At 63.2% G+C, this 57,671-nt stretch carries 46 protein-coding genes, 1 tRNA gene and 2 riboswitches (1 of these 49 running past the window's edge); of the genes, 31 read left to right on the top strand and 16 right to left on the bottom strand.

Going from position 1 to position 57,671, the window contains the following annotated elements; translation table 11 throughout:
• Positions 1-77 precede the first annotated feature (77 nt).
• From QMK50_RS25205 to QMK50_RS25165, 9 genes are all read left to right on the top strand, one after another.
• Entirely contained in the window at positions 78-1,259 is a 1,182-nt protein-coding gene (locus tag QMK50_RS25205; protein ID WP_320334293.1) for a fumarylacetoacetate hydrolase family protein, read from the top strand.
• Positions 1,260-1,308: 49 nt separating this feature from the next.
• Positions 1,309-3,093, top strand: coding sequence for an IlvD/Edd family dehydratase (locus QMK50_RS25200; protein ID WP_095170402.1), 1,785 nt, complete (start codon positions 1,309-1,311; stop codon positions 3,091-3,093).
• Positions 3,094-3,327: 234 nt separating this feature from the next.
• Positions 3,328-4,203, top strand: a complete 876-nt coding sequence (locus tag QMK50_RS25195; RefSeq protein ID WP_320334292.1) for an aromatic ring-hydroxylating dioxygenase subunit alpha — start codon at positions 3,328-3,330, stop codon at positions 4,201-4,203.
• Positions 4,200-5,912 (top strand): Rieske 2Fe-2S domain-containing protein, encoded by a 1,713-nt coding sequence (locus tag QMK50_RS25190; RefSeq protein WP_320334291.1) that lies wholly within the window; start codon positions 4,200-4,202, stop codon positions 5,910-5,912. Before QMK50_RS25195 ends, QMK50_RS25190 begins: the two co-directional genes overlap by 4 nt.
• Positions 5,913-5,924: 12 nt before the next feature.
• Complete coding sequence (locus QMK50_RS25185) at positions 5,925-6,563, top strand: glutathione S-transferase (RefSeq protein ID WP_320334290.1); 639 nt, start codon at positions 5,925-5,927, stop codon at positions 6,561-6,563.
• Between the two features lie 78 nt (positions 6,564-6,641).
• Positions 6,642-8,042, top strand: a complete 1,401-nt coding sequence (locus QMK50_RS25180) for an NCS2 family permease (RefSeq protein ID WP_095170398.1) — start codon at positions 6,642-6,644, stop codon at positions 8,040-8,042.
• 162 nt (positions 8,043-8,204) lie between these two features.
• Positions 8,205-9,554 (top strand): amidohydrolase family protein, encoded by a 1,350-nt coding sequence (locus QMK50_RS25175; protein WP_159995240.1) that lies wholly within the window; start codon positions 8,205-8,207, stop codon positions 9,552-9,554.
• Positions 9,555-9,603: 49 nt separating this feature from the next.
• Positions 9,604-10,590, top strand: coding sequence for a LysR family transcriptional regulator (locus tag QMK50_RS25170; protein WP_320334289.1), 987 nt, complete (start codon positions 9,604-9,606; stop codon positions 10,588-10,590).
• Positions 10,591-10,716: 126 nt separating this feature from the next.
• A complete protein-coding gene (locus QMK50_RS25165) occupies positions 10,717-10,944 on the top strand; it encodes a hypothetical protein (protein WP_095170395.1) in 228 nt (75 codons plus the stop codon).
• Positions 10,945-11,061: 117 nt separating this feature from the next.
• Here the strand turns inward: QMK50_RS25165 and QMK50_RS25160 are convergent, their stop codons facing one another.
• Positions 11,062-11,532 (bottom strand): anti-virulence regulator CigR family protein, encoded by a 471-nt coding sequence (locus tag QMK50_RS25160; RefSeq protein WP_095170393.1) that lies wholly within the window; start codon positions 11,530-11,532, stop codon positions 11,062-11,064.
• Between the two features lie 213 nt (positions 11,533-11,745).
• On the opposite strand from QMK50_RS25160, the gene QMK50_RS25155 reads away from it, so the two are divergent.
• The 3 genes from QMK50_RS25155 to QMK50_RS25145 all read left to right on the top strand — a co-directional run bounded on the left by QMK50_RS25155 (position 11,746) and on the right by QMK50_RS25145 (position 16,582).
• Positions 11,746-14,064, top strand: coding sequence for a glycoside hydrolase (locus tag QMK50_RS25155; protein WP_320334288.1), 2,319 nt, complete (start codon positions 11,746-11,748; stop codon positions 14,062-14,064).
• Between the two features lie 172 nt (positions 14,065-14,236).
• On the top strand, positions 14,237-15,976 hold the full coding sequence (locus tag QMK50_RS25150) for a dipeptidase (protein WP_320334287.1): 1,740 nt from the start codon (positions 14,237-14,239) through the stop codon (positions 15,974-15,976).
• A 147-nt stretch (positions 15,977-16,123) separates the two neighbouring features.
• On the top strand, positions 16,124-16,582 hold the full coding sequence (locus QMK50_RS25145) for a GNAT family N-acetyltransferase (RefSeq protein ID WP_320334286.1): 459 nt from the start codon (positions 16,124-16,126) through the stop codon (positions 16,580-16,582).
• Positions 16,583-16,675: 93 nt separating this feature from the next.
• Here the strand turns inward: QMK50_RS25145 and QMK50_RS25140 are convergent.
• The 6 genes from QMK50_RS25140 to QMK50_RS25115 all read right to left on the bottom strand — a co-directional run bounded on the left by QMK50_RS25140 (position 16,676) and on the right by QMK50_RS25115 (position 21,205).
• Positions 16,676-16,751: transfer RNA gene (locus QMK50_RS25140), tRNA-Gly, on the bottom strand.
• Between the two features lie 63 nt (positions 16,752-16,814).
• On the bottom strand, positions 16,815-17,375 hold the full coding sequence (pgsA, locus tag QMK50_RS25135; protein ID WP_095170389.1) for a CDP-diacylglycerol--glycerol-3-phosphate 3-phosphatidyltransferase: 561 nt from the start codon (positions 17,373-17,375) through the stop codon (positions 16,815-16,817).
• Between the two features lie 32 nt (positions 17,376-17,407).
• Complete coding sequence (uvrC, locus tag QMK50_RS25130) at positions 17,408-19,231, bottom strand: excinuclease ABC subunit UvrC (protein WP_095170423.1); 1,824 nt, start codon at positions 19,229-19,231, stop codon at positions 17,408-17,410.
• 1 nt (position 19,232) lies between these two features.
• A complete protein-coding gene (gene uvrY / locus QMK50_RS25125; protein ID WP_071555134.1) occupies positions 19,233-19,874 on the bottom strand; it encodes a UvrY/SirA/GacA family response regulator transcription factor in 642 nt (213 codons plus the stop codon).
• Between the two features lie 136 nt (positions 19,875-20,010).
• Complete coding sequence (locus tag QMK50_RS25120; protein ID WP_320334285.1) at positions 20,011-20,454, bottom strand: GNAT family N-acetyltransferase; 444 nt, start codon at positions 20,452-20,454, stop codon at positions 20,011-20,013.
• Positions 20,447-21,205, bottom strand: a complete 759-nt coding sequence (locus tag QMK50_RS25115; protein WP_320334284.1) for a carbon-nitrogen hydrolase family protein — start codon at positions 21,203-21,205, stop codon at positions 20,447-20,449. The genes QMK50_RS25120 and QMK50_RS25115 overlap by 8 nt, the downstream gene beginning before the upstream one ends.
• A gap of 629 nt (positions 21,206-21,834) precedes the next feature.
• On the opposite strand from QMK50_RS25115, the gene QMK50_RS25110 reads away from it, so the two are divergent.
• The 13 genes from QMK50_RS25110 (at position 21,835) to QMK50_RS25050 (ending at position 39,074) form a co-directional block, all read left to right on the top strand.
• Complete coding sequence (locus QMK50_RS25110) at positions 21,835-22,902, top strand: 3-deoxy-7-phosphoheptulonate synthase (protein WP_095170386.1); 1,068 nt, start codon at positions 21,835-21,837, stop codon at positions 22,900-22,902.
• A gap of 203 nt (positions 22,903-23,105) precedes the next feature.
• Positions 23,106-23,987 carry a triacylglycerol lipase gene (locus QMK50_RS25105; RefSeq protein ID WP_320334283.1) on the top strand — a complete coding sequence of 294 codons (882 nt, stop codon included), beginning with the start codon at positions 23,106-23,108 and terminating at the stop codon, positions 23,985-23,987.
• Positions 23,988-24,116: 129 nt separating this feature from the next.
• On the top strand, positions 24,117-24,398 hold the full coding sequence (locus QMK50_RS25100; protein WP_320334282.1) for a peptidylprolyl isomerase: 282 nt from the start codon (positions 24,117-24,119) through the stop codon (positions 24,396-24,398).
• A 135-nt stretch (positions 24,399-24,533) separates the two neighbouring features.
• Positions 24,534-26,402, top strand: coding sequence for an extracellular solute-binding protein (locus QMK50_RS25095; protein ID WP_320334281.1), 1,869 nt, complete (start codon positions 24,534-24,536; stop codon positions 26,400-26,402).
• Positions 26,402-27,463 (top strand): microcin C ABC transporter permease YejB, encoded by a 1,062-nt coding sequence (locus QMK50_RS25090; RefSeq protein WP_320334280.1) that lies wholly within the window; start codon positions 26,402-26,404, stop codon positions 27,461-27,463. Before QMK50_RS25095 ends, QMK50_RS25090 begins: the two co-directional genes overlap by 1 nt.
• Complete coding sequence (locus QMK50_RS25085; protein ID WP_095170382.1) at positions 27,463-28,485, top strand: ABC transporter permease; 1,023 nt, start codon at positions 27,463-27,465, stop codon at positions 28,483-28,485. The genes QMK50_RS25090 and QMK50_RS25085 overlap by 1 nt, the downstream gene beginning before the upstream one ends.
• A gap of 40 nt (positions 28,486-28,525) precedes the next feature.
• Complete coding sequence (locus QMK50_RS25080) at positions 28,526-30,106, top strand: ABC transporter ATP-binding protein (protein WP_320334279.1); 1,581 nt, start codon at positions 28,526-28,528, stop codon at positions 30,104-30,106.
• Between the two features lie 139 nt (positions 30,107-30,245).
• Positions 30,246-31,664: a sigma-54 interaction domain-containing protein gene (locus QMK50_RS25075; RefSeq protein ID WP_095170381.1), complete on the top strand. Its 1,419-nt coding sequence runs from the start codon at positions 30,246-30,248 to the stop codon at positions 31,662-31,664.
• Positions 31,665-31,940: 276 nt separating this feature from the next.
• Entirely contained in the window at positions 31,941-33,332 is a 1,392-nt protein-coding gene (locus QMK50_RS25070; protein ID WP_095170380.1) for a GntP family permease, read from the top strand.
• A 7-nt stretch (positions 33,333-33,339) separates the two neighbouring features.
• Positions 33,340-34,113, top strand: a complete 774-nt coding sequence (locus QMK50_RS25065; RefSeq protein WP_095170379.1) for a 3-hydroxybutyrate dehydrogenase — start codon at positions 33,340-33,342, stop codon at positions 34,111-34,113.
• A 45-nt stretch (positions 34,114-34,158) separates the two neighbouring features.
• A complete protein-coding gene (locus tag QMK50_RS25060) occupies positions 34,159-36,114 on the top strand; it encodes an acetoacetate--CoA ligase (protein WP_095170378.1) in 1,956 nt (651 codons plus the stop codon).
• 96 nt (positions 36,115-36,210) lie between these two features.
• Positions 36,211-38,757, top strand: a complete 2,547-nt coding sequence (locus QMK50_RS25055) for a PAS domain-containing sensor histidine kinase (protein WP_159995214.1) — start codon at positions 36,211-36,213, stop codon at positions 38,755-38,757.
• A 41-nt stretch (positions 38,758-38,798) separates the two neighbouring features.
• Entirely contained in the window at positions 38,799-39,074 is a 276-nt protein-coding gene (locus QMK50_RS25050; RefSeq protein WP_095170376.1) for a peptidylprolyl isomerase, read from the top strand.
• 179 nt (positions 39,075-39,253) lie between these two features.
• Here the strand turns inward: QMK50_RS25050 and QMK50_RS25045 are convergent, their stop codons facing one another.
• Genes QMK50_RS25045 through QMK50_RS25035 form a run of 3 tightly spaced genes read right to left on the bottom strand, consistent with a single transcriptional unit; the run spans position 39,254 to position 41,681 of the window.
• Positions 39,254-40,471, bottom strand: a complete 1,218-nt coding sequence (locus tag QMK50_RS25045; RefSeq protein WP_320334278.1) for an amino acid deaminase — start codon at positions 40,469-40,471, stop codon at positions 39,254-39,256.
• A 35-nt stretch (positions 40,472-40,506) separates the two neighbouring features.
• Entirely contained in the window at positions 40,507-41,271 is a 765-nt protein-coding gene (locus QMK50_RS25040; protein WP_095170373.1) for an IclR family transcriptional regulator, read from the bottom strand.
• Between the two features lie 20 nt (positions 41,272-41,291).
• A complete protein-coding gene (locus QMK50_RS25035; RefSeq protein WP_320334277.1) occupies positions 41,292-41,681 on the bottom strand; it encodes a RidA family protein in 390 nt (129 codons plus the stop codon).
• 234 nt (positions 41,682-41,915) lie between these two features.
• Between QMK50_RS25035 and QMK50_RS25030 the strand changes: the two genes are divergently transcribed.
• Positions 41,916-42,992 carry a GGDEF domain-containing protein gene (locus QMK50_RS25030; RefSeq protein ID WP_320334276.1) on the top strand — a complete coding sequence of 359 codons (1,077 nt, stop codon included), beginning with the start codon at positions 41,916-41,918 and terminating at the stop codon, positions 42,990-42,992.
• Positions 42,993-43,063: 71 nt separating this feature from the next.
• On the opposite strand, the gene QMK50_RS25025 is transcribed toward QMK50_RS25030, so the two are convergent.
• The 4 genes from QMK50_RS25025 to cobW form a co-directional block, all read right to left on the bottom strand.
• Entirely contained in the window at positions 43,064-43,804 is a 741-nt protein-coding gene (locus QMK50_RS25025; protein WP_320334275.1) for a vWA domain-containing protein, read from the bottom strand.
• Positions 43,729-44,736 (bottom strand): ATP-binding protein, encoded by a 1,008-nt coding sequence (locus QMK50_RS25020; RefSeq protein WP_320334274.1) that lies wholly within the window; start codon positions 44,734-44,736, stop codon positions 43,729-43,731. The genes QMK50_RS25025 and QMK50_RS25020 overlap by 76 nt, the downstream gene beginning before the upstream one ends.
• A 117-nt stretch (positions 44,737-44,853) precedes the next feature.
• Positions 44,854-48,684, bottom strand: a complete 3,831-nt coding sequence (gene cobN, locus QMK50_RS25015; RefSeq protein ID WP_320334273.1) for a cobaltochelatase subunit CobN — start codon at positions 48,682-48,684, stop codon at positions 44,854-44,856.
• Positions 48,685-48,687: 3 nt separating this feature from the next.
• Positions 48,688-49,755: a cobalamin biosynthesis protein CobW gene (gene cobW, locus QMK50_RS25010; RefSeq protein ID WP_320334272.1), complete on the bottom strand. Its 1,068-nt coding sequence runs from the start codon at positions 49,753-49,755 to the stop codon at positions 48,688-48,690.
• Positions 49,756-49,853: 98 nt separating this feature from the next.
• A riboswitch (cobalamin riboswitch) is annotated at positions 49,854-50,065 on the bottom strand.
• A gap of 1,107 nt (positions 50,066-51,172) precedes the next feature.
• A riboswitch (cobalamin riboswitch) is annotated at positions 51,173-51,399 on the top strand.
• 98 nt (positions 51,400-51,497) lie between these two features.
• On the opposite strand from cobW, the gene QMK50_RS25005 reads away from it, so the two are divergent.
• From QMK50_RS25005 to cobM, 4 genes are all read left to right on the top strand, one after another.
• Positions 51,498-51,683: a CbtB domain-containing protein gene (locus tag QMK50_RS25005; protein WP_159995202.1), complete on the top strand. Its 186-nt coding sequence runs from the start codon at positions 51,498-51,500 to the stop codon at positions 51,681-51,683.
• A gap of 11 nt (positions 51,684-51,694) precedes the next feature.
• Positions 51,695-52,399, top strand: a complete 705-nt coding sequence (locus QMK50_RS25000; protein ID WP_320334271.1) for a CbtA family protein — start codon at positions 51,695-51,697, stop codon at positions 52,397-52,399.
• Positions 52,396-52,809: a cobalamin biosynthesis protein gene (locus QMK50_RS24995; protein WP_095170168.1), complete on the top strand. Its 414-nt coding sequence runs from the start codon at positions 52,396-52,398 to the stop codon at positions 52,807-52,809. Before QMK50_RS25000 ends, QMK50_RS24995 begins: the two co-directional genes overlap by 4 nt.
• An 81-nt stretch (positions 52,810-52,890) precedes the next feature.
• Positions 52,891-53,637: a precorrin-4 C(11)-methyltransferase gene (gene cobM, locus QMK50_RS24990; RefSeq protein WP_320334270.1), complete on the top strand. Its 747-nt coding sequence runs from the start codon at positions 52,891-52,893 to the stop codon at positions 53,635-53,637.
• A gap of 372 nt (positions 53,638-54,009) precedes the next feature.
• Here cobM and nfuA read toward each other — a convergent pair whose 3' ends face one another.
• Together nfuA and QMK50_RS24980 are read right to left on the bottom strand one after the other, a co-directional pair.
• Complete coding sequence (gene nfuA, locus QMK50_RS24985; RefSeq protein ID WP_045057579.1) at positions 54,010-54,594, bottom strand: Fe-S biogenesis protein NfuA; 585 nt, start codon at positions 54,592-54,594, stop codon at positions 54,010-54,012.
• Between the two features lie 138 nt (positions 54,595-54,732).
• Positions 54,733-57,024 (bottom strand): fatty acid cis/trans isomerase, encoded by a 2,292-nt coding sequence (locus QMK50_RS24980; RefSeq protein WP_320334269.1) that lies wholly within the window; start codon positions 57,022-57,024, stop codon positions 54,733-54,735.
• 154 nt (positions 57,025-57,178) lie between these two features.
• Here QMK50_RS24980 and metH point away from each other — a divergent pair, with 154 nt between their 5' ends.
• Positions 57,179-57,671, top strand: partial view of a methionine synthase gene (metH, locus tag QMK50_RS24975; protein ID WP_320334268.1) — the start only. It continues 3,218 nt past the right edge of the window; 493 of the gene's 3,711 nt are visible here — the first part of the coding sequence; it begins with the start codon at positions 57,179-57,181; its stop codon lies off the right edge, out of view.

Here is a 57,671-nt window from a genome sequence, read left to right as displayed (position 1 = left end):
ATTACTGAAAATATCTCATTGGAGTTTATCGAGTGCCAGTCATAGCGTGAAGCCTTTACGGACCAGGAAGATTTGCCATGTCGTTACTGCTTACTCCCGAGAACACCCTGCCGGTCGATGGCGTGGCCGGTACCTTGATTGGTCGCGCCTGGGTTCCAGGGCCGATTGCCGGCCCTTCGCTGATTGTCCTGCGGGCCGATGGCGTGTTCGATCTGTCGCAGCGCTTCGCGACCCTGAGTGACTTGCTGGAGTCGGACGCGCCCCTGGCCGAAGTACGCCAAACCCCTGGCACTTTCCTGACCAGCGTCGAAAACCTGTTGGCCAATACCGGCCCTGATGCCGACCCGAGCCAACCCTACCTGCTGCCACCGCTGGACCTGCAAGTGATCAAGGCCGCTGGCGTGACCTTCGCCGCGAGCATGATCGAGCGCGTCATCGAAGAGCAGGCCGGTGGCGATGCTGGCAAGGCCGAGCAGGTGCGGGCTATCGTCCATGGGGTGATTGGCGACAACCTGCGCTCGATCGTGCCCGGCTCCGCACAAGCGGCGCAGTTGAAAGCACTGTTGATCGAACAAGGCATGTGGTCGCAGTACCTGGAAGTGGGCATCGGCCCGGACGCGGAAATCTTCACCAAGGCGCCGGTGCTCGCCGCCGTCGGCAGCGGCAGCCAGATCGGCATTCATCCCGGCTCGATCTGGAACAACCCGGAGCCGGAAGTGGTGCTGGCGGTCAACAGCCGCGGGCAGATCCACGGCGCGACCCTGGGCAACGACGTCAACCTGCGGGATTTCGAGGGTCGCAGCGCGCTGTTGCTGAGCAAGGCCAAGGACAACAACGCGTCCTGCGCCATCGGCCCGTTCATTCGCCTGTTCGACGAGCAGTTCAGCCTGGACGATGTGCGCGCCTGCGTGGTGGACCTGCAGGTCGAGGGCACGGACGGCTACCGGATGCACGGTTCCAGCTCCATGAGCCAGATCAGCCGTGATCCCGAGGACCTGGCCGGGCAGACCCTCAACGCCAATCACCAATATCCCGACGGTTTCCTGCTGTTTCTCGGTACCCTGTTCGCCCCGACCGAGGACCGTGATCACGTCGGCAGCGGCTTTACCCACAAACTGGGCGACCAGGTACGCATCAGCAGCCCGTTGCTCGGCAGCCTGCACAACCGCGTGACCCACAGTTCTGCCGCCACGCCCTGGACCTTTGGCGTCGGCGCCTTGTTGCGCAACCTGGCGTCCCGAGGCCTGCTCGCCCGCTGAAGCCCGACGCCGGTTGTCGATTCATCCAATTATAAGAGAGCTATGAATCATGAGTGACACCCCGAAACGCCCGCTGCGTAGCGAGCAATGGTTCAACGACCCGGCCCACGCCGACATGACGGCGCTGTATGTCGAGCGCTACATGAACTACGGCATGACCCGTGAAGAGCTGCAATCGGGTCGCCCGATCATCGGCATCGCCCAGACCGGCAGCGACCTGACGCCCTGCAACCGGCACCACCTGGAGCTGGCGCAACGGGTCAAGGCCGGGATCCGTGATGCCGGCGGCATTCCCATGGAATTCCCGGTGCACCCGATTGCCGAGCAGACTCGCCGTCCCACCGCCGCGCTGGACCGCAACCTGGCCTACCTGGGGCTGGTGGAAATCCTCCACGGCTATCCACTCGATGGCGTAGTACTGACCACCGGGTGCGACAAGACCACGCCGGCCTGCCTGATGGCGGCCGCGACCACCGACCTGCCGGCGATTGTGCTGTCGGGCGGGCCGATGCTCGACGGTCACCACAAGGGTGAACTGATTGGCTCCGGCACCGTGCTCTGGCATGCGCGCAACCTGCTCGCCGCCGGCGATATCGACTACGAAGGCTTCATGGAAATGACCACCGCGGCGTCGCCTTCGGTGGGTCACTGCAACACCATGGGCACGGCCTTGTCGATGAACGCCCTGGCCGAGGCACTGGGTATGTCCCTGCCCGGCTGCGCGAGCATTCCGGCGCCCTATCGCGAGCGCGGCCAGATGGCCTATGCCACCGGCAAGCGCATCTGCGAGCTGGTGCGCCAGGATGTGCGACCGTCGCAGATCATGACCCGCGAAGCCTTCGAGAACGCCATTGCCGTGGCCTCGGCCCTGGGCGCCTCGAGCAATTGCCCACCGCACCTGATCGCCATCGCCCGGCACATGGGCGTCGAGCTGAGCCTGGATGACTGGCAACGGATTGGCGAAGACGTGCCGCTGCTGGTCAACTGCATGCCGGCCGGCAAGTATCTGGGCGAAGGTTTCCACCGCGCCGGCGGCGTACCGGCGGTGATGCACGAACTGCAAAAGGCCGGTCGCCTGCACGAGGACTGCGCCTCCGTCAGCGGCCAGACCATCGGCGAGATCGTACGCAGCACCCTGACCAGCAACACCGACGTGATCCACCCCTTCGACACTCCGCTCAAGCACCGCGCCGGCTTCATCGTGCTCAGCGGCAACTTCTTCGACAGCGCGATCATGAAGATGTCGGTGGTGGGCGAAGCGTTCCGCAAGACCTACCTGTCGGAACCCGGCGCGGAGAACAGCTTCGAAGCCCGGGCCATCGTGTTCGAGGGGCCGGAGGACTATCATGCGCGGATCAACGACCCGGCGCTGGAAATCGACGAGCGCTGCATCCTGGTGATCCGTGGCGTCGGCACCGTGGGTTACCCCGGCAGTGCCGAGGTGGTGAACATGGCCCCACCCGCGGCGCTGATCAAGCAAGGCATCGACTCCCTGCCGTGCCTGGGCGACGGCCGCCAGAGCGGTACTTCGGCCAGCCCGTCGATCCTCAACATGTCCCCGGAAGCCGCCGTGGGCGGTGGCCTGGCCCTGCTGAAAACCAATGACCGGCTGAGCGTCGACCTCAATGCGCGGACGGTCAACCTGCTGGTCGACGAAGCCGAAATGGCCCGTCGCCGAGCAGCCTGGGAGCCAAACATCCCGGCCTCGCAAACCCCGTGGCAGGAACTCTACCGGCAACTGGTCGGGCAACTGTCCACCGGCGGCTGCCTGGAACCGGCCACCCTGCACCTGCGCATCATCGCCCGCAGCGGCGAGCCACGGCATTCTCACTAAGGGGAAGACTGGACCGGCCCCATCGCTGTAGGAGCGAGCTTGCTCGCGATGGGGCCGGAATTTTCAACATTGATAGTGCCTGACACACCGCCATCGGCGATGTTGGCGGTGCCTACCCGGTCATTTTTCCAGGTAGTATTTTTTTTCATACCAGCCATTAGCATTACTCGTTAGTTTCATGCCGTGGATTTCTCTACTGTCGGGAAAAAACAAAAATCCGCCGGTGAGGAACCTATGAGCATCGAATCGAGCATCTGGAACCAGTGGTATCCACTGGCCGTCGTGGAAGACCTGGTCGATGGCAGGATTTACCGCACACAGCTGTTGGGCCACGAGATCCGTTTTGGTCGCGACGGCGCGGGCCACTTCAGCGCCATCCGTGCCGACGACAGCGGCGCGCCTTGTCGCACCACGACCCTGTATCACACCCATTGGGTCTGCCTGGGTGAACCCGACGCGGAATTTTTCCAGATAGCGGAGTTCGATGAACCAGATCGCCGGGTGCTGGGGGCCGGTTCGATGAAGGTGCATGCCTCAGGCCTGCGCGTGGTGGAAAACTTTCTCGACATGGCGCACTTCCCCTACGTCCATACCGGCTTACTCGGGGCCGAACCCTACACCGATATCAGCACTTATAAGGTAGAGGTCGACCAGGAGCGGGACGAGATCCTGGCCACCGATTGCCGCATATTCCAGCCCATGGCGGCCGCCGGGTCGAAACAAGCGATCGAGGCGCACTATGTGTACCGCGTGACCCGCCCCTTCGTCGCCATTCTGTACAAGACCAGCCCCGAGCAGCCAGAGCGACGCGACGCCATCTGCCTGTTTGTCCAGCCGCTGGATGAAGAGTGGTGCATCGCCCACGTGGTCCTGGCCTATGTCGACGCCACCAGCAGCGACCGCGATCTGCGCCTGTTCCAGCAGACCATTTTCAGCCAGGACCTGATGATCCTTTCCAACCACCTGCCCCGGACCCTGCCCCTGGACCCGAAATTCGAGATCCCGACCCGGGCCGACGCGATGTCCAGTGCCTATCGTCGCTGGTTGCGCGACAAGGGCATTCGCTACGGCACCTACCAGCCAGCGCAGGCCGCGGGAGGCCAGCCATGATGCAGCCCGACACTCGTTGGTACCCGGTGGCGCAGAGCAGCGACCTGACCCTGCGCCATGTGTTTCACGGTCAATTGCTGGGAGTGGAACTGGCGCTCTGGCGCGATGACGAGCAGCGGGTCAACGCCTGGGAAAACCGCTGCCCGCACCGCAGCGTGCGTTTCACCCTGGGCGTCAACCTCGGCTCCCGGCTGCGCTGCCAATACCACGGCTGGCAGTACCAGGGCGGTGATGGCCGCTGCACGCTGATTCCGGCGGCCTCGCAAAGCACCCCGCCGGCCAGCGTGTGCGCGCGGACCTTTGCGGTGAGCGAAGCGCACGGGATGATTTGGGTCAACCTGCAGGCGCAACAGGCTCAAGAACTGCCAGCAGCGGCTTTGCCACCCCTGGCATTGCACCTGCGCAGCCTGCCCTTCCAGGCCGCCCTCGACGACGTGCGCCAGGCCTTGGCCGGTTACGCCCAACTGGATCCGGACTGCCAGCTCGACTCGGTGCAACTGCAACAGACCGACAACTCATTGCAACTGTCCTGGCGCAGCGCCGAGCAGCCCTGCCAGGTGCAATTCTGGCTACAGCCGGCGAGTGCCGAGCGCACCATCGTGCACAGCAGCACCCTCGCCGGGCGCCCCGGCGTCGACCCACTGCGCTGGCATAACCGGATCCTCAACGTGCTGCGCCAGCGCCTGGAAAACCAGGCCGGACTGATCGCGACCAGCCGGCCCCCTGACAGCCTGCGCATCGCGCCCACCCCAGTGGTACGCCGTCCTGCGCAAACCCTGGAAGTCGAAGTGCTGCAGCACTGGACCACCGCCAGCGAGATCGTCGCCCTCAAGCTGGCCCTGCCCGCCGATGGCGGCTTCAGCTTCGAAGCAGGTGCCCACATCGATGTGCATACACCCGGCGGGCTGGTGCGCCAGTACTCGCTGGTCAACGCCCCCGACGAGCGTGAGCACCTGGTGATCGGGGTCAAGCTGGAGGCGCAGTCGCGTGGTGGTTCTCGTTCGATGCACCACGACCTCAAAGCCGGCGAGCGCCTGCGCATCTCGGCGCCGAAGAATAATTTTCGCCTGGTCCCAGGCACCGCCGGGATTCTGATTGCCGGCGGGATCGGCATCACCCCGCTGCTGGCCATGGGCGCGGCCCTGCAGGCCGCCGAACGGCCCTACGAGTTGCATTATTTCGTGCGCAGCGAGTCCCACGTGGCGTTCCCCGAGCGCCTGCATCAGCTGCGGCACAACTGCATCCACACCGGCCTGGACCCGCAGCAGACCCGCGAACGCCTGCGCATCGTGCTGCAACAGGCGAGTGCCGGCACCCACCTGTATGTCTGCGGCCCCAAGGCCCTGATCGACCTGGTCAGCACCCTGGCCAGCGAAGCCGGCTGGAGCGACAGCCAGGTGCACTTCGAACTGTTCGCCAACGAGGTCAGCCACGACCACGACCAACCCTTCCGTGTACGCCTGCAACGCAGCGGCGAGGAATTTACCGTAGCGGCCGGCGTCAGCCTGGCGGACAGCCTCAAGGCCCGCGGGATAACGCTGGACACCTCGTGTGAACAAGGTGTGTGCGGGACCTGCCGCACTGCGGTGGTGGATGGCGAACCGGAGCACCGCGACGTCTACCTGACCCGCGAAGAGCGGCAAGCCAACCGCTGCCTGATGCCTTGTGTATCGCGCAGCAAATCCGAGCTGTTGGTGCTCGATCTTTAAGGGAGCAGGCAGGTGATCACACTCTACAACTACGAGCTGTCCGGAAACTGCTACAAGCTGCGCCTGTTCATGAACCTGCTGGACGTGAGTTTCAGCACGGTGGACCTGGAGTTCTACCCGGGCAAGGAGCACAAGGGCGAGGCCTTCCTGGCCATCAACCCCCTCGGCCAGTTGCCGGTGCTCGACGACGACGGATATGTCCTGCGCGACGCCCAGGCGATCCTCACCTACCTGGCCGCCCGCTACGACGCCAGCGGCGCCTGGTACCCGGTGCAGGACGCGCGCCGCCTGGGCGAGGTCAACATGTGGCTGGCGTTTGCCGACAGCATCACAGCCACTGCCTCGGCCGCGCGCCTGGCGGATGTTTTCAACTATGATCTTGACGCCGAAAAAGCCCGCTGCGGCGCCCACGCCCTGTTCCGCATCCTCGACGAACAACTGTGGTTCAGCGAGCGGCAACACCAGGGATGGGTCTGCAGCGGACCTTTGCCGACCGTGGCCGACATCGCCTGCTTTCCCTATGTGATGTTGTCCGACGAGGCTGGCATCAGCCTGATCGACTACCCCGCGATCCGGCGCTGGACCGACCGGATCAAACGCTTGCCCGGTTTCACTGTGATGTCGGGGATTTTCGCCACTGCAACCGCCTGACCCATGTTCGACTCGAATCAAACCAAAAAAATATAACAACAACAAACAACCGAGCCTTGCCGCTTTGAGGAGATCAACATGAACCAACCGGTCAGTTTGCGCGATGCGCCCATCGGGTTAATCGCAAGACTCAGGTTATGGCTGGAAAACTACTTCGGCATCCATCGCGAAGGTTCGACCCTGCGGCGCGAGATCATCGCCGGGGCCACCACCTTCCTCGCGGCGGCCTACGTGATCGTGGTCAACCCGGACATCAACGCGGCGGCCGGCATCCCCTTCTCCGCCGGGGTCACTGCCACTGTGCTGGTGAGTTTTCTCGGCACCCTGGCGATGGCCCTGTACGCGCGCAACCCAATCCTCATCGCCCCCGGCATGGGGATCAATATCCTGTTCGCCTACACCATGGTGGTCGGGGCCAAGATCCCGCTGCAAATCGCCCTGGGCTGCGTGCTCTGGGCCAGTGTGATCTTCACTGTGCTGGCGTTCTTCAACGTGCGCCAGGCAGTGATCGACGGTATCCCGGCGAGCCTGCGCAATGCTATTTCCTGTGGCATGGGGCTGTTCATCGCACTGATCGGCCTGGTGAACGCCAAGTTCATCAGCGCCGACCCGTTCACCGTGGTGCACGCGGCACCGTTCAATCCGATCATCCTGACCTTCCTCGCAGGCCTGGTGATCACCATTGCCCTGGTGGCGCGCAAGGTGCCGGGGGCGCTGATCCTGGGGATCATCTGCACCACCTTGCTGGCGATCCCGATCGGCCGCCTGTGGGGCGATGCCACAGCCTATTGGCCCGAGGGCGCCAGCACGGTCACGCTGGTCAACTGGAGCGGCCTGTTCGCCGCGCCGGACTTCAGCTTCCTCGGCCAGGTCGACTTGCTGGGCTCGCTGCACATCGAGTACCTGCCGTACATCTTCGTGCTGGTGTTCACCAACTTCTTCGAGTCGCTGTCGACCTTTCTCGGCATCTCCGAAGCGGGCGACCTCAAGGACGCCGACGGCAACCCGCGCAACATCAAGCAGTCAATGCACGTCGACGCCCTCGCGGCCCTGGCCTCCGCGCCCCTGGGCACCAGCCCGGCAACGGCCTACATCGAATCGGCCGCCGGCATTTCCCAGGGCGGTCGCACCGGCATGGTCGCCCTGGTCGCCGCCGTGCTGTTCCTGCCATTCCTGTTCCTCTCCCCCCTGCTGTCCCTGGTCCCGGCAATCGCCACCGCGCCGGTGCTGATCATGATCGGCGTGTTCATGATGGACACCATCAGCAAAATCGACTGGAAGTCCTATGAAGAAGCGATCCCGGCATTCCTGGTGATCCTGCTGATTCCCCTGACCTACTCCATCACCCTGGGCATCGCCCTGGGCTTCATTGTCTTTGTCCTGCTCAAGCTGCTGATCGGCAAGGCACACACGGTCAAGCCCATCATGTGGTGGGTGGCGGCGTTGTCGGTGTTCCTGGTGATGCGGGTGCAGTATTAGGTGGGGGGATTGGGGGCATTGCCGAGATCTATGGTGTGGCGCAAGTCGCCATCGCGAGCAAGCCGCAAGCGGGCGCCGCAAGCACGCTCGCTCCTACAGTAAGAACCCAGCAGGCCGCCTCGTGCGCCCCCCCTCCAACCATAAAAAAACAAGGACCCACCCATGACCTACACCGTGATCCGCAACGCCATCATCTTCACCGTCAACCCCCAGGACCAGGTTCTCGCCAACGGCCACGTGGTCATCCGCGACGGCGTCATCGAAGCCATCGGCCAGGGCGAACACATGCCCCTGCCCGCCGACGCCAAAGTCATCGATTGCCAAGGCCAGATGGCCCTGTTGCCAGGCCTGGTCGATGCCCACTCGCACTCCAGCCTGATGCGCGGCATCACCGAAAACATGCCGCTGATGCAATGGCTGCCCTACTACCAGCTCGAACACCGCGCCATGAACGCCGAGGACGCCTACCACGCCGCGCGCCTGTGCTACCTGGAAGCCCTGAAGAGCGGCACCACCTGCGTCATGGACATGTACCGCTTCATGCACCGCTGCGCCGACGCCGCCGGCGAAATCGGCATTCGAGTACACCTGGCGCCCTATGCCGCCGACCTGCCCGGCAAAGACTTCTTCGAAAGCCCGGAGGCCAACCGCAAGCTGATCGAAACCCATCACATGGCCCACGACGGCCGCGTGCGAGTGTGGATGGGGCTGGAGCACCTGTTCTATTGCTCACCCAAGGCCTACGCCCATGCCCGCGACTGCGCGCGCGACTACGGGATCGGCATCCACACCCACGCCTGCGAACAGAAGGAGGAAGAACAGGCGGTGCTCCAGCACTTCGGCAAACGCTCGATCCCAATGCTGGACCAGATGGGCATCCTCGGCGAAAAGACCCTGATCGCCCACTGCGTCTGGCTCAACGATGAAGAGATCAAGCGCCTGGCCGACACCGGCACCGCGGTCGCCCACTGCCCCAGCAGCAACGCCAAGCTGGCCAGCGGGATCGCCCGGGTTCCGGAAATGCTCGCCGCCGGCATCCGCGTCGGCCTGGGCACCGACGGCAACGTCTGCAACAACAGCCTCGACCTGTTCGAAGAAATGAAATTCGCCTCACTGCTGCAAAAGGCCCACCGCCTGGATGCCGCCGCCCTGCCGGCGAATGTCGCCTTGCGCATGGCAACCATCGAGGGTGCCCGGGTACTGGGCATGGATCGGGAGATCGGCTCGATCGAAGTCGGCAAGCGTGCCGACCTGCTGCTGCTCGACCTGGCTCAGCCGAACATGTGCCCGATCGTCTGGGAAGGGACACAGACCAACGTGCTGTGGAACCTGGTGTACTCGGCCCGTGGCTCGAACGTGAAAACCGTGCTGGTGGACGGCAAGGTGATCCTGGAAAACGGCCGCAGTACCCTGGTCGACGAGACGGCCTTGCTCCAGGCGGCGCAGGCCCAGACCCTGCAACTGATGGAGCGGCGCAAGGACTTCGCCCATACGCTGGTGCCGATGGTCTGAAGCGTTGACCAGCTTTCGGGCGCAAACCTCGGTAAAGTGGCGGCCGGTATTGTCCATCCTTCACCGCGAGGCCAGCGCCCGGCAAATGCAAAACGTCGATATGAAATCCTTGCACGTGTTCTTTTGCCTGCTCAACGAGTGCAACGTCACCCGCACCGCCGAGCAACTGAACATGACCCAGTCGGCGGTGAGCCATACCCTGGCTCGCCTGCGCGTGCTGTTCAACGATCCACTGTTCGTCTCCATGGGCCGTGGCATGCTGCCGACCAGCCGCGCCCTGGAGCTGGTGGAGCCGTTGCAGCAAAGCCTGGCGGCGCTGAACAAGCTGATCGAGCCGGTCAAGGCTTTCGACCCCGGACAATTCCAGGGCAGCTTCGAAATCGCCACCACCGACTACATCGGTTTTATCCTCTTGCCGCGCCTGATGGTGCGCCTCGCCGAGGTCGCGCCCGGGGTCGAGCTGAACATCCAGCCGCTGCGCCCCAAAGAGGATCTGCCGCTGCTCAAGGACGGCAAGCTCGACCTGATCATCTGGAACGAGAAGACTGCCCCGGCCAACTTCCACGTGCGCAAACTGTTCTCCGACCGGCTCAAGTCAGTGGTGCGCGTCGGCCACCCAGAGATCAACGGCAGCCTTTCCCTGGAGCAATTTCGCAACGGCAAGCACCTGCGTATCAGCAGCAACCATGGGGCGGTCAAGGAGGCCATCGACAGCCTCTACGAACAACATGACATCCGCTGCAAGACCTCCCTGACGGTGCCGCACTTCCTGCTGGCGCACATCCTGATTTCGCAAACCGACATGATCGGCATGATCGCCGAGCTGACGGCCCTGCGCATCGCCAGGGAAGTCCCCCTGCAACTGTTCGAACCGCCAGTAGCGGTAGCGGGCTTCACCGTCTCCCAGGTCTGGCACGAACGCCTGCACGCATCGCCCGCGCACAGATGGCTGCGCGGCGAAATCAATCATGTGGCCAAGGAAATCACCCTGGAGCTCGCCCAGTTCAAGGACTCGCAGCCTGCCCTGCCGGGGTGACTGAGCGTAAAGCCGATGTAGCAAGGTGAACCGCCAGTCACCTTTCAAACCTGACACTGGACGAACCGGCCTTGGCGACCTATACCTTTGAGTTCGGCGGCAGACTCTCCACCTCAGGTTTGAACCATGCGGCTCTACGATTACACCGCTTACCCGAAAGATCACGCCCAGCACGCGGTCTACGGCGAAGTGATGGCCGACACCGACAGCGCGGCCAAGGCCAAGATCAAGGCCCTGTGCCCACACTGCGGACGCATCGAACTGTCGATTCTCAGCGCCTCCGAGCCATTCGGCCGGCACAGCGCTCGTCCGGTTCCAGGTAGCCGGCCAGCGCACAAGTACAACGGCGACTGAGCACTTGCTGATTCACCGGCCAAAGACGCACTGACCCGGCTGAACTTTTCCAGGCGGGGCAAGCGTGTGCAAGCGTGTGCAAGCCACACGACGGATGGAGGTCCACAGCCGGGTGCGTTAATCAAAGGCTCCCGTGAGCACTTCATAAATCAGCCCGGTAGCCAAGGCCACCAAAATCAAGTCCGTACCCGCCTGCTGCCACTCGTAGCCATCGTAATGGGGCAAGTGGCCAACCAGCCGGCCATCGAGCTTCTTGGCGATGCCGGGCGGCAGGGGCTTGCCCCGTGCGAGGTTCTTCTGAATCCCAGGCGGCAAGGCCGGTCCGGGGCTCCAGTAGTCCCGGTAGCCGCCGACAATTCCCAGCACACTGCTGCGGTTGATGCTCGGACCGTTACCCCAATCACCGCCTGCGGGGTTTTTGCCCTGGTTGCCATGCCCACCTTGATTGCCATGCGCCTGGCTATTGGGCGGGTTTCCCTTGCCGTTCCCCTGGCCCTTGCCATTCCCTGGATCGGCCCATGCCAGCGCCGAGCCGCAAACCAATGCAAGAGACGTAACAGCTGCAATCAACGCACGAGATCTGGACATGGAGCGTTCCTTGTTTTTTGGGGGCCGTTGAAATATAGAGGCTGACGTGAAGGTTAGTTCCATCCCGGCGCTTACATGTTGAATGCATTTCACGCAACAACCCGTTGGCAGTGGCGACGGCGATGAGTACGGTAGTCAGTCACCGGCGCAAGACCGCTGTTTACTGCTCGAACCCATGCGCTAGCGTGATTGACGACGACAAGGAGTCGAGGCATGGCCTTGCAGGTACTTCGCGGGATATTGCTGTTGCTGCTCTGCGGCCTGAGTGTAAATGCCCTCGCCGCAGTCACGGACTGGCACGAAGTGCCAACGGCAGCCGGTACCTGGCGAATCGATCGGGCTACCCTGGCCATCGAACTCATGCCACCTACAGGTCCCACATTGCCCCTCGCGGCTCCCGCTTTCAGCGGTGCAAACACCACCCCCCTGACTGCTGAAAGATGGCAGATCCAGCAGGGGCGACAGCGTTTCGATATCGCCGTCACGCGCGACCAGAATGACCTCCAGGTCAGCATCCGCGCCGCACAACCCGCCACGCTGGATTGGCCGATCTCGGCCCAACCTTCTGCGATCGACGCTTATGCCTTTCCCTTTGGCGAGGGCAACTACGTACCCAGTACCGATCCGGGCTGGCTGGACTGGCTGGTGCGCCGCTATCAAAACGAAAGTACCGCCGGCGCATTGTCGATGCCATTCTGGACCGAACTGCGCAAGAAGCACTCGCTCACCTGGATGGTCGAGACGCCGCTGAACACGGAATTTTCGATTGTCGATACCGGAGGGCGCCCGCAAATGCGACTGCGCCATGCATTCACCCGGCTGGCCCCGGACGCACCCTACATCGTACGCCTGCACATTGCCGGCCCGGACGTCATGGCCGGGGCGCGGCGTTACCGAGACTGGTTGCAACAAACCGCCCAGTTCGTCTCGCTGGACGAAAAGATCGAGACCCTGCCTGCCACCGCCAGACTCGGCGGTGCCGCCCACATCTATCTCTGGGACAGCGGGTTGTTGAAAGCCGCCGACATCGCCGACTGGCCTGGCTTTCTCCAGCGCCTGCAGGCGGGCCGGCAGGTATCGGGGAGCCTGGCCGCTCGCGTGTGGCAGCTGTTTGACACGCAGACCCGGGACCTATTCGAAGCGGCGTTCAACGAGTCGCTCAACGGCAGTCTCAGCACCTGGCGGCGACAGCCATTAATCCACGCCCTCAACAGCGGCCTGCGCCAGACAGTGCCCCGCATGCCAGTAGCGCCGCTGCCGGGCAAGCACGACCCCATGGCCGAAGTAGCCTGGGGGCGCACGGTTCGCGAACAACTGCTGGAGACCTTCGGTGAAACCCTGCAGCCGCCGGCACAATGGGGCGATGGACTGTCCACCAGCACCATCGATGCCTTGCGCACAGCCGGACTACAGCGCGCCTGGTTGGGCGCCGATAACTGGCTATCGAGTTTCTGGCGCCCCGAGGCCGTGGCCGCTGCCAAAGCCGCAGGGTATCTTGTGGGGGTATATGACAGCTATGGCAGCGCCCATCGGGAGGACCTGGCCAATACCTGGCCAACCGCGCAAATGGGCAATGCGCTGGCTGGCGCGGGTTATCGTGACCAGGACGGTAAACTTGCGGTCGGTTTTGCAGGTCGTGGGGTGTATGCCAACCCTCAGGTCGTCAAGCCCTATGCCCAGCGGCGCATCAGTGCCGTCGCTGGGGCCGGGCAGTTGAACAGCTATTTTCTCGACGTCGACGGCGCCGGCCCCATGTTGGAGGACTACACGCCTGGGCGGGAAATGAATCAGGCTGACGACGCCCAGGCCCACCGTCGGCGCCTGGAGTACCCTGCCCTGACCCATGGCCTGGTCACCGGAAGTGAGGGCGTGCTTTCCATGTTTGCCGCACAGGTGGCGTTTGCCCACGGTGTGCTGACACCGCCTTTTGCCTGGATGGACCCCGCCATCCAGGATCCCCGCTCACCTTACTACCGAGGCCGATACTGGCCGCCGGAAGCACCCTCGCTGTACTTTCAACCCGTACCGCTGGCGGATTCGGTAGCGCGTTATGTGACGCGTCCACAGTTTCGCCTGCCACTGTATGAAATCGCCCTGCACGACAGCATCGTCAGCACCCATCATTGGGAATATGGCTCGCTGAAGTTCACCACCGAACGCGACCAGACGGCATTGCTGCAACTGTTGTACATGGTGCCACCGCTGTATCACCTGAGCGACCCGGTGCTGCGTCGCGACCTGCCGTTGATTCAAGCCTATGACCGGGTCTTTTCGCCCCTGCATCAGCGCTTGTTCACCCAGGCCATGACTCACTTTGAAACCCTGTCCCGCGACCGCCTGGTACAGCGCTCACAATTCGCCGACGGCACCCGGATAACCGTCAACTTTGATCGCCAGCCCCGCACGCAGGACAAGAAAATGCTCCCAGCGCTGTCGGCAACGGTCCAGTCCCCCGGCGGATCGGTTGAAGTACTCGAGATGGAAAAAATCTGGCCACCTGTCGATCAACGTCCACAACCCGCTAGACCGTAAGGCTGCGCTGGCAAGTACAGGCGCCTTGCTCAGGATTGGGCATGTGGGGCGCACTTACATTTCTGTGGGACAGATCCCACTTCAGGGGCTGCCCTTTCGCAGCCTTGTGGTGTTAATTTGGAAATGATTTGTTTCATCTCCCCTACACCCCTGCAAAGGAATGCCCACCACCATGGATTTTTCCCTCAAGCACCTGGCCGCAACCACCCTGATGCTGGCCAGCCTGGCGTCGTTCACCACGCCGGCCCACGCCAATATCACCCCGCAACAAAGCGCGGCCATCCTCAAGACCTTCAACAACAGCTCAGTCACGGACTTCAGGCAGTTCCTCACGCGCCTGGCCAAAAGTGAGCTGGCGAAAAACGACGACCTCGCCCCGGCCATCAATGCCTTCCTCGCCAACCAGAGCCTGAACGCCGAGCAGCAGAATGAAATCCATCGCCTGCTGGGCCTCTACGCACGAGTCAAATATGGCAGCGCTGCCACCCAGACCCTGCGCGAACTAGTGGCCATCCCGACCTTCGAGGTCGAAGGCGTACCGCAGCACGAGAATCCGCAGTTCCTCAAGATCGCCGACAAGATCAAGGGCCTGGCCGAGTCCTTTCACCTGAAATTTCGCAACATCGACAACCGGGTCTATGAAATCTCCCTCGACGGCGCTGGCGATGAAGTCGTCGGCATCCACGCCCACGCCGATGTGGTGCCCGTGACGCCAGAGAACTGGGTACTGGAAGACGGCACCCGGCTGGACCCGTTCAAGGTCACCCTGATTGGCGACCGCATGTACGGCCGCGGCACCGAGGATGACAAAAACGGCATCGTGGTGACCCTCTACGCGATGAAGATCATCAAGGACGAGAAGCTGCCACTGGCGCGCAATTTCAAGCTGTTGGTGGACACCACCGAGGAAACCAGCGGCGATGCCATCCCCTATTACTTCGAGCGCAATCCGACGCCCAACTACAACCTGGCCCTGGATGGCGGCTACCCGGTGGTGATCGCCGAGAAAGGCTACGGCACGGTCATGGCCAGTTTTACCCGGCGCGCCGCCGAGGGCAAAGGCGCCGAAATCAGCACCATGACCGGCGGGCTGGCGACCAACCAGATTCCGTCGACCTCGGTCGCCACCCTGCTCACCGAGCAACCCGCCGAACTGGCCGCCAGCCTGCAACAAACCGGCGCCGACTACGCCAAGCGCAACGGTGGCAATTTCACTGTGACCGCCAAGGTCGTCGGCAAAGACGTGCAACTGATAGTCACTGGCGTTTCCGCTCACTCCTCCGAGCCTGAGTCTGGGGTCAACCCGGTGGCCCGGATGCTCGACTTCATCAACGGCCTCGACGGTAAGGTCGCGCTCAAGCACAACCAGATCACCGACGCAGCCCGCTACGCCGCCGACAACTGGGGCCTGGACTACCTGGGTAGCAAACTGGGGGTGGGCTTTGCCGATGCTTTCATGGGACCGCTAACCGCTTCCCTGACCTACGTCGGCATGGACGACAAAACCTTCAAGCTGGCAGTCAACCTGCGGGTGCCGAAGGGCAAGTCTCCCGAAGTGCTCAAGAACGAAATCGCCGACAAACTCAGTGCCTGGAGCAACAAGGCCGGGATCGCGCCAGCCTTCGACTACTCGATCGCCGAGCCGATGTTCCGCAACCCCGAAGGTGAATGGGTCAAGGCCCTGCTGGCCGTGGCCAGCGAAAACCTGGGCATGAAACACCAGTTCGGCACCTCCGCCGGTGCCACCTCGGTGCATGAACTGCCCAACGGCGTGCAATTCGGCCTGGCCATGCCCGACGTCAAGTACACCGGGCACAACGACAACGAGTTCAAGACCGTCGAACAGTTCATGCTGGACCTGCAGATCGTCACGGAAATGATGGGGCGTATCGGGCAGTTGCCGAAGCTTTGACTTAGGGCCGCCGCACCTGCTGCCCCAGGGATTCACGCAGCAGCGTGCGGGGCAGCTCGCAACCCTTGAATGGCAATACGGGCAAGGTCTATAACCTCAATCGATGGACACACGCTCGATACCAGCACCGACTGGAGGATGCTCTCAATGCCCCACGCCAGCCCCCTGTTCCCCATCAGCTTGAACTGGCTCATCCGCCACGGGACGACCGAGGACGTGCCCGCACTGATCGCATTGGATACCTATGCGACGCAACACGCCAGTCGTCGCGACTTTATCCATGATGCCGTCGTTCGCCAGCAATGCCTGGTAGCCGTCGCTGCCGATCAGTGCGCAGGTTACCTGGTACTTACCAATGATTTTTTCAGCCATGGCTTCGTTGAGCTGGTGGTCGTGTCACCGACACAGCAACGGCAAGGCGTAGCGCTGGGTTTGCTAGCGGCAGCCGAAGCCGCGTGCAAGACAGCCAAGCTGTTTGCTTCAACCAATGCATCCAACACGGCTTCGCAGTCACTGTTCAAGAAAGCGGGTTTTGTACCGAGCGGGCGAATCGATAATCTTGACGAACACGACCCTGAACTGGTGTATGTCAAATTTGTTGGATAATCGATGTCGGCGGATAGTACTGAAACGAAAAAAGACGCCGAAGCGTCTTTTTTGTTGACCTGCATAAGCCAGTGACTTTTGCAGGTCTATATTTGGAGCGGGAAACGAGACTCGAACTCGCGACCCCGACCTTGGCAAGGTCGTGCTCTACCAACTGAGCTATTCCCGCGTCTTGGTGTGGCGTATTCTATAGCAATTCGAATACGCGTCAACCCTTTGATTCAAAAAAGTTTTATTTTTTCTGCACGTCGGTTTTCAGGTGCGGCCAGGCGGCGCGCAGGTATTGCACCATGGACCACAAGGTCAGGCCGGCCGAGACCAGCAGCAAGGCATAGCCCACCAGTACCCAGAAGCTGAAGTCCGACGGGTTGGCCAGCAGGATCACCAGCGCGAGCATTTGCGCGGCGGTTTTCCATTTGCCCAGGTTCGACACGGCCACCTGGGCCCGTGCGCCCAGTTCGGCCATCCACTCCCTGAGGGCGGAAATGACGATCTCGCGACCAATGATCACGGCTGCCGGCAAGGTCAGCCACAGGTTGGCGTGCTCCTGGACCAACAGCACCAGGGCCACGGCGACCATCAGCTTGTCTGCCACCGGATCGAGAAACGCCCCGAACGGGGTGCTCTGCTCCAGCCGGCGGGCCAGGTAACCGTCCAGCCAGTCCGTCGCCGCAGCGAACGCAAAGACCGAACTGGCGGCCATGTAGCTCCAGTGATACGGCATGTAGAACAGCAGAATAAAGATCGGGATAAGCAGAACGCGTAGTACGGTGATCAGATTAGGGATATTCATCGGCACAACTGGCTACGAGGTGAGGGGGCATTCTACTCGCTGTGCAGGTTTGCATAAATCAACTCTGCGAGCTTTTTACTGATCCCCGGTGCTTTGGCGATCTCGTCGATGCTTGCACGAGACAGCTCCTGCAATCCACCAAAATGTTTCAACAGGTCCCGACGCCGGGTCGGCCCTACCCCGGCAACCCCTTCCAGGGTTGAGGTGCGGCGGGTTTTGCCACGTCGCGCGCGGTGCCCGGTAATCGCAAAACGGTGGGCCTCGTCACGGATCTGCTGGATCAGGTGCAACGCCGGGGAGTCGCCGCGCAGAGTGAACTCATGGGCCGCATCATTCAGGTAGAGGGTTTCGAAGCCGGCCTTGCGGGTCGCGCCCTTGGCCACGCCCAGCAGAATCAGGTCGGGCACCGCCAGTTCATTGAGCACGTCACGCGCCATCGACAACTGGCCCTTGCCGCCGTCCACCAGCAGGATGTCCGGCAGCTTGCCCTCGCCGTCCTTGAGTTTGCTGAAGCGCCGGGTGAGCGCCTGGTGCATCGCCGCGTAGTCATCGCCCGGGGTCACCCCTTCGATGTTGTAGCGGCGGTAGTCGGATTTCAACGGCCCTTCCGGGCCGAACACCACGCAGGACGCCACGGTCGCTTCGCCGCTGGAATGGCTGATGTCGTAACACTCCAGGCGCTGTGGCGGTTCATCCAGATTCAGCACTTCAGCCAGGGCGTCAAAACGCGCGGCAACGTGCTGACGATTGGCCAGGCGCGCGCCCAGCGCCTGCTCGGCGTTGGTCACTGCCAATTGTTGCCAGCGCGCCCGGGTGCCACGGACCCTGTGACTGATGGTCAACTCGCGACCGCGCAGCTCGTGAATGGCTTCGATGAGCGCGGGAAAGTCCTCATGGACCACATTGACGATCAGCTCACTCGGCAGGTCGCGCTCAGGACTGCTGATGAAATACTGTCCGAGAAACGCCGCCATGACCTCGGCAACGTCCTCTTCAATACCCACCTGCGGGAAAAAGTTCTTGCTGCCCAGCACTCGCCCGCCACGCACACTGATCAAGTGCACACAGGCGCCACCCGGGTTGATGAATGCCGCGACCACATCGACGTCGCCCGTGCCGCCTTCCATGCTCTGTTGGTCCTGGACCCGGCGCAGCAGGGAAATCTGATCGCGCAACTCGGCCGCGCGCTCGAAATCCAGGGTGCTGGCTGCCTGCTCCATGCCTGCCGACAGTTCGTCGGTCAGGGCATTGCTGCGGCCCTCGAGAAACATCACCGAGTGCCGCACATCCTCGGCGTACACCTCAGGCTCCACCAGGCCGACACAGGGCGCCTTGCAGCGCTTGATCTGATATTGCAGGCACGGCCGGGTGCGGTTCTTGTAGTAGCTGTCTTCACACTGGCGGACGAAAAAGGTTTTTTGCAGCAGGCTGAGGCTTTCGCGAATCGCCCCGGCACTGGGATAAGGACCGAAATACTTGCCCTTGGCCTTTTTTGCCCCGCGATGAATGCTCAGGCGTGGAAACTGGCCGTCGGAAAGAAACACATAGGGGTAGGACTTATCGTCGCGCAACAGGATGTTGTAAGGCGGCCGCCATTCCTTGATCAGCGTCTGCTCCAGCAGCAGCGCTTCGGTCTCGTTGGCGGTGATGGTGGTCTCGACCTGCGCGATACGGCCCACCAGCGCCGCCGTCTTGGGCGCCAGGCCGGTCTTGCGAAAGTAGCTGGCCAGGCGTTTTTTCAGGTTCTTGGCTTTGCCCACGTAGAGCAGGCGCGCATCGCTGTCAAACATGCGATACACCCCGGGGCGCCCACTGCAGGTGGCGAGAAAGGCGCTTGGATCAAAGGCTTGAGTCATTTCAGAGGCTGGCATCGACCATGCCGTGACGCACCGCCAACAGGGTCAACTCGACGTCACTGCTGATCGAAAGCTTCTCGAAAATCCGATAGCGATAGGTGTTCACGGTCTTGGGTGACAGGCAGAGCTTGTCGGAGATGATCTGCACCTTCTGGCAGCCGACAATCATCAGGGCGATCTGGATCTCGCGTTCCGAAAGGGCATCGAACGGCGAATCGTTGCTCGGCTGGAATGACTTGATTGCCAATTGCTGGGCAATTTGCGGGCTGATGTAGCGCTGGCCGGCAAACACCAGGCGAATCGCCTGGACCATTTCGTTGAGGCCGGCGCCCTTGGTCAGGTAGCCTGCCGCGCCCGCTTGCAGTAGCCGCGTCGGGAACGGGTCTTCCTCGCACACGGTGACCGCCACGACCTTGATGTCCGGATGGCTGCGCAACAACTTGCGCGTGGCTTCCAGGCCGCCGATGCCGGGCATCTTGACGTCCATCAGCACCACATCGGGTTTCAGTTCGCGCGCCTTGAGCAGGGATTCCTCTCCCGACTCGGCCTGGCCGACTACTTGCAGGCCATCGATGTCAGCCAGCATTCGTGTAATACCTGTACGAACGAGATCATGGTCATCGACTACTAGCACCCTAATCAAGCAGACACCCCGCGATATGGTCTTGTTGGTTGCCCGCCACCTTAGCAAAAAGCATCCGGCAGACCTAGCAGAACCCAAGATTTAAAATGGTTTCAATAGATCTTGCAGCGCTTGTACTACGCGCCTTACAGACCTTTCAACGCGGACACTGGCGTTGCATTCGCAAGAAGCAATCATCCTGCCCGACAATCTGCAATCCCATGCGCAGGTAAAGGGCTTGCGCCGGGTTGTCGGTGAACACCGTCAGACGCAGGGCCGGACGCCGCTCCTGGCTGGCCAGGGCAAAAACCTGATCGATCGTCCAACTGCCAATGCCCCGCCCCTGCGCGGCCTCGACCACGTGCAACTCACGAATGTACAGGGCATTAGCGTCGCGACTCAGGCTGGTAAAGCCGAGCACCGCCGCGTCCTGGCAAATCAACCAGTTCTGCCGCCCGGCCCAGGCCACGTCGAACGCCTCGTCGAGCCACAACAGGTCATGGCGCACGTAATAACTGAGCATGCCGCGCCGGGCCAGTGCCCGGGCGAACGGCAAATCCTCGGTGGTGGCCAGACGCAGCGCCAATCCGGGCTCAGGCATGCTGCACCGGCACCACTTCACCGCGCCATAACGCCGCCTGGCGACGGGCGATCACCAGCGCATCGCCCTTCCCGGGAGCGGCGGCGAGCAGCCTGCCGTCCGCTGCCCAGATAGCACTGCGCCCCGCCGACTCCCAGCCGCCGGTCGCGCCACCATGGTTGGCCATCAGTACCAGCATCCCGTGTTCGCGCGCATAACCTTGCAGCAAGGCGCTGTCGGCGGCGTATCCGCCTTCGGTGATCAACACCCCGGCGGCATAGATGTTCGCCCCCACTTCAGCGGCTGCTGCCGCATGGCTGGCGTGGGAAAAGTCGGCACAGACCGCCAGCGCAATGGTGTCATCACCCACGATCAAGGGTGCGCCGCCCGCCCCCGGTGCGAACGCCACTTCTTCGCCGGAGTGCAGGTGCTGCTTGCTGTACACGGCCAACGAGCCGTCGGCCGCCAGCACCAGCGCGCCGATCAACACCGGGGAATCGTCAGACAGGCGAATCGGCATACCGACGACAGCCGTCACGCCTACTTCTCGCACCAGGTCCCGCAAGGGTTGCAACAACGCCGCATCCGGGGCGATCGCCAATTGCGCCGCCAGGCCACGCTCATAACCGCTCAGGGAAAGCTCGGGAAACACCAGCACCTGCACACCCTGCTTCGCCGCGGCCATGATGAAACGCTGGTGATGGGCAATATTGGCGTGGACATCGCCAGCAATCGAGATCGATTGAGCCACTGCAACAGTCAGTGTAGTCATCCCAGCTTTCCTTGATGAGGGTTCGGAGGCAATCGCCGAGTCTGGCATAAAGCGCGTCACGACTTAAGCCATAGCGAGCAACCTTCACCCCGATAGCATTTTCTGATTGAAACTGCGTCCCGGCCTCTAGTAAGCTCGGGGCATTCAACGGAGACGTACCTGCATGTCGCATACCCCTTCCCAGCTTTGCACCCCTAGCGCCCTGCGCTCGGCTGCGGCTGCGCGGGCGAATGCCACCGGTGCTCCAGCAAACTTTTATTTTGGGTATTGGTTTAGCCACTGGCGCGCCTGATACCTACACGGCGGCCACTACTCAAGGGGTCGCCTGCCAGAGAATTCTCAACCCCCGGTCGGCTCCCCGACCGGGGGTTTTGTTTTTTCAAGGCCCTAACTTTTTAGCAACATCACTGACTTCAAGGAATTACCCCATGAACTACACCACTTATTACCGTCACGACAGTTTTACCGCCTGGCGATTTACCAGCCTCCGCTCGGGACAGCCTGCCGCCTCCGATCGGTCACCCACAGGTGGCAAGCGCACACACTCAGCCAACACGGCCAATTGTCGAACACCCCAGTAGGGCCGAGCGCGCGGGCACGAACCCGCCGCCAGCCCAGGAAGCCTGAATATGAACTCCCGCGTATCCGCTCTGCCGCTGTCCACCCACAACCCTGCCAATGAAGCACTGACCCAGCGTCTGCCCAGCTCATTGCAGCTCAAGCAACAATTGCCCCTGAGCCTCGCCCTGAGCCAACAGGTCGCCACCCATCGCCAAGCCATCCGCGCCATCCTTGAAGGTGAAGACTCGCGCCTGCTGGTCGTCGTCGGCCCCTGCTCGATCCACGATCCGCAATCGGCCCTCGAATACGCCGGCAAACTCGCCCGACTCGCCCACGAAGTCAGCGCCGAGATGCTCCTGGTGATGCGTGCCTATGTCGAAAAACCGCGTACCACGGTGGGCTGGAAAGGCCTGGCCTACGACCCGCACCTGGACGGCAGTGACGACATGGTCGGCGGCCTGAACCTGTCCCGGGAATTGATGCGCGAGATGCTGCGCCTCGGCCTGCCGGTTGCCACCGAGTTGCTGCAACCGATGGCCGCCAGCTACTTCGACGACCTGCTCAGTTGGGTGGCCATCGGCGCACGTACCACCGAATCGCAGATCCACCGGGAAATGGCCAGCGGCCTGGGCATGCCGGTCGGCTTCAAGAACGGCACCGACGGCGGCGTGGGCGTCGCCACCGATGCCATGCGCTCAGCCGCCCACCCGCACCGCCACTTCGGCGTCGACAGCCAGGGCCATCCGGCGATCATCCAGACCCAGGGCAACCCGGACACCCACCTGGTGCTGCGCGGCGGCCATCGCGGCCCCAACTACGACCAGCACCACGTGGCCCGGATCGAGGACGACCTGCAGCGGCTGAATATCGCGTCACGGATCATGGTCGATTGCAGCCATGCCAACAGCGGCAAGGATCCCCTGCGCCAGCCGGCGGTATTCAACGACGTGCTGGAGCAACGCCTGAACGGCAATCGCGCACTGATCGGCATGATGCTAGAGAGCCACCTGTTCGAAGGGTGCCAGGCGCTGGGGCCGTCCCTGCGCTACGGGGTGTCGGTGACGGACGGTTGCCTGGGCTGGGAGGCGACTGAGCAACTCCTGCGCGAGGCCAGCCGCAAGCTGCGCAATACCTGAAGCCCACAGGCTTTTGAGTGAATACGCCGTTGCGCCGATTTGGCGCGCAACGGCAAGGTTCACCACGGCTTCGTCCTGCCACTTCTATTCCGCCTTCAATAACCGACAGCGGCTTTTTCGCACATCGCCCCCAGTGTGGCCTGCATTAGAGTGAGAGTGAGAATGCGAAATCCTTCCCGACCTCACGGAATACAGGCACGCTTATGCAACGGAATGCAAGCACCCAATACCCGATCATGCTGGTTCACGGCCTCTTCGGGTTCGACAGTATCGGCAATCTCGATCTCTTCCACGGCGTCAAACAGGCCTTGCGCAACGCCGGCGCCCACGTGTTCATCCCCTATCTCTCCGCCACCCACAGCAACGAACTGCGCGGCCAGCAATTACTGACGCAGATCGAGCTGGTGCGGGCCGGAACCGGCGCCGCCAAGGTCAACCTGATCGGCCATAGCCAAGGCGCCCTGGCGGCGCGTTATGCGGCGGCGGTGGCACCCGGGCATGTGGCCTCGATTACTTCGGTCAGCGGGCCGAACCATGGCTCGGAACTGGCCGACCGCCTGCGCCAGGCGCTGACCCCCGGGCATCTGCCCGAGCAAGTCGCGGCGGCGGTCTCGACGCTGTTTGTCGAGTTCCTCAGGTTTATCAGCGGCAGTCCGAAAATCCCGCAGAACGCCATCGCCGCCCTCAACGCCCTGACCACCGAGGGCGTCACCGCCTTCAATGGCAAATACCCACAAGGCTTGCCCGACACCTGGGGCGGCAACGGCGAAGAGCAGGTCAACGGCGTTCGTTATTACTCCTGGAGTGGCACCGTGCAGGGGCGCCTGCGGGATGAGGGCCCTAACGCCCTCGATCCGCTGCACCTGTTCTGCCGCAACTTTTCGCGCTTTTTCATCCGCGAGGCCGAGCAGAACGACGGCATGGTCGGGCGCTTCAGCTCGCACCTGGGCACGGTCCTGCGCTCAGACTACCCGCTGGATCACATGGACAGCATCAACCAGACCACTGGCCTGGTGCGCCTGGGCATCAATCCCGTGGCCCTGTACCTGGAGCACGCCGAGCGCCTGAAGCAGGCCGGTGTCTGAATCATGGGCAGTGCAATATTTTCGACCGACGGCCCCTTGGCTCAGGATCAGGCAGCAGATTGACGAGAAATAGCCCTCTGAATCCGGTAGGCTCAGCACTTTATTGAACATTGAATGGAGATTCTTCCCATGGCCAAAGCCACTGCCCGTCACATCCTGGTTGCCAGCGAAGCCAAGTGCAACGAACTGAAAGCCCAGATCGAAGGCGGCGCTGATTTCGCCGAAGTTGCCAAAGCCAACTCCACCTGCCCGTCCAGCCGTCAAGGCGGCGACCTGGGTTCGTTCGGTCCTGGCCAGATGGTCAAGGAATTCGACACCGTGGTCTTCAGCGCCCCGGTCAACAGCGTACAAGGCCCAGTCAAGACCCAGTTCGGTTACCACCTGCTGGAAGTGACCAGCCGCCAGGACTGATCCACAGCCGACTGCTTGAACAACGGCCCGCCTTCTGGTGGGCCGTTGTGTTTGTGCCGAACGTTTTTGGCTGGCCAGGCCTGCGCCGCTAGCGTACAAATCGAACCATCGATCACCCGGCTCTTAAGGCTGACAATGCGACTGGCTTTCTCCTCATTGATCTCCACGGTCCTGGCCTTGCTGCTGAGCGCGACCACCGTGAACGCAGCTCCCCAGCACGCCCTCACCGTCTACGGCGAACCGGCCAAGTACCCTGCCGGTTTCAGCCATTTTGCCTATGCCAATCCACAAGCCCCCAAGGGCGGCAGCATGCGCCGTTCGGCCATTGAGATCGGGCGCTTTGACCACGTCTCGCCCTACATCGACAAAGGCATCGGCGTCAGCCAGCTCGATGGCATGGTGTATTCGCCCCTGGCCCAACGCTCGCTGGACGAGCCCTACACTGTCTACGGACTGGTGGCGGAAAAAATGGAACGCGCCGAGGACGGTATGTGGCTGCGCTTCTACCTCAACCCCAAAGCCCGCTTTGCCGACGGCCGCGCCATCACCGCTGAGGACGTGCGCTACACCTTCGACCTGCTGATGACCCAGGGCAGCCTGCGCTATCGCACGCAGTTTGCCGACGTCAAAGGCGTCGAGGTCGAGTCGCCACGGACCATTCGCTTCGACTTCAAGAACAACCAGAATCGCACCCTGGCACTGGATATCGCGACCTTGCCGGTGTTCCCCGAACACTGGTGGAAAAGCCGCGACTTCGCCAATGGTGGCGGCTACGAAGCGCCCCTGGGCAGCGGCCCGTACCGAGTCAGCAAGATCGACTCCGGGCGCAGCATCACCTTCGAGCGCAACCCCGACTGGTGGGCCAAGGACCTGCCCGTCAGCCGCGGCCTGTACAATTTCGACCGCTTCAGCATCGAGTACTTTGGCGACACCGACGTGGCGCGCCAGGTCTTGCGCGGCGGCGCCTACGACTATAACCGCGAGTTCTCCGCCACCGGTTATTCCATCGGCTACGACGGTCCAGCCCTGAACGACGGCCGCCTGCAGAAGGCCCACCTGGCCAAGCAGGGCCCACAACCGTCCCAGGGTTATGTGTTCAACCTGCAAAACCCGATGTTCAAGGACCGCCGCGTGCGCCAGGCCCTGGCCATGCTCTGGGATTTCGAGTGGAGCAACCGGCAGATGATGCGGGACCTGTACATTCGCCAGCAAAGCTTCTTCTCCAACACCGAGCTGGCCGCACGCCAACTGCCGGATGCCGACGAACTGGCGATTCTCGAACCACTGCGCGGGCAGATTCCCGACGAGGTCTTCACGCAGGTCTTCGAAGCGCCGAAAACCGATGGCAGCGGGCTGATTCGCGACAAGCAACTGCAAGCCCTGGACCTGCTGGAACAGGCCGGCTGGAAACCCGACGGCGATCGGCTGGTGAATGCCCAGGGCGAGCCGTTGGCGTTCACGTTCCTGATCAGCCAGAACGGCATGGATCGCCTGTTGTTGCCCTACAAACGCACCCTGGCGCAGATCGGCATCCACCTCAATATCCGCCTGATCGACTCCTCGCAGTACGTCAATCGCCTGATGAGCCGCGACTACGACATGATCGTCACCGGCTACCCGGTCAGCACCTCGCCGGGTGGTGAGCTGTTCAACTATTTCGGCTCGGCCGCGGCCAACGACCCCGGCGCCAACAACTACATGGCCTTGCAGAACCCCGCCGTCGACCGCCTGCTCGATGGCCTGGTCAAGGCCACCACCCAGGCCGACATGCTGCGCCATGCCCACGCCCTGGACCGGGTGCTGCAATGGAACTACTACTGGATTCCCAACTACTACCCGCCGGGCAGCTCCACGGTGTGGTGGAATCGCTTTGGCATGCCGGCGGTACCGGCCAGCAATGACGAAGCCATCGAGAGTTGGTGGCAAGTGAGCACCACGCCGCTGACCAATGAACAAATGGCCGCCGAACGCATCAAGCGTGGCCAGCCCGGAGGACCGCGCTGATGCTGGCCTATGTATTGCGCCGCTTGCTGCTGATCATCCCGACCCTGGTGATCATCCTGCTAGTCAATTTTGTGATCGTCCAAGCCGCGCCCGGCGGCCCAGTGGAACAGGCCATCGCGCATCTGCAGGGGATTGGCGCAGGTGGCAGCCTCGGTGCGTCTGGCGATGCCCTGAGCCATGGCTCGCGGGCCAGCCGCGGCCTCGATCCACAGCTGATCAAGGACATCGAGAAACAGTACGGTTTCGACAAGCCGGCCCATGAGCGCCTGTGGCTGATGCTCAAGAGCTACGCCCAACTGGACTTCGGCAAGAGCTTCTTTCGCGGGGCCACGGTCACCGAACTGATCCTGGAAAAAATGCCGGTGACCATTTCCCTCGGGCTCTGGGCGACCCTGATCACCTACCTGGTGTCGATTCCGCTGGGCATCCGCAAGGCCGTGCATCACGGCAGCCAGTTCGACATCTGGAGCAGCACCGCGATCATTATCGGCTACGCCATGCCGGCCTTTCTGTTCGCCATGTTCCTGATCGTGATCTTTGCCGGCGGCACCTCGCTCAACTGGTTCCCGGTGCGGGGACTGGTCTCGGAAAACTTCGAGCAGTTGTCGACCCTGGGTAAAATCGCCGACTACTTCTGGCACCTGGTGCTGCCAGTGACGGCGCTGGTGGTCGGCGGTTTCGCGACTTTGACCATCCTCACCAAAAACTCCTTCCTCAACGAAATCACCCGCCAGTACGTGGTCACCGCCCGCGCCAAGGGCCTGAGCGAGCGCCGGGTGCTGTACGGCCACGTGTTTCGCAACGCCATGCTGCTGGTGGTGTCGGGGATTCCCCAGGCGTTCATCAGTGTGTTCTTCGCCGGCTCGCTGCTGATCGAGGTGATCTTCTCCCTCGATGGCCTGGGGCGCATGAGCTATGAAGCTGCGGTATCCCGGGACTACCCGGTGGTGTTCGGCTCGTTGTTCATCTTCACCCTGTTCGGCCTGCTGATAAAACTGCTCGGAGACCTGTGCTACACCCTGGTCGACCCGCGCATCGATTTTGCCGCGAGGAACGCCTGATGCTCAATCTGTCGCCCCTGGCGCGCCGACGCTTCGAGCGTTTCAAGAAAAACCGTCGTGGCTGGTGGTCGCTGTGGCTGTTCATCGGCCTGTTCCTGCTGACCCTGGGCGGTGAACTGATCGCCAACGACAAACCGCTGGTCCTAAGCTACCAGGACAGCCTGTACTTCCCGGCATTCAAGCGCTACACCGAGCAGGAATTCGGCGGTCAACTACCGTTCCAGGCCGACTACCGCAGCGACTACGTGCAGAAACTGATCCACCAGGGCGGCGGCTGGATGCTGTTCCCGCCGATCCCGTTCAGCGACGACACGCCCAACTACGACCTCAACCAGCCCGCTCCGAGCCCGCCATCCAAGGTCAACTGGCTGGGCACCGATGACCAGGCGCGGGATGTGCTGGCGCGGGTGATCTTCGGCGCCCGGGTGTCGATCCTGTTCGCCCTGGCGCTGACCGTCATCAGCGCGCTGATCGGCATCGCCGCCGGGGCGCTGCAGGGTTACTACGGTGGCTGGGTCGACCTGCTGGGCCAGCGCTTGCTGGAAGTCTGGTCGGGGCTGCCGGTGCTGTACCTGCTGATCATCCTGTCTGGCTTCGTCGAACCGAACTTCTGGTGGCTGCTGGGGATCATGGCGCTGTTTTCCTGGCTGGCCCTGGTGGACGTGGTGCGCGCCGAGTTCCTGCGCGGGCGCAACCTGGAGTACGTCAAGGCCGCCCGCGCCCTGGGCCTGAACGACCGCAAGGTGATCGTGCGGCACATCCTGCCCAACGCCATGAACGCGACCCTGAGTTACCTGCCGTTCATTCTTACCGGAGCCATCTCGACCCTGACCGCCCTGGACTTCCTCGGTTTTGGCATGCCGGCCGGCAGTGCATCGCTGGGCGAACTGATCGGCCAGGGCAAACAGAACCTGCAAGCGCCGTGGCTCGGGCTGACGGCGTTTTTCACCCTGGCACTGATTCTGTCTCTGCTGGTATTTATCGGCGAAGCCTTGCGCGACGCGTTTGATCCCCGATCTTGATCCACGATCTTGATCCACGATGCTGAAACGGACTATTGCCATGAGTGACAACCTGATCGAAATCCGTGACCTCAACGTGGCCTTCAACGGCCAGGTGGCAGTGCGCGACCTGTGCCTGGACATCCGTGCCGGTGAGTGCCTGGCGCTGGTCGGTGAATCCGGTTCGGGCAAGTCGGTGACCGCCCACTCGATCCTGCAACTGCTGCCCGAGTGTGGCACCCAGTCCTCGGGCAGCATTCGCTACCGTGGCCAACAATTGCTCGGCGCCGAGGCCGGCACCTTGCGCAGCCTGCGCGGCAATCGGATCGCGATGATCTTCCAGGAGCCGATGACCTCCCTCAATCCCCTGCACAGCATCGAGAAGCAGATCGGCGAAACCCTGCTGGTGCACAAGGGCCTGGGCGGCAAGGCGGCGCAACGGCGGATCCTCGAATTACTCGAGCTGGTGGGCATCGCCAAACCCAAGGAACGCCTCAAGGCCTATCCGCACCAGCTCTCCGGCGGCCAGCGGCAACGGGTGATGATCGCCATGGCGCTGGCCTGCGAGCCGGAATTGCTGATCGCCGACGAGCCCACCACCGCGCTGGACGTGACGGTGCAGCGCAAGATCCTGCTGTTGCTCAAGTCGCTGCAGCAACGCCTGGGCATGTCGCTGCTGCTGATCAGCCATGACCTCAACCTGGTGCGCAGCATCGCCCAGCGTGTCTGCGTGATGCGCGGCGGCGAGATCGTCGAACAGGCCGCCTGTGAAACCCTGTTCACCGCACCCCAGCACCCTTACAGTTGCGTGCTGCTCAACGCCGAGCCGGAAGGTGAAGCGCTGCCCCGGGATGAACGCGAGGCGGTGCTGGAAGTCGCCGACCTGAACGTGCGTTTCCCCCTCGGCGGCGGGCTGTTCCAGCGCAAAACCTGGCTGCATGCCGTGGACGGTATCAGCCTGAGCATTCAACGGGGCAAGACCCTGGGCATCGTCGGCGAATCCGGCTCAGGCAAGTCGACTCTCGGCCAGGCGATCCTGCGCCTGCTCGACTCCGAGGGCAGCATCCGCTTCCAGGGCGAGGCACTGGACGGCCTCAACCAGAAGCAACTGCGGCCCTGGCGCAAACAGATGCAGGTGGTGTTCCAGGACCCCTTCGGCAGCCTCAGCCCGCGGATGTCGGTGGCGCAGATCATCAGCGAAGGCCTGGAGGTCCACAGCCAATGCACCGCCCAAGAGTGTGAAGCCCAGGTGATCCAGGTGCTCAAGGAAGTCGGCCTGGACCCACAGAGCCGCCATCGTTACCCCCATGAGTTTTCCGGTGGCCAGCGCCAACGCATCGCCATCGCTCGCGCCCTGGTGCTCAAGCCGGCGCTGATCCTGCTCGACGAACCGACCTCGGCGCTGGACCGCACCGTGCAAAAACAGGTGGTCGCCCTGCTCCGCCAACTCCAGGAAAAACATGGCCTGACCTACCTGTTCATCAGCCACGACCTGTCGGTGGTCCGCGCCCTGGCCCACGACATGATCGTGATCAAGGACGGCAAGGTGGTTGAACGCGGCGCCAGTCATGATGTGTTCGATGCGCCGCAGCATCCCTATACCAAGGAGCTGTTGGCTGCAGCGCATCCGGGGTGGTCATGATTGCGCGTCTGCGGGCGGACCGTATTGCCCCCATCGCGAGCAAGCTCGCTCCCACATGGAACATGTGGTTGAACAATGTGGGAGCGAGCTTGCTCGCGATGAGGCCACCACACCCCACACACCTCTGGGAAATGAACCGATGAACACCGGCGAAAACCTCAAGGACTACCAACGCGTACGCTCGCTGGCGATCCGCTCGCTGTTCGAGATCATCGAGCAATCCAGCGAAGGCACGGTGATAGTCGACCGCGACGCCAACATCGTCTGGATGAACGAGCGCTATGCCCGGCGCTTTGGCCTGGAATCGGCCGCCGTGGCCATCGGCAAGGCCTGCGAAAGCGTGATCCCCGGCAGTTTGCTGCGTGAGGTGGTGCGCAGCGGCCGGCCGATCCTGCTGGACATGCAGGACACCTCCAAGGAACCACTGGTGGTGATGCGCCTGCCGATCCACGACGATGCCGGGACCGTGATCGGTGCCATCGGCTTTGCCCTGTTCGATGAGCTGCGCAGCCTGTCGCCGATGCTCAAGCGCTACCTGAGCATGCAGGAAGAATTGGCCTCCACCCGCTCCTTGCTGCGGGCCCGCCAGGCCAAGTACACCTTTGCCCATTTCATCGGCACCAGCGCCGCCAGCCTGGAGGTCAAGCGCCGTGCCCGACGCAGCGCCAGCACCGACTCGCCGGTGTTGCTGCTGGGGGAAACCGGTACCGGCAAGGAACTGCTGGCCCAGGCAATTCACAGCGCCTCGCCCCGGGCACATAAAGCTTTTGTCAGCATCAACAGCGCGGCGATTCCCGAAGCGCTGCTGGAAGCCGAGTTTTTCGGCACGGCCCCCGGCGCCTTCACCGGCGCCGATCGCAAGGGACGCGCCGGCAAGCTGCAAATCGCCCAGGGCGGCACGCTGTTTCTCGATGAGATCGGCGACATGCCCCTGCCCCTGCAAAGCAAATTGCTGCGGGTGCTGCAGGAGAAGGAATTCGAGCCGGTGGGCTCCAATGAAATGATCCAGAGTGACGTGCGAGTGATCGCCGCGACCTCCACCGACCTTGAAGCGGCGATCAAACGCGGCGAGTTTCGCGCCGACCTGTATTACCGCCTCAATGTCCTGCCGATCCAGGTGCCGCCCCTGCGCGAGCGCCTCGACGACCTGCCCGCCTTGAGCGAAGCGATTCTCGAAGAACTGCGCAGCCAGCACGAACTCGACCAACCGGCCCTGGAATTGCTGGGCCAACACGCCTGGCCGGGCAACATCCGCGAACTGCGCAACGTGCTGGAGCGGGCGGCACTGCTCAGCGACGACTTGATCCTCGACGCCAGCGAAATTCGCGCGGCAATCGGCAGCCTGGTGCCCGTGCAACGCGCGGCAGCAGTGCTGATCGAGCCCCAACTGAACGAAACCTTCAGCGCCGCCCGCGAACGTTTCGACCGGCAGTTGATCCAGAACACCCTGGCCCAATGCGCGGGCAAGGTGCCGCAAGCTGCGGTTCGGCTGGGGCTGGGGCGGTCGACCTTGTACAAGAAGATGGTGGCGCTGGGAATTGTCGAGTCTCCCTATTGAGACTTTAGTCTTTATAGAGAGACAAGTACTGCGCTATCACGAGTAAGCCCTGCCCCTACAGGCGTTTACCCTCCCCTGTAGGAGCGAGGCTTGCCCGCGATGACGTTATCCCCGTCGACAAATATCTCAATACTGAGACAAATTATTAAAAAATATTACCAACAAAGAAAATAAACCTTATAAATCAACAACTTAAAGACCTGGCACAAAACCCGCTATAGCCCCTTCCACACCTGCTTTACCCCCTAAAAAAATAACAATCGAAGGAGACACACCATGAGTGTGATCATTGCCTTGGCAGCCCTCGCGCTGCTGATGCTCGCAGCCTACCGTGGCTATAGCGTTATCCTCTTTGCCCCGATTGCCGCCCTTGGCGCCGTCCTGCTGACCGACCCCTCCGCCGTTGCGCCCGCCTTTACCGGGGTGTTCATGGAGAAAATGGTCGGCTTCATCAAACTGTATTTCCCGGTCTTCCTGCTCGGTGCAGTGTTCGGCAAGCTGATCGAGCTGTCGGGCTTCTCGCGCTCGATCGTGGCCGCCGCCATCCGCCTGTTGGGCACCCGCCAGGCGATGCTGGTGATCGTGCTGGTCTGCGCCTTGCTCACCTACGGCGGTGTCTCGCTGTTCGTCGTGGTGTTCGCGGTGTACCCCTTCGCGGCCGAGATGTTCAAGCAGAGCAACATTCCCAAGCGACTGATCCCGGCCACCATCGCCCTCGGCGCTTTCTCGTTCACCATGGATGCCCTGCCGGGCACCCCGCAAATCCAGAACATCATCCCCAGTACCTTCTTCAACACCACCGCCTGGGCTGCGCCGTGGCTGGGAGTAATTGGCACGATTTTCGTGTTCTGCGCCGGCATGCTGTTTCTCCAGCGCCAGCGCAACAAGGCCCAGCGCAGCGGTGAAGGTTATGGCAGCGTGCTGCGCAATGAACCGGAAACCGCCGAGGATATCAAGCTGCCCAACCCCTGGCTGGCCCTGTCGCCGCTGCTGGCGGTGGGCATCATGAACCTGCTGTTCACCCACTGGATTCCCCAGTGGTACGGCAAGACCCACAGCCTCAGCCTGCCCGGCATGACCGCGCCGGTGACCACCGAAATCGCCAAGCTCACCGCCATCTGGGCCGTGCAGGCAGCCTTGCTGGTAGGCATCCTGATGGTGCTGGTGTTCGGCTTCCAGGCGATTCGCAGCAAGCTCGCCGAAGGCAGCAAGAGTGCGGTCAGCGGCGCCCTGCTGGCGGCCATGAACACCGCCTCGGAATACGGCTTCGGTGCGGTCATCGCCTCCCTGCCGGGCTTCCTGGTGCTGGCCGACTGGCTCAAAAGCATCCCCAACCCGCTGGTCAATGAAGCAATTACCGTGACCCTGCTGGCCGGCATCACCGGTTCCGCCTCGGGCGGCATGAGCATCGCGCTGGCCGCCATGGCCAACGACTTCATCGCCGCCGCCCATGCCGCCAACATCCCCCTGGAAGTGCTGCACCGGGTGGCGGCCATGGCCAGTGGCGGCATGGACACCCTGCCCCACAACGGCGCGGTGATTACCCTGCTGGCGGTCACGGGCCTGACCCACCGCGAAGCCTACAAAGACATTTTCTGTATTACGCTGATCAAGACCCTGGCGGTCTTCGTCGTTATCGCTACCTTCTACGCCACCGGCATTGTGTGAGGCATTCATGACATCTCTATCGGGCAAGACCGCACTGGTCACCGGCTCCACCAGCGGCATCGGCCTGGGCATCGCGCTGAGCCTGGCCAAGGCCGGCGCCAACCTGGTCCTCAATGGTTTTGGCGACGCCTCCCAGGTCATCGCCGACGTCGGGCAATTCGGCGGCAAGGTCGGCCATCACCCGGCCGACGTCAGCGATCCGGCGCAAATCGCCGAGATGCTCGCCTACGCCGAGCGCGAGTTCGGTGGCATCGACATCCTGGTCAACAACGCCGGGATCCAGCACGTGTCCGCCGTGGAGGACTTCCCCGTGGAACGCTGGGACTCGATCATCGCGATCAACCTGTCCTCGGTGTTCCACAGCACCCGCCTGAGCCTGCCGGGCATGCGCGCCAAGGGCTGGGGACGGATCATCAATATCGCCTCGGTGCATGGCCAGGTCGGGTCAGTGGGCAAGGCCGCGTACGTCGCCGCCAAGCATGGGGTGATCGGCCTGACCAAGGTGGTCGGCCTGGAAACCGCCACCAGCAACATCACCTGCAACGCCATTTGCCCCGGCTGGGTGCTGACACCGCTGGTGCAGAAGCAGATCGATGACCGCGCCGCCGCCGGTGTCGAGCCGCAGCAAGCGCAGCATGACCTGCTGGCCGAGAAACAACCGTCGCTGGAATTTGTCACCCCGCCGCAACTGGGCGAACTGGTGCTGTTCCTCTGCAGCGACGCCGGCAGCCAGGTGCGTGGCGCGGCGTGGAATATCGATGGCGGGTGGCTGGCGCAGTAACCCACGCACAGCGCCACCTGCCCCCCTAAAAACAAGAGGCAAGTCATGTCCGAAATCCTCTGGCAACCCAGCCCCGAACGCATCGCCCAGACCCGCATGGAAGCCTTCCGACGTCTGTGCAACCAGCGCCACACCCTGGCAATCGCCGACTACCCGGCCCTGCACCAGTGGAGCATCGACCAGCGCGAAGACTTCTGGCAGGCCATCGTCGACTACTTCGGCATCACCTTCCACCAGCTCCCTGAAACGGTGTTGCGTGAAGGCCGGCAGATGCCCAGCGCCGAGTGGTTTCCCGGGGCCACCCTGAATTTTGCCGAACACCTGTTGCGCCGGCGCGACGACGCGGTGGCGGTGATCGCCATCGGCGAAGATGGCCAGCGCGAACAGCTGAGTTTCGCCGAGCTGGCCAGCCACGTGGCCGGCCTGCAGAAGAGCCTGCAAGCGGCCGGCGTCGGCCTTGGCGACCGGGTCGCGGCGTGCATGCCCAACACCTGGCAAACCCTGGTCGGCATGCTTGCCACCACCAGCCTGGGGGCGGTCTGGTCCTGTTCTTCGCCGGACTTCGGCACCCAGGGGGTGATCGACCGGTTCGGCCAGATCGAACCCAAGGTGCTGATTACCTGTGCCGGTTATCACTATTCTGGCAAGACCATCGACCAAACCCCCAAGCTCAACGAAATACTCCAGCGCCTGCCGTCCCTGGAACACCTGATCATCGTGCCGTACGCCCGTCCCCAGGCGCGTACCGAGGACTATCTGAGCCAGGCCAGCGTCAGCCTGTGGCAGGACTTTTATCGGCCCGGCGGCGAGCCTGAATTTGTCGCCGTGCCCTTCGCCCATCCGCTGTACATCCTCTATTCCAGTGGCACCACCGGCGTGCCCAAATGCATCATCCACAGCACCGGGGGCGTGCTCCTGCAACACGTCAAGGAACACGGCCTGCATGTCGACCTCGGGGCCGCCGACCGGTTGTTCTACTACACCACCTGCGGCTGGATGATGTGGAACTGGCTGGTCTCGGCACTCGCCGTGGGCAGCAGCATCGTGTTGTACGACGGCTCGCCCTTCCACCCTGGACCGCAACGCTTGCTCGACCTGATCGAGCACGAGCGCATCACCGTCTTCGGCACCAGCCCCAAATACCTGGCCACCCTGGAAAGCCACGGCCTGCAGCCGCGCTTGAGCCACGACCTGAGCAGCCTCAAGACCCTGCTCTCGACCGGCTCGGCGCTGTCGCCCCACAGCTACGACTACGTTTACCGGCAGATCAAGCCTGACCTGTGCCTGGCCTCGATGTCCGGCGGCACCGACATCATCTCCTGCTTTGTTGCCGGCAACCCGTGGCTGCCGGTGCGCCGCAGCGAAATGCAGGGCAAGGGCCTGGGCATGGCCATCGAAGTGTGGAACGACGCCGGCCAGCGGGTGATTGGCGAGAAAGGCGAACTGGTCTGCACCCGGCACTTTCCGGCCATGCCCATTGGCCTGTGGAATGACCCACAGCAGGAAAAACTCCACGACTCCTACTTCAGCCAATTCCCCGGCGTCTGGGCCCAGGGCGACTACGCCGAAGAACTGCCCCATGGCAGCTGGATGATCCATGGCCGCTCCGACGCCGTGCTCAACCCGGGCGGCGTGCGCATCGGTACCGCGGAAATCTACCGCCAGGTGGAAAAGGTCCCGCAGGTGCAGGATTGCGTCGCCATCGGCCAACAGTGGCAGGACGACGTGCGCGTGGTGCTGTTCGTGCGCCTGGCCGACGGCGTGGTACTGGACGAGGCCCTGGAGCAGCAGATTCGCCAGGTGATCCGCGCCAACACCACACCGCGTCATGTGCCGGCAAAAATCCTCGCGGTCAGCGACATCCCGCGCACCATCAGCGGTAAGGTGGTCGAGTTGGCGGTGCGCAATGTGGTGCACGGCCGGCCGGTGAAAAACACCGACGCCCTGGCCAATCCAGAGGCCCTGGAGCAATTTCGCCAACGCCCGGAATTGCAGGAGTAGTGCTGGTCGCAATGAAATCGGGCAGCGGCGAGACTTTTCCGGCCGCCAGGCGTCTACATCCTCGACATGCCCGATGACAGGACGCAGGAATCCGCGATGAATCACTCCCCCAACGGCGGCGACGCCCAGGCCCTGATTGCCCGCCTCGACTGGACACAAAGCCCGCTGGGGGCTGCCAGCCAGTGGCCACAGAGCCTGCGCACCGCGGTGGACATCGTGATTCACTCGCCAATGCCCATGCTCCTGCTCTGGGGCCCGCAACTGGCGCAGATCTACAACGACGGCTTCGCCCTGCTGGCCGGTAACAAACACCCCGAGGCGTTCGGCCAGCCAACGCACCTGACGTGGCCGGAGCTCGAAGATTTCACCACCCCGATCTACCACGCGGTGCTGCAGGGCCAGGTGCGCTCCTACAGCGAGCAACGGTTCAGCCTGCAACGCGAGGGCCAGGAACAGGAATTCTGGCTGGACCTGACCTACAGCCCGATACGCGACGAACATGGGCTGGTGGCCGGGATCCTGGTCACCGCCATCGAAACCAACGAACGCCGGCGCATCGCCCTGGAGCTCAAGCAACGCTCGGACGCCAGCCTCAAGGCCCAGCAAGACAGCGAGCAGCGCCTGCAACTGGCCCTCGCCGCCACCGAGTCGGTCGGCACCTGGGACTGGGATATCGGCAGCGACCGGTTTCTCGCCGATGCCCATTTCGCCCAGTTGCACGGCGTCGACCCGAGCCGCGCCAGCCAGTTGCCCATCAGCGAGTACCTGCACGGCGTACACCCGGAAGACCGGGCCATGGTCACGCGCAGCATCAAGCACTGCATCAGCCACGCCGGCGAATACGCCGAGGAATACCGTCTGCTGCAGGCCAATGGCGAGGTGCGCTGGGTGTTTGCCCGGGGCCGCTGCTACAAGGATCACCACGGCCGGCCGATCCGCTTTCTCGGCGCCGCCCTCGACCTGACCGAGCGCAAGCACACCGAACAGGCGCTACGCCAAAGCCAGACCGAACTGCAACTGATCATCAACGCGATGCCGGTGCTGATCGGCTATGTCGACCACGAGCAACGCTTTCGCCTGAACAACAGCGCCTACCTCGACTGGTACGGCATGACCCCGCAGGAGCTGTACGGCAAATCCATCCTCGAGATTCTCGGCGCGGACATGTATGCCACGCGGCTGGAGCATATCCAGGCGGCGCTGGCCGGCAAGGCCTGCAGCTTCGAGGCCTACTCCCCGCACCGCGACGGCCGCCCGCGGTACGCGCTGATGAAGTACCTGCCGCGCTTCGGCCCGGATGGCTCGGTGAATGGTTTCTACATTTTCGTGATCGACGAAACCGAGCGCAAACAGACCGAGGAAGCCCTGCGCAACCTCAATGAGACCCTGGAGGAACGGGTAGCCGCGCGCACCCAGGCGCTGGCCGAGGTCAACCAGCGCCTGCAGAACGAAATGTTCGAGCGCGAACGGGCCGAGGATGCCTTGCGCCATGCGCAGAAGATGGAAGCGGTGGGACAGCTCACAGGTGGCATCGCCCATGACTTCAACAATATGCTGACCGGCATCATCGGCAGCCTGGACCTGATCCAGCGCTACATCGACGATGGCCGTACCGAGGACATCGGGCGCTTCGCCGAGGCGGCCGTGGCCTCGGCCAATCGTGCCGCCGCCCTGACCCACCGCCTGCTGGCCTTCTCCCGCCGGCAATCGCTGGATCGCCAACCGCTGGACCCCAACAGCCTGGTGCGCTCGCTCGAAGAGTTGATCCGCCGGACCAAGGGTGAACAGATCGAATTGAAGTTCGATCTGGCCCCCGGCGTGTGGCCGGTCAATACCGACGCCGGGCAGTTGGAAAATGCCCTGCTCAACCTGGTGATCAACGCCCGCGATGCCATGCCCGACGGCGGTGAATTACTGATTGAAACCGCCAATAGCTACCTCGACGGCAGCGACATCAGCACCCTGGAACCGGTCAAGGCGGGCGACTACGTAATGCTCGGCGTGCGCGACAATGGCTCAGGCATGAGTCCACGCGTCCTGGCCAAGGCCTTCGACCCCTTTTTCACCACCAAGCCCATTGGCCAGGGCACCGGCCTGGGCTTGTCGATGATCTACGGTTTTGCCCAGCAATCCGGCGGCCACGCCACCCTCAGCAGCGAACCCGGCGAGGGCACCTGCGTGCGCTTGTACCTGCCGCGCCTGCACAGCCCGGCGCTGGCGGCGGTGCCCACGCCGAACCTGGGCGGCGCCTTCGCGGTCGCCGGTGAGTCGGTGGTGCTGGTGGAGGACGATCCGGCGGTGCGCCTGCTGGTGCTCAACGTGCTCACGGAACTGGGCTACAACACCCAGGCCGCCGAAGATGCCCACAGCGCGTTGCCCTTGCTGGAATCGGAGTTGCGCATCGATCTGCTGGTGACCGACGTCGGCCTGCCCGGGATGAATGGCCGGCAACTGGCGGAGATCGCCCGCCAGCATCGCCCCGAGCTGAAAGTGCTGTTCATGACCGGTTATGCGCAACAGGCCGCCGAACGCCAGGGCTTCCTCGACGAGGGCATGGACCTGCTGGCCAAGCCGTTTACCATCGAGCAACTGGCCGGCAAGATTCGCCAGATGATCCGCCCCGCAGGCGGATATCAGGCATAATCGCGCCCCGCCGCCACCACCGTTCCAGGGTAACTGTCCGAATGAAAGCTCAAGCCCGCCATATTCTGGTGAAAACCGCCGATGAGGCCGAACAGCTCAAGCAACGTATCGCCAAGGGCGAGGCGTTCGATGTGCTGGCCAAGAAATACTCTACCTGCCCGTCCGGCAAGCGCGGCGGCGACCTCGGCGAAGTACGGCCCGGGCAAATGGTCGGCGCCATCGATGCGGTGATTTTCAAGAAGCCATTGCGCGTGGTCCACGGGCCAATCAAGAGCAAGTTCGGCTATCACCTGGTGCAAGTGTTCTACCGCGACTGAGCCCGGCCTCAGACCCTGGGAATCAACGCCCCCGTCGGCGCGCTGTTGCAGCTCGATCATGCACTCGCCGATCAGGGCAATGCGTGGTGGATTGGGGCCGCTGAAGGTTTTCATTATCCTGGGGAATCCTGAGCTTTTGGTGTGGGCTTGCCCGCGAAGGCAGCAACTCGTTTGCGGGTCTAGAAACAGGTTTGCATGCTTTCAATCACCCGCAACTGCTCATCCACCAACAACCCAGTGCGCCATTTATCGAACGTCAGGCACGGGTGCGAAGTGCCGAACGAAATGATGTCGCCGACCCGCAATTCAATGCCCGGGGCCACCGTCATGAAGGCGTGCTGGTCCATCACCGCCGTAACCTTGCACGCCGCCACGTCATCACCCACCACCGGTATCACACCGGCTGGGTAGCGGCGCAACGGCACCGGCAAGCCGGCGTCATAGGCCACGTCGCGCTTGCCCAGGGCAATCACCGCAAAGCCCGGTTCCGGCAACGACTGCACGTGGGCCCAGACTTCCAGTGCCGGGCGCAGACCTTCGTGCAGGTCGCTACGGCGATCCAGCACGCAGCATTGCGCCTCTTTGTAGATGCCATGGTCGTGAGCCACATAACTGCCTGGGCGCAACACACTGAGGAAACGCCCCGCCGCGTTCTGCGCCGCGAAGGATTCGGCGACCAGGTCGTACCAGGCCGACCCCGATGCCGTGACGATCGGTCGCTCGATGGCGAACGCCCCGCTGCCTTGCAACTGCACGGCCAGGCGCACCAGGGAGGCGGCGAACTGACGAATGCCACTGACCGCCTGCTCACCGTGGATCACCCCTTCGTAACCTTCAATGCCGGTCAAGGCCAGGCCCGGATGGGCCTCGATTGCCGCCGCCAGCGCCAGCACTTCGGCTTCGCTGCGGCAACCACAACGGCCGCCGACCACGCCGTACTCGATCATTACGTTCAAGCGCTGGCCACGTGCGGCAAAAAACCCGCCGAGGTCGGCGACGTTGTCCGGGTGGTCGACCATGCAGTGGAAATCAAAGTCCGGGTCGGCCAACAGTTCGGCAATCAGCGCCATGTTCGGCGTGCCGACCAACTGGTTGGCCATCAACACCCGACGCACGCCGTGGGCGTAGGCGGCTCGGGTCTGCACGGCGGTGGCCAGGGTAATGCCCCAGGCACCGGCCGCCAGTTGGCGACGGAACAGGGCCGGGGTCATGCTGGTCTTGCCGTGGGGCGCCAGTTGCGCGCCGCTGGCAGCAACGAACTGCTGCATCCAGGTGATGTTGTGCTCAAGCGCTGCGCGGTGCAGCACCAGCGCCGGCAAGCTGACGTCGCGCACCAGGTGCGCACCCACCGGCGCAGCGCCTTTTTCCACGGCAGCGATATTCAACGTAGAAGACATGCTTTCACTCCTTGCACGGCCGGCAGCGGCCAGGGTTATTCGTTGAGGCGCCGGGCCATGCGGTTGGCGCTGTCGATCAGCACCCGACGGTAGGCGTCGTAGTTGTTAATGGCGTCGGCCCTTGGGGCGACGATGCACAAGGTGGCAATGGCCACCCCATCCGGGTCTTTTACCGGGGCGGCAAAACAGTGGGTGAAGGTGTCGGCCACGCTGTCGAAGGAGAAGAACCCATCGACCCCGGCCTGGCGAATCTGCGCCAGGAAAAGCGCCAACGGCAGTGGCTGGCCGTCAGGCAGGATGAAGTCCTCGGCGGCAATCAGCTCGACAATCTGCTGGTCGCTCAGGTGCGCCAGCAGCAGGCGCCCGGACGCGGTCCAGGGGATCGGCGCGTTCTCGCCGATATCCGAGGAAATACGAAAATGCCGCTGGCCTTCCTGCATCAGCGCCACCGTGTATTTGCGCCCGTTGAGCAGGCACATCTGCGCGGTTTCGCCGGTCTGGCTGACAATCTCCTGCAGGGCCTGCCTGGCCTCGCGGGTGAGGTCGAAATGACGCAAGTGCGCCTGCCCCAGGAAGTACAGCTGGCGGCCCAGGTACACATGCCCGTCCTTGCCCACCGGCTGCAGGATCCGCCGCTCCAGCAGGGCCGCCACCAGTTCATAGACGGTGGACTTCGGGCTGCCGATGCCGTTGGCGATATCGTTGGGACGCAGCGGCTCGCCGATTTCCTTGAGGAAGTCGAGAATATCGAACGCCCGGTCCAACCCGCGGGCCCGACGCTTGATAGTGTCGTCACTCATGGTTGCGGCCTCCCCGGGCTTCAGGCTTTTTTCTTGTACGCGACGCAATCGATCTCGACCTTGCAGTCGACCATCATGTTCGCTTGCACACAGGCCCGGGCCGGCGCGTGTTCCGGGCTGAAGTACTCGGAGAAGACCTTGTTGAAGCTCCAGAAATCCCGCGGGTCCGCCAGCCAGACACCAGTGCGCACCACGTCCTCGAGGCCATACCCGGCTTCTTCGAGAATCGCCACCAGGTTGCGCAGCGTCTGGTGAGTCTGCTCGACAATCCCGCCAACAATGATTTCGCCATCCACCGCCGGCACCTGTCCGGACACATGCAGCCAGCCGTCGGCTTCCACGGCGCGGGCGAAAGGACGCGGCTGACCGCCGCCGGCGGTACTGCCGGTGCCAAAACGAGTGATGCTCATGGTGGATCTCCTGCTTGGGAAGTGGCGGATAATTCCGCTATAGCGGAATAAAATATGAAATAGCGGAACAGATGGCCAAAAGTGTGCCACAGCCCACCCGGAAAATCCCTGCGTATTTGTTCACCCGCCAGCAGGTCCGGTGAGCCATTGGACAACACCTCGTTGGCCTGCTTTTATTCATGCTTCAGCCGACATCCGTGTGCGTCCGGGTATTCCAGGGAAACAAGGCGAGCGATGTTCAAGACCATTGAAGATGAAGTGCTGAAAAAAGCTGCCCCGGCAGCCTTGCAACGGGAATTTGCGCAGTATCACTTCGAGCGGCAACAACGTTTCTGCCTGTTGATCTACATCGCCAGCATCGTGATCTGGCTGGTCTTCGACCTGATCGTCAGCTTCCTGGGCGGGCAACGCTTTACCTACCTTTCACCACTGTTCCTGGGGGCCCTCTCGATCCTCGCGATCATCCTCGGGTTCACCCACAAGGCCCGGCACTTTGATCGGCTCAATGTGCTGTTCGTGCTGGTCATGACCCTGGGTATCCGCATGGTCATCCACGGCTTGCCCGTGAGCTTGCAGCCAGCCTGGCTGGTGCTGGCCGCCTCCAGCATCCTCTACAGCGCCTCGGTACTGCCGTTGAGCCGCGGCTCGTTCTACGCCGCGCTGCTGATCACCTGGCTGATGCTCAACCCCTTCTACAACACCGACATAGAATTGTTCGGCCTCAGGGGCACGATGACCGCCTGCTACTCGGTGTTCCTCAGCGCCCTGACCCTCTACAGCTTCTTGAAACTGCGCCAGGCCAGGCTCTATGCCTACATCATGGCGAAGCTGCTGCTGGACCAGGCCTACCTCGACACGCTGACTGAAATCCCCAATCGCCGCTCGTTCATGACCACCGCCACCCGGCAGCTGAGAGCGCACCCGCGTGAGCACGACCATTACCTGGCGATGGTCGATATCGACAATTTCAAGAGGATCAACGATACCTACGGGCACGACATTGGCGACCAGGTGCTCAAACGCATCGCAGCCGCCATCAAGGCGGTCATGGCCGATTACGAATATGCGCGCCTGGGGGGCGAGGAATTTGCGGTTTACTTGTCCGGAGTCCGCCGTGACGACGTCGAAGACCTGGCCGCACGCCTATGCCGGGTGGTGCGCGAGGATCCGAGCGAGTACCCGGTGACCGTCAGCATCGGCCTGACCCGAGTGGCCGACAGCGACTCGTTGAACCAGGCACTGAGAAAAGCCGACGAAGCACTGTACCTGGCCAAACACAGCGGCAAGGATCGTTATACATTTGCTGCGTGAAGTCACCAGGCGGCTGGCGATGGCGAGTTGAAGGGCGGTGAGGATTGGGGATGAGTGGTCACACAGCCCCGTCAAGCCACCCCAAGATCATCAATATGCCGATACTCAGCCCCCAACTCCCGAGCCAGATCCCGAGCCCGACCCAGGCGAATCGGACCACGCTCAATATCCACCAACAAACTCGGACAACCAAACGCCACCAGGTTCGGCCAAGCCTTGAGACGACCATCAGTCACCAACAACACACGCTGAACTTCCGCCGGAAAGCGCTTTTGCCGCCGAACCAACCACTGCCCCGCTTCGCCAAGGGCCGCCAGCAACGGCGTACCTCCCCCGGCCCCCAACCCCTCAAGCCAATCGCGCAGACTGCCGGAAGCCTTTAAACCCTGGACCTGCCAACTCGGTGCCAGGCCGCTGACGGTAAGCAAGGCCAGGCGCGCACGTTGCCGGTAGGCGTCGTCGAACACCTGCGCCAACAGCCCCTTGGCATCCCCCAGCGCCTGATGCCGGCGAGTCGAGGCCGAGGCATCGACAATCACCAGCCACAGTTCGTGAGGCGCACGGCTGCGCCAATGGAACAGCAGCGCGTCGCGACTGCGCGGCCGGCCCTTGAGCAGCGTCCCCGGCCAATCCACCGACCCGCTGCCAGCGGACCGCCGTGGCCCCTGCCGGCCATTGTGCAAGCGCCCCGCCCGGGGCCTGGCATCCGCCCCCGCATCACAGCGCGGGCGGATGCCTAGGGCTTTTTTGGCCAGCTCGGCACTTCTCGGCGCGCACCGGTGGGCAGCGCCTGGGCCGGCATTTCGCCCCACTGGCCCTGGCCTGAATCGACGCCAGGTGATTGCGGGGCAGACGCCGGGGGCGCTGGTTGTGGGTCCGAAGCGGGCGGCGGAGCCTGGCGACGGCGATGGCGCAAGGCAAACTCAGCGACTGCCTCGATATCGCCGTCCTCGATCGCCGTTGCCCCGCGCCACGCGGCATGGGCGCGGGCAGCACGCAGCCACACCAGGTCAGCGCGCAAGCCATCGACCCCGGCGGCGAAACAGCGTTCGGTAATCTGTGCCAGCGCCTGATCGTCGAGGGCGATCTCACTCAGCAGCCGGCGCGCTTGCTGACAACGTTCACGCAGGGCCAACTGGGCTGCTTCCCACTGCGCACAGAACGCCTGCGGATCGCTGTCGAAATCCAGGCGGCGGCGGATGATCTGCCCGCGCTCCAGCGGCGCAGTGTGACCACTGAGTGCGACATTCAGGCCAAAGCGATCGAGCAGTTGCGGACGTAGCTCGCCCTCTTCCGGGTTCATGGTGCCGATCAGCACAAACCGCGCCGGATGACGGTGGGAAATGCCATCGCGCTCGATCAGGTTGGTGCCACTGGCTGCCACGTCGAGCAGCAGGTCCACCAGGTGATCGGGCAGCAGATTGACTTCATCGACGTACAGCACCCCACCGTCGGCCTTGGCCAGGACCCCAGGGGAAAACTGCGCGCGACCCTCGCTCAATGCCGCATCCAGGTCCAGGGTGCCGACCAGGCGTTCTTCGGTTGCGCCCAGGGGCAAGGTGACGAACTGCCCGCTGGCCAGCAGGTCGGCCAGGCCACGGGCCAGGGTCGACTTGGCCATGCCGCGCGGCCCTTCGATCAGCACCCCGCCGATTTTCGGGTCGATGGCGCTCAGGCACAGCGCCAGCTTCAGGGCGTCGGCGCCGACCACGGCGGACAGCGGGAAATGGGGGGTGTCGGTCATCTCAGGTCTCGACTACAACGGTTGTCTGTCACAGCGCTTTCGCTGGCAAGCCAGCTCCCCCAAGTCCGCGTAGATCCTGTGGGAGCTGGCTTGCCAGCGAAACGATCGCACATGGGTTCAAGAATCTTCTTCAATATCCAGCAGCAAATGCTCCAGCGCCTCACGGTACTCACCAGGCGCTTGCCACAGCCCGCGCTGTTGCGCTTCGAGCAGGCGCTCGGTCATGTCGCGCAGTGCATGGGGATTATGCTGGCGCACGAACTCGCGGGTCGAGGGGTCCAGCAGGTAGGCGTCGGCCAGCAAAGCGTACTGGTGATCGTCGATCAACTGCGTGGTGGCGTCGAAGGCAAACAGGTTGTCCACGGTCGCCGCCAGTTCGAAAGCACCTTTGTAGCCATGGCGTTTGACCCCTTCGATCCACTTCGGATTGGCGGCACGGGAACGGATGACCCGGTTCAGCTCTTCCTTCAGCGTGCGGATCTTCGGCAGGTCCGGCTGGCTGTGATCGCCGTGATAACTCGCCGCCGCTGCACCGCTGAGGGTTTCCACGGCGGCCAGCATGCCGCCCTGGAACTGGTAATAGTCGTTGGAATCGAGCAAGTCGTGCTCGCGGTTGTCCTGGTTCTGCAACACCGCCTGGACTTGGCCCAAGCGCTGGGCGAACTGGCTGCGCGCGGCAGTACCCTCGTCGGCGCCGCCGTAGGCATAGCCGCCCCAGTTCAGGTAGACCTCGGCCAGATCTTCGCGGCTTTGCCACAAGCGGCCATCGATGGCGCCCTGCACGCCCGCCCCATAGGCGCCCGGCTTGGCACCGAAGATCCGCCAACCGGCCTGGCGCGCCGCCGCGTCGCTATCGAGCCCCGCGTGCTGCAAGGCTTGACGCTCCTCACGGACCTTGGCCGCCAGCGGGTTCATGTCATCCGGTTCATCCAGTGCAGCCACGGCTTGCACCGCGGCATCGAACAGGCGTATCAGGTTGGCGAAGGCATCGCGAAAGAACCCCGAAACACGCAAGGTCACGTCCACTCGCGGGCGGTCCAGCAGGCTCAGCGGCAGGATTTCGAAATCGTCGACCCGCTGGCTGCCCGTGGCCCAGACCGGACGCACGCCCATCAATGCCATGGCCTGGGCGATGTCGTCGCCGCCGGTGCGCATGGTGGCCGTGCCCCATACCGACAGGCCGAGCTGACGCAAGTGATCGCCGTGGTCCTGCAGGTGGCGTTCGAGGATCAGATTGGCCGACTGGAAACCGATGCGCCAGGCGGTGGTGGTCGGCAGGTTACGCACGTCCACCGAGTAGAAGTTACGGCCGGTGGGCAGCACGTCGAGACGCCCGCGACTTGGCGCGCCACTCGGGCCGGCCGGGACAAACCGCCCGGCCAGGGCGTCGAGCAAACCGCGCATTTCCGCCGGGCCACAGGCATCCAGGCGCGGTGCGACGACTTCGCGCAGGTGGCCGATGATCGCGTTGACTTCAGCCCAGCATGGGTCCTGAGGGAGCAAGCCGCTGGGGTCAATCGCTTCGCGAGCAGGCTCGCTCCCACGGGGGAACGGCTGCGGCGCAAGCGGGGTGACTGCCTGCTCGATCAACTGCGCGGCAAACAGCTCAAGGCGCTCGCGGGTGTCACCGGCAGTGCGCCAGGCGTCCTCGCCGAGACCCTGCAACTCGTCCGGCTTGGGGCCGCTCCACGGTGCCGACAACTCACAGTCCAGCGGATCAAAGCCCAGGCCGAACGCCTTGGCCAAGGCCCGCAGCAAGCTCGACTGCGCGCCCCGCCCGTCGCCCCGGGGAATGCGCAACAGGGCCAGCAAGGTGTCGATACGCAGGCGCCCGCTGGGCGATTCGCCGAACACATGCAGGCCATCGCGAATCTGCGACTCCTTGAGGTCGCACAGGTAGGTGTCCAGGCGCGGCAGCCAGATCGCCGCGTCGGCCTGGCTGTCGAGTTTGCCGTCCAGTTGCAATTCCCGATCGATGTGGGTTTCGCGCACCAGTTCGAGAATCTCCCGCTGTAGCTCACGGGCGCGCCGTGGGTCGAGCAACTGGGCTTCGTAGTACTCGTCCGCCAGCAACTCGAGGTTGCGCAGCGGGCCGTAGGTTTCGGCGCGGGTCAGCGGTGGCATCAGGTGATCGATGATCACCGCCTGGGTCCGGCGCTTGGCCTGGGCGCCCTCTCCCGGGTCATTGACGATAAACGGATAGATGTTCGGCAGCGGCCCCAGCAGCGCATCCGGCCAGCAACTCTCAGACAGGCCGACGCCCTTGCCCGGTAGCCATTCAAGGTTGCCGTGCTTGCCCACGTGAACCAGTGCATGGGCGCCGTAGACCTGGCGCAGCCAGAAATAGAACGCCAGGTAACCGTGGGGCGGCACCAGGTCGGGGTCGTGATAGACCGCGCTCGGGTCGACCTGATAACCCCGCGCCGGCTGGATGCCGACGAAGGTCAGGCCAAAGCGCAGCCCGGCGATCATCATGCGCCCGCCGCGGAACATCGGGTCGTCCTGCGGCGCGCCCCAACGCGCCAGCACCGCAGCGCGATTGGCTGCGGGCAAGGCGTCGAACAGCGCGTGATAGTCATCCAGCGCCAGGCTTTGCTGGCAGGGACGCTGGTCGATGCTGTCCAGGTCGTTGCTGACCCCGCCGAGCAGTTGGCGGATCAGCTCGGTGCCGCTGTCCGGCAGCTCGCCAGGCAGCGGATAACCTTCGGCCTGCAGCGCCCGCAGGATGTTCAAGGCCGCGGCCGGGGTGTCCAGGCCAACGCCATTGCCGATGCGGCCGTCACGGGTTGGGTAGTTGGCGAGAATCAACGCCACGCGTTTTTGCCCATTCTCCACCCGCGCCAGTTCGCTCCAGCGGCGCGCCAGTTCGGCGACAAAATCCATGCGCTCCGGTTGCGCCCGGTAGCAGACCACGTCGCACTGGCTGCGCTCGCTGCGCCAGGCCAGGTCCTTGAAGCTGATGGGACGGCTGATGATGCGCCCGTCCAGTTCCGGCAAGGCAATGTGCATCGCCAGGTCCCGCGGCCCCAGGCCCTGTTCGCTGGCGCGCCAGCCCGGCTCGTTGTCCTGGGCGCAGATCGCCTGGATCACCGGGATGTTGCGGCGAAACGGCCGCAGGTGCGGCGCTTCCGGGCTGGATTGGGCAAACCCGGTGGTATTGAGAATCACCGAGGCCAGGACTTGATCCAGCCAGTCCTCGACCACCGCCAGGCAACCGGGCTCTTTCAGGCTGGCCAGGGCAATCGGCAACGGGTTGAGCCCCGCCGCCTGCAAGCGCTGGCAGAAAATATCGATGAAGGCGGTGTTGGCCGCCTGCAAATGGGAACGGTAGAACAGCACTGCCGCCACCGGCTGCCCGGCCTGCCAGTCGGTTTGCCAGGTGGCCAGGTCGGGCTGGCTGTGCCGCGGGTGATAGATCGCGGTACGCGGCAGGGCTTGCGGTTCGGCCCACGGGTAGTCGCGCCCGAGCCAGCGACTGGCCAGGCAGCGGTACAGGTCCAGGGCATTGCTTTTGCCGCCCTGGCGCAGGAAGTGCCACAGCCGCTCGCGGTCCTGCACCGGCACCGTACTCAGGTCGCTGAGCTCCGGATCGGGACGGTCATCGCCCGGCACCAGGATCAGTTGCACCCCGCGCTTGGACAGCTCCACCAGACGCTCGACGCCGTAGCGCCAATAGCTGATGCCACCGTGCAGCGAAATCAGGATGACCTTGGCATGGCGCAGCACCTGGTCGACGTAGAGGTCGACCGACGCATGGTTCTGCACCTGCATCGGGTTGGCCAGGCGCAGACTCGGGTAGTCATCCGGCAGTTGCTGGGCCACTTCGGCCAACAGTGCCAGGCTGGAGTCGCCACTGCACAGGATCACCAGGTCGGCGGGGGTTTGCCCGAGGTCGGCAATGTTGTCGTCGGCAACAAAACCGCCGGGCTGGGTCCTGAGCAGGTGCATGGGTCAGACGCTGAGCGCGGCGCGCAGTTGCGCTTCGAGCAAGGACGCATCCAGCGCCTGGCCGATCAGCACCAGGCGTGTGGTACGTGCTTCGTCCGCGCCCCACTGCCGGTCGAAATGCTTGTCGAAGCGCGTGCCCACGCCCTGGATCAGCAAGCGCATGGGCTTGTTCGGGATCGCGGCGAAACCCTTGACCCGCAGGATGTCGTGCTGGACCACCAGTTGGGTCAAGGCATCGAGCAGCAGGCTTTCGTCGGCTTGCGGCAGTTCGATGGAGATCGAGTCAAAGGCGTCGTGATCGTGGTCATCGTGATCATCACCGTCGTGATGGTGATCGTGATGGCTGTGGCGGCTGTCGATGTGTTCTTCGGAACCGGCACCCAGGCCAATCAGCACGTCGAGCGGCAAGCGCCCGCTGCTGGCTTCGATGATCTTGACCGCTGGCGGCAGCTCCTCGGCAACTTCCAGGCGTACCCGGGCCAGGTCTTCAGGGCTGATCAGGTCGGCCTTGTTGAGGATTACCAGGTCGGCACTGGCCAGTTGGTCGGCGAACAGTTCGTGCAGCGGTGACTCGTGGTCCAGGTTCGGGTCGAGTTTGCGCTGGGCGTCGACCTGGTCCGGGAAGGCGGCGAAGGTGCCAGCGGCCACGGCCGGGCTGTCGACCACGGTGATCACCGCGTCGACTGTGCAGGCACTGCGGATTTCCGGCCACTGGAAGGCCTGGACCAGTGGCTTGGGCAAGGCCAGGCCGGAGGTTTCGATGAGGATGTGGTCGAGGTCGCCGCGACGGGCCACCAGTTCGCGCATCACCGGGAAAAACTCTTCCTGGACGGTGCAGCACAGGCAGCCGTTGGCCAGCTCATACACCCGGCCTGTAGCTTCTTCTTCGGTGCAACCGATGGTGCACTGCTTGAGGATGTCGCCGTCGATGCCCAGCTCGCCGAACTCGTTGACGATCACCGCAATGCGACGACCCTGGGCGTTGTCGAGCATGTGCCGCAGCAAGGTGGTTTTACCCGAGCCGAGGAAGCCGGTGACGATGGTGACGGGGAGTTTGGCCAGTGTTTTCATCGGATGCCCTTTGGCAAGGTGGCGGGCATACGGGACGAGAAGCCACAACGCGCAGGCGTGCGGAAAGCGTTCGCCACCGGATCACCCCGCCCGGTTGTAGTGAGAATCTGGATCGAGGCAGGTCTCCTGGCTGACGGTGGGCCGGTCTTTCGACTGGCGGTTCCTGCGCCTTCCCGCCGCTTGAGATCAAGCGTGCAGTGGCCTGGCAGAAACAGCACCGTTCACAGTTGCGGGGGCAGCCGCGGCATCAACCGCGTTCCCTTCTTAGCTTCGGCGCACGCGCCAAAGAACCTCGAAGGCGCAAGGCTACGCATCGCGTCGGGGCGGGTCAATGTTCATGCCGTGTTCTGTGGCGCCAGGAATGCCGCCATCGCGGGCAAGCCTTGCTCCTACAGGGGAGTGGGAACACTGGTGGCAGCGGGTTTGCCCGCGATGGGCATAGGTATCTACACAACTTTGTAGCGGTCTGTGGCGAGGGAGTTTGCTACCGTGGCGGCCTCTGGGGTGTTGGACTAGACCGAGTACATATCCATTTCTTCGGTAACGGCCTCCTATGGTTCCGCTTTTACAGCGGCTCACTTTTGGAGGAGCCCAAAAGTAAGCAAAAGGCTCTTGCCCCACCACTCGGCACCTCGCTTAGGCTCGGTGTTCCCTCACGCAGGCTTGAATCCGTGGGCCGCCGCCACGCGCCATCCATGGCGCGGGGCGGCTAACCCGGCGTCCTGCCGGGTTACCCACGGATTCAAGCCTGCGTTCGGCCAGCGTGGTTAACGGGGCGCCCAGGATCAAAAGCCAGAGCCAGAGCCAGAGCCAGAGCCAGAGCCAGAGCCAGAGCCAGAGCCAGAGCCAGAGCCAGAGCCAGATCAAAAGATTGCTGACTTCGTCAGCGTCTTAGGAAGTAGAAGCTACACCGCGCATGCCCTAGCGATCAGGTCGGCTTTTAGGCCGCCTCGCTTTGTTTTTGATCTTAGGCGCCCCGTTAACCACGCTGGCCGGAGTCCGATATTGATTTGGGGGGTAAACCGGCAGGACGCCGGTTTAGCCGCACTGGGCCAGGGAGGGCCCATTGCGGCGGCCCCCCAAATCAATGTCGGAGTACGGGCATGCCGAGCCTAAGCGAGGCACCGAGTGGTGGGGCAAGAGCGTTTTGCTTACTTTTGCCTGGGCCGGCATTCCGGCTGTTCAAAAGTGAGCCGCCGTCAGGCGGAACCATAGGAGGCCGTTACCGAAGAAATGGATATGTACTCGGCCTGATCCAACATCCTGGTCGGCCCAGAGGTCACGACCCAAGCAGGTTCTCTCTCCACAGGTGCAACGTCGCATCACAGTTGTGTAGATACCTATGCCGCGATGGCGGCGACTCAGACCCCCAATTGAGAACCCATGCCAATTGACGCCAATCCCCCGCCCATGCTCTCCTACACACCTTGTTACGGGTGCCCTTCACAGGGTGAAACGGGAAACCGGTGAATCATGTGCTTTACTGCAAAGCCATGTCAGTCCGGTGCTGCCCCCGCAACGGTAAGCGAGCGAAGAGTCAGATCCACTGTGCCAGTCGTACGGCATGGGAAGGCGATTCTTGCAGGTGTGGCCACAGCCCGCCCCTCGTGAGCCCGGAGACCGGCCCGCAACACATAGCTAACAAACCCGCGGTGGGCGGGCGCTGTTCAAGTCTCTGCGTGCCCGGCTCGCGGAGGTTTGCATGCGCACGTTTCACCCCTGACTGACCAGAGGGAAGCGCCATGTCGACCATCACCAGCACCCGCCACGCCACCGCCAGCACCACCCTGGGCCACCGCCTCGTTGCCGCCATCGGCGCATCGATCCTGGGTGTGTGCCTGGTGTACTTCGCCGGGTTCTCCCATATCGAGGCCGTGCATAACGCCGCCCACGATACCCGCCACAGCGCCGCCTTCCCGTGCCACTGAGACCTGCCCAGATGATCAAGCGTATTGCACAAACCGCAGGTTTCAGTGGGCTGCTGGCCGCCCTGCTGCTGACGCTGTTGCAGAGTTTCTGGGTCGCCCCGCTGATTCTGCAGGCCGAGACTTACGAACAGTCCGCACCCGCGGCAGCAGAAGTCCATGAACACGCCGCCGGCACCGCGGCCCACAGCCATGACGGCGAAGCCTGGGAACCGGAAGACGGCTGGCAGCGTGTGCTATCGACCACGGGCGGCAACCTGGTGGTGGCCGTCGGTTTTGCCCTGATGCTGGCCGGCCTCTACACCCTGCGCGCGCCGACCCGCACTTCCCAGGGCCTGCTCTGGGGCCTGGCCGGTTATGCCACCTTCGTCCTGGCACCGACCCTCGGCCTGCCACCCGAGTTGCCGGGCACCGCCGCGGCCGACCTGGGCCAACGGCAGATGTGGTGGATCGGTACGGCGGCCTCGACCGCCGCCGGCATTGCCCTGATCGCGTTCGGCCGCAACTGGCTGCTCAAGCTGCTGGGCGTTGCGATCCTGGCGGTACCCCATGTGATCGGCGCGCCCCAACCGACCGTGCATTCGATGCTGGCGCCGGAAGAACTGGAAACGCAGTTCAAAATCGCTTCGCAACTGACCAACGTGGCTTTCTGGCTGGCCCTGGGCGTGCTCAGCGCCTGGTTGTTCCGCCGCAAAAGCGCAGACCAGTTGCCTGCATGAGTGACACCCGCGCAGCGCCGACCCTGGTGGTCGGCCTGGGCTGCCAGCGTGGCTGCCCAGCGAGCACGCTGCGCGCGTTACTTGATCAGGCCCTGCAGGCGAACCAGATCGACCTGCACTCGATCAAGGCCCTGGCCAGCATCGACCTCAAGCGCGAGGAGCCTGGACTGCTTGAACTGGCCGCCCAACTGGGACTGCCGCTGATGTACTTCAGCAGCGAACAACTGGCCCAGTATCAAGCCCGCCTCAGCCACCAATCGCAGATCGCCTTCGAACGCACCGGTTGTTATGGCGTGGCCGAAAGCGCCGCCCTGGCCCTGGCCGAACAACTGGCCCAGGCCCCGGCAACCCTGCTGATTTGCCGGCAGAAATACGCCCAGGCCACCTTTGCATTGGCCTGCGCTTCGTAAAATCCCGATAATCCACCCTTTCGATCATGAGCAAACTTCATCTGAAGCCCTGCCTTGTCGTTTTTTTCACAGGAGCCGGCCATGACCGTCTACTTCATCGGCGCAGGTCCCGGCGACCCGGAACTGATCACCGTCAAGGGCCAACGGCTGATTCACAGCTGCCCGGTGATCATCTACGCCGGCTCACTGGTGCCTGAAGCAGTGCTCCAGGGGCACCGGGCGCACCAGGTGGTCAACAGTGCCGAACTGCACCTGGAACAGATCATCGAGTTGATCAGCCAAGCCCACGCCCAGGGTCACGACGTGGCACGCGTGCATTCCGGAGACCCGAGCCTGTACGGGGCGATTGGCGAGCAGATCCGCCATCTGCGCGCGCTGGGCATCCCCTTCGAAATCATCCCCGGCGTCACGGCCACGGCGGCCTGTGCGGCGTTGCTGGGGGTCGAACTGACCCTGCCGGACATCGCGCAAAGCGTGATCCTGACCCGCTACGCCGATAAAACCACGATGCCGGCCGGTGAGGAGTTCGCCAGCCTGGCCCGGCATGGCACGACCATGGCGATTCACCTGGGGATCAACCACCTGGCGAAAATCGTCGCCGAACTGCTGCCCCACTACGGCGCCGACTGCCCCATTGCCGTGGTGCACAAGGCCAGTTGGCCGGATCAGGACTGGGTCCTGGGCACCCTCGACGACATCGTCGACAAGGTCCAGGCCAAGGGATTCCGACGCACGGCGCTGATCCTGGTGGGCCGGGTGCTGGCAGCGGACACCTTCAGCGAGTCGTCGCTGTACCGGGCCGGGCACGCGCATCTGTACCGGCCCTGAAGGGTTTGTAGCAGCTGCCGAGCTGGCGAGGCTGCGTTCGAGGACGCAGTCCTCGCCAGGTTGGTGCGGGTCCTTGGCGGCTGCTTCGCAGCCGAACGCAGCCTCGCGGGCTCGGCAGCTGCTACAGGTTCCACAAGGGTTGGCCATAAAAAAACGGCGCTCACGGGCTAATGCCGATCAGTTAAGCGACGCTGCCCATTGTAGGAGCGAGCTTGCTCGCGATGGACGTGAACGATAACGCGTAAATAGATAAACACGCGGCGCTTTCAAGTTCATCGCGAGCAAGCTCGCTCCCACATAGGTGCTCGTTTCTTCTTAACTGATCGGCAGTAGCGCTCACGGGCGCCGTTTTTTCATCTCGCAGCGAACACCTTAGTAGTAGGCGTTTTCTTTCTGCGTGTGGTCGGTCACGTCGCGCACGCCCTTGAGCTCGGGAACGCGCTCCAGCAGGGTGCGCTCGATGCCTTCGCGCAAGGTCACGTCCGCCTGGCCGCAGCCCTGGCAGCCGCCACCGAACTTCAACACGGCAATGCCGTCGTCCACGACGTCGATCAGGCTGACCTGACCGCCGTGGCTGGCCAGCCCCGGGTTGATTTCGGTTTGCAGGTAGTAGTTGATGCGCTCGTTGATCGGACTGTCGGCGTTGACCATCGGTACTTTGGCGTTCGGCGCCTTGATGGTCAGTTGGCCGCCCATGCGGTCGGTGGCGTAGTCGACCACGGCGTCGTCGAGGAAGGCCTCGCTGAACGAGTCGATGTAGGCGGTGAAGCTTTTGAGCCCCAGTGCGGTGTCTTCAGGTTTTTCTTCGCCCGGCTTGCAGTAGGCAATGCAGGTTTCGGCGTACTGGGTGCCAGGCTGGGTGATAAAGACCCGAATGCCGATCCCCGGGGTGTTCTGCTTGGAGAGCAGATCAGCCAGATAATCGTGGGCGGCGTCGGTAATGGTAATGGCGGTCATGGAAATTCCTCGCAGGCTTGGGCGCAGTTTACGCCAATCATGGCGCCGGACAAAGTCCCAGTATTTTTGTCGGGATAAAGCCCTGTCGGAAACAGCTGCTGCAGGAGCCGGCTTGCCAACTCCTGCAGCAGGTTTGGGTCAGAGGTTCTCGTAGCGGTTCATGTCCAGCACGCCCTCTTCCACCGGGTCGGTCTCATGGAGGTACTGGCTCAAATCGTGGAAATACACCCAGAACTGCGGGTGGCTGCGGCGAATACCCCAGCGCCCGACGATTCGTTCAAAACGCTGGGCGTCCTTGGCGTTCTCCATGTCTTCGACGAATTCCGGCACTTCGTCGGCCGGGATGTTGAACATGAAGTTCGGATAGCTGCTGAGCACCCCCGGATACAAGGTCATGGTGTCCAATCCGGGCTGATAACGCAGCGACTCGCCGAGCATGAACGCCACGTTGCTGTGGGCGCGGTTGCGCAGCAGGCTGTAGACCTCACGTTTGCCATCGCTGGTTTCGATGCGCAGCATGGTCGCTTCCGGCATCTGCTCGATCACCTTCAACCCAGCCGCCGGGCGTGACGTCAGGCGGCTCAGGGTTTGCTCGGCATTCTGCAGGGCCGGGTCGATGTTCGGCCGGGAACAGTAGGCGCCACTGCAGCGGTTGATCGGATCCGGCCGGGCGTTGAGGTCGCCATTACGGGCCAGCAACTGCTGGACGAAGTCGCGTTTGGGGTCTTTCGGCGCAAGCTTGAGCGCGGTCGGCGTGTCGTTGTCGATGCTGGCGTAATCCATCCACATCTTGAACTTGCCGCTGTTCTGGTACCAATCGTCGAGGTAATCGTCGCGGGAGTCGGCGGGCATCAAGCGCAGGAAATTCTGCTCGGCGCCATTCCTGATCAGGTCGAAATACAGGCGGGTCTGGGCCTGGTGGGACACGTTGCCGAACACGTCGAAATTTACCGCCAACTGGTAATAGGTGCGCTCCAGCAACGGGAAGTCGAACAGCCACAGGGTCTGCGGTACGTCGCCGATCAGGCCCTTGGTCACCGAGGCACTGTCGAAGTGGCGAAAGATGCTCAGCAAGGCGTTGTCGTTACCCGCCCACAAGGACGACCAACTCGGCGCCGGGGCATCGGCGTAGGCATCCTGGCGCAGGGTTTCGTACTCGTTGCGCTTGTCGCGGTAGGCGTGCCACAGGCTCAGCACACTGCCGACGTCGTCGTTCTGCCCGGGCATCGCCAGCAACGGCGTGGCCTGGCCGCGGTAGTTCGGGTCGACGATATACAGGTCATGTTCCGGCGCCTGGAACATGGCCCAGAAATGGTCACGGATCACATCGGTGGCGATCTGTCCGCGGCACACCGGCCCACGAATGAAAGTGCGCACAAAGTACTCGGCGTTATCGAGCATGAACTGGTAGCGGGCCTGGGCCGGAATCGCCTGGAAGGTCTCGAACGGGTTGGCACGGCGTTCCGGACCATAGCCGGGCAAGGCGTCGACCTGCCAGTTGCCGCTGTAGAACAGGCTCTTGATCCGGGCCATTTTCCCCGGGCTCAAGGGATAGGTGATGTGGGTCTTGTGCACGATCACCCCTTGCACTGGCCACAGGCGGTAATACACCTGGGTCCCCGGGTCATCGTTGGGCCGCCGGCTGTTGATCAGGTCGATCGGCTGGCCGGTGGGCGTGCGCGAACGCACCCACTGGAAGAAGTGACCCTGCTCGCCATCCTTGAAGTACAGGTGGGCCAGGAACAAGTGCTCATACAGCCAGCGCGCCACCAGGCTTTCCCGGGCGCCGGGAGCGTTGAGCAGATTTTCCCACTGCACGATCTGCAGTGCTTCCTGGGCGCTGGGAGCCAGGCCTTGTTCATCGATGGGCGCCCCGGACGCCAGCCAGCGCTGCAGGGTCTGGTACTGCGCCGTGGTCAGGCCGGTCACCGCCAGCGGCATGCCCTCCTTGGGGTGCTGTTTGGCATAGGCGTCGAACTCCCCTGGCTGCGGGCACATGTTGGCCCGGTTCAGGCCCAGGACGATCTCTTGCGGCAGCTTGGCGTTGGGTTGCAACGGAGTCTGATGGCCCAGTTCGAGCATGCGCGCCATCAGCGCGGCCTGGCTGCCCTGGGCATCCAGTACCGAGTAGAAGTCCTTGTGTTGCCAGGCCGCCTTGCCGAACGCGTCATAATAAAGCCGCGTCGGGTTCGCAGCCTTGCTACGGTCGCCGGCGTACACCGGGATCTTGGTCGCGCCCCGCGCTGCGCCTTCGCCACTGCCCAGGTTGAGCTGGCAGGCGGAGTCGTAGCAGGCGTGGCAGGCCACGCACTTTTGCGTGAAGATCGGTTGAATGTCGCGGGTATAGGAAATCGCCGGCGCCGGTCCCTGGGCAAAGGCGGCACTGCTGATGAGCAGCGCAAAAAGGCTGATGAAAACGCGATACGACATGTCCCTGGTCCCGATCATGAAAAACGCCGCGATTCTACCGGTCCGGCTCCACCTCCAACATGAGCGATATTCATGCAAATCCTGCTCATGCCCCAATAGCGCACAGGTTTGTTATGATTCCGGCCCTTCGTAATCGCCTGACCAGGTAGTCCCCATGTCCGATCGCAGTGCTCGCCTCCACGTTCTCAAGCAAGCCCTCAAAGAACGTATCCTGATTCTCGATGGCGGCATGGGCACGATGATCCAGAGCTACAAGCTCGAGGAACAGGATTATCGCGGCAAACGCTTCGCCGACTGGCCAAGCGACGTCAAGGGCAACAACGACCTGCTGGTCCTGACTCGCCCGGACGTGATCGGCTCCATCGAGAAAGCCTACCTGGATGCCGGCGCCGACATTCTCGAAACCAACACCTTCAACGCCACCCAGGTATCCCTGGCCGACTACGGCATGCAGGGCCTGGCCTACGAATTGAACGTAGAAGGTGCGCGCCTGGCACGCAAGGTGGCCGACGCCAAAACCCTGGAAACCCCGGACAAGCCGCGTTTCGTCGCGGGCGTGATCGGGCCGACCAGCCGCACCTGCTCGCTGTCGCCAGACGTCAACAACCCCGGCTACCGCAACGTGACCTTCGACGAGTTGGTGGAGA

The sequence above is a fragment of the Pseudomonas sp. P5_152 genome (assembly GCF_033989915.1).
Lineage (GTDB): Bacteria > Pseudomonadota > Gammaproteobacteria > Pseudomonadales > Pseudomonadaceae > Aquipseudomonas.
The sequence above is the reverse complement of the archived record's forward strand: the minus strand, read 5'-3'. Positions and strand labels throughout refer to the sequence as shown.

Excerpts from the sequence above, each read along its gene's own strand:
- QMK50_RS24980 (WP_320334269.1), bottom strand. The coding sequence starts at position 57,024 with ATGTCGTATCGCGTTTTCATCAGCCTTTTTGCGCTGCTCATCAGCAGT.
- QMK50_RS25035 (WP_320334277.1), bottom strand. The coding sequence starts at position 41,681 with ATGAGCATCACTCGTTTTGGCACCGGCAGTACCGCCGGCGGCGGTCAG.
- QMK50_RS25005 (WP_159995202.1), top strand. The coding sequence starts at position 51,498 with ATGTCGACCATCACCAGCACCCGCCACGCCACCGCCAGCACCACCCTG.
- QMK50_RS25120 (WP_320334285.1), bottom strand. The coding sequence starts at position 20,454 with ATGCCTGAGCCCGGATTGGCGCTGCGTCTGGCCACCACCGAGGATTTG.
- uvrC (WP_095170423.1), bottom strand. The coding sequence starts at position 19,231 with ATGACTCAAGCCTTTGATCCAAGCGCCTTTCTCGCCACCTGCAGTGGG.
- QMK50_RS25200 (WP_095170402.1), top strand. The coding sequence starts at position 1,309 with ATGAGTGACACCCCGAAACGCCCGCTGCGTAGCGAGCAATGGTTCAAC.
- QMK50_RS25000 (WP_320334271.1), top strand. The coding sequence starts at position 51,695 with ATGATCAAGCGTATTGCACAAACCGCAGGTTTCAGTGGGCTGCTGGCC.
- QMK50_RS25045 (WP_320334278.1), bottom strand. The coding sequence starts at position 40,471 with ATGTCTTCTACGTTGAATATCGCTGCCGTGGAAAAAGGCGCTGCGCCG.
- QMK50_RS25155 (WP_320334288.1), top strand. The coding sequence starts at position 11,746 with ATGGCCTTGCAGGTACTTCGCGGGATATTGCTGTTGCTGCTCTGCGGC.
- cobM (WP_320334270.1), top strand. The coding sequence starts at position 52,891 with ATGACCGTCTACTTCATCGGCGCAGGTCCCGGCGACCCGGAACTGATC.
- QMK50_RS25160 (WP_095170393.1), bottom strand. The coding sequence starts at position 11,532 with ATGTCCAGATCTCGTGCGTTGATTGCAGCTGTTACGTCTCTTGCATTG.
- QMK50_RS25070 (WP_095170380.1), top strand. The coding sequence starts at position 31,941 with ATGAGTGTGATCATTGCCTTGGCAGCCCTCGCGCTGCTGATGCTCGCA.
- QMK50_RS25040 (WP_095170373.1), bottom strand. The coding sequence starts at position 41,271 with ATGAGTGACGACACTATCAAGCGTCGGGCCCGCGGGTTGGACCGGGCG.
- QMK50_RS25050 (WP_095170376.1), top strand. The coding sequence starts at position 38,799 with ATGAAAGCTCAAGCCCGCCATATTCTGGTGAAAACCGCCGATGAGGCC.
- QMK50_RS25090 (WP_320334280.1), top strand. The coding sequence starts at position 26,402 with ATGCTGGCCTATGTATTGCGCCGCTTGCTGCTGATCATCCCGACCCTG.
- QMK50_RS25180 (WP_095170398.1), top strand. The coding sequence starts at position 6,642 with ATGAACCAACCGGTCAGTTTGCGCGATGCGCCCATCGGGTTAATCGCA.
- cobW (WP_320334272.1), bottom strand. The coding sequence starts at position 49,755 with ATGAAAACACTGGCCAAACTCCCCGTCACCATCGTCACCGGCTTCCTC.
- QMK50_RS25165 (WP_095170395.1), top strand. The coding sequence starts at position 10,717 with ATGCGGCTCTACGATTACACCGCTTACCCGAAAGATCACGCCCAGCAC.
- nfuA (WP_045057579.1), bottom strand. The coding sequence starts at position 54,594 with ATGACCGCCATTACCATTACCGACGCCGCCCACGATTATCTGGCTGAT.
- pgsA (WP_095170389.1), bottom strand. The coding sequence starts at position 17,375 with ATGAATATCCCTAATCTGATCACCGTACTACGCGTTCTGCTTATCCCG.
- QMK50_RS25030 (WP_320334276.1), top strand. The coding sequence starts at position 41,916 with ATGTTCAAGACCATTGAAGATGAAGTGCTGAAAAAAGCTGCCCCGGCA.
- QMK50_RS25110 (WP_095170386.1), top strand. The coding sequence starts at position 21,835 with ATGAACTCCCGCGTATCCGCTCTGCCGCTGTCCACCCACAACCCTGCC.
- QMK50_RS25020 (WP_320334274.1), bottom strand. The coding sequence starts at position 44,736 with ATGACCGACACCCCCCATTTCCCGCTGTCCGCCGTGGTCGGCGCCGAC.
- QMK50_RS25095 (WP_320334281.1), top strand. The coding sequence starts at position 24,534 with ATGCGACTGGCTTTCTCCTCATTGATCTCCACGGTCCTGGCCTTGCTG.
- cobN (WP_320334273.1), bottom strand. The coding sequence starts at position 48,684 with ATGCACCTGCTCAGGACCCAGCCCGGCGGTTTTGTTGCCGACGACAAC.
- QMK50_RS24995 (WP_095170168.1), top strand. The coding sequence starts at position 52,396 with ATGAGTGACACCCGCGCAGCGCCGACCCTGGTGGTCGGCCTGGGCTGC.
- QMK50_RS25150 (WP_320334287.1), top strand. The coding sequence starts at position 14,237 with ATGGATTTTTCCCTCAAGCACCTGGCCGCAACCACCCTGATGCTGGCC.
- QMK50_RS25175 (WP_159995240.1), top strand. The coding sequence starts at position 8,205 with ATGACCTACACCGTGATCCGCAACGCCATCATCTTCACCGTCAACCCC.
- QMK50_RS25055 (WP_159995214.1), top strand. The coding sequence starts at position 36,211 with ATGAATCACTCCCCCAACGGCGGCGACGCCCAGGCCCTGATTGCCCGC.
- QMK50_RS25205 (WP_320334293.1), top strand. The coding sequence starts at position 78 with ATGTCGTTACTGCTTACTCCCGAGAACACCCTGCCGGTCGATGGCGTG.
- QMK50_RS25115 (WP_320334284.1), bottom strand. The coding sequence starts at position 21,205 with ATGACTACACTGACTGTTGCAGTGGCTCAATCGATCTCGATTGCTGGC.
- QMK50_RS25100 (WP_320334282.1), top strand. The coding sequence starts at position 24,117 with ATGGCCAAAGCCACTGCCCGTCACATCCTGGTTGCCAGCGAAGCCAAG.
- QMK50_RS25075 (WP_095170381.1), top strand. The coding sequence starts at position 30,246 with ATGAACACCGGCGAAAACCTCAAGGACTACCAACGCGTACGCTCGCTG.
- QMK50_RS25060 (WP_095170378.1), top strand. The coding sequence starts at position 34,159 with ATGTCCGAAATCCTCTGGCAACCCAGCCCCGAACGCATCGCCCAGACC.
- QMK50_RS25195 (WP_320334292.1), top strand. The coding sequence starts at position 3,328 with ATGAGCATCGAATCGAGCATCTGGAACCAGTGGTATCCACTGGCCGTC.
- QMK50_RS25085 (WP_095170382.1), top strand. The coding sequence starts at position 27,463 with ATGCTCAATCTGTCGCCCCTGGCGCGCCGACGCTTCGAGCGTTTCAAG.
- QMK50_RS25105 (WP_320334283.1), top strand. The coding sequence starts at position 23,106 with ATGCAACGGAATGCAAGCACCCAATACCCGATCATGCTGGTTCACGGC.
- QMK50_RS25065 (WP_095170379.1), top strand. The coding sequence starts at position 33,340 with ATGACATCTCTATCGGGCAAGACCGCACTGGTCACCGGCTCCACCAGC.
- QMK50_RS25145 (WP_320334286.1), top strand. The coding sequence starts at position 16,124 with ATGCCCCACGCCAGCCCCCTGTTCCCCATCAGCTTGAACTGGCTCATC.
- QMK50_RS25190 (WP_320334291.1), top strand. The coding sequence starts at position 4,200 with ATGATGCAGCCCGACACTCGTTGGTACCCGGTGGCGCAGAGCAGCGAC.
- QMK50_RS25080 (WP_320334279.1), top strand. The coding sequence starts at position 28,526 with ATGAGTGACAACCTGATCGAAATCCGTGACCTCAACGTGGCCTTCAAC.